Below are 57,671 nucleotides of genomic sequence, written 5' to 3'. Positions count from 1 at the left end.
GCAGGATCAGTCAATATCAGTCTGAATGTGTGAGTAGAGTTTTCTGTAAATTCTATCTCATCATAAATCACATCTTCATAACATCCCAACTTATTGCTTTTAAGAGTAGTGGTTGAACTGGTATACGGTGCACGTGTAACTGAATGTTCTCCGTCAAAGCTAAAAATCATTTGTCCTCCGTTACTTCCGCTGCTTTTTGTTCTAATAAAATCCATAGACGTAGCATAACCAAAGTGTAATGTTACTTTGTATTTTCCCTTGATAATAGACGGCGTTTCCATTGAGATCCAACCTGTATTACCAATGTTCAACATCAGAAAGTCATAATTGCGGGCAGTTTTCCAGTCATTATTCGTCCGAGTAGTAAAATAGGTAATATTATAATATTTATCAAAAGCTCCTGATGGATTCTTTAGTTCATATTCATAACAATTGAGCTCTGAGATGTCACATTTCTTCTCTGCCGTTCCAAATGATTCCTGAAATTTAATCCCCTCCTCTCCATGACCGTCTGCAATCCAGTCTTTGATAGCAGAGAAATTACATACATCAAACAATACTGTTTCCGGTTTTACATCCGCAATCGGCAGGTAAGTGGAAACCTGATGAATATAGCCGTTCTTAGCTTGCAAATTACAAGCGTCTTCCACAAAGACAGCTTTATTTGCTTCGTCCTGATAGTTCAAATAGAATTTTCGATCTTCCTCTTGACTTATTCTTACCACATTTCCTTTGCACGATGTATTCCATATCTTAGAAGTCGCATTTTCACTGTCGAAACTCTGCAAGTTGTTCAAGTCATAACTTCCGGTCAGAATATGATAGGCTACATATTTATACAATGCATTCTCCGGATTAGTATAATCGCTGCTTGCTCCCAACAATTGTGTTAAATCAGCCAGATTATTGACACCTGCATTATGGAAGACATCGTCCGTTACAGCCAACAGTGTATAATTGCGTTTCTGCTTGATAGTTTGTCCCTGATCATTTTTCAGTTCATCATAGATAATGTTCAACTCGGCTCCCCACCCTGTCGCATCTAAAGCGGACTTCAAGAGGGTATAAGGACGTCCGCTTTCGGATATCCGGGCATATACGCTTTCAGTAAGCGGAGTTAACGTATTTCCCAATACATATACGTAACCGTTGGATACCGGATTCGCAAATTCAAGCACATGAGCTTCACTGTTCAGATAAACAGACCGCATACCACCACCGCCATTTTCCGCACTTCCGAATGATACCATCAAAACATCGTCAGAAACGGTTCTTTTAGCTAATGCACCTTCCTTCTCAATAAAAGTTGCTTGATTGATGGTATCTTGTATAATATGATAAGATACCAAATTACGCGCATATTCTGTTCCCAACTCTTCAATGGAAGAAACCCCTCTTCGGGTGTAAAACTCCTGTACGGCCGTATTGTTGGGGACGAAAAGAGTGAAGCGTTGGGTAGCCTGATTCACCGCATTGTATAAGTCCGCATATTTCATGATGTGAATCCATTCGGAAAAGTCTTCCGATCTGCTGGATAAATAAGTTGCGGCAGGCTGTGTGTCGAAGACCACGAAAGTGTCTCCATCATACGGATCATTACAAGCTGCACATAAAACGATGAGCAGCATCCAGTATATTTTTTTTAATTTTTTCATCGTATATCGTTATTTAATTATTCATAATAAGGATTTTGTGTCAATAACGAGTTGTTGAATATATCTTCAGCAGGAATTGGCAGATACCAAGCATTATCGTTATCCAGAACAGAATTCAGCCATTTATTTTCCGCTGTAAGGTTGTTCTCCATAATGATTGCTTTAAAGCGGGCTTTATACTTGAAGTTTTGCTGCTTGCCGTAGCGCAATAGGTCATACCAACGTTTGCCTTCTGCAGCAAACTCCATGTCGCGTTCATCCAATAGCATCTCCAATAACATTTCTTCAGTAGCTTCGCTGATATTGTCCGCACTGACTTCACTCCGTGGGTTTAGCTCTGAACGTTCGCGTATCTGATTAATGATAGACAATGCCTCTGTCCAGTTGGCGGAACCGCCGATACGGATCAGTGCCTCCGCTTTCATCAACATTACGTCTGCCATACGATAGATAATATAATTGGCATCCTGAATGGTACGTACGGCTTCCCGGTCAGCAACTCCCATTCCTGAATATTTCCAGATAATGCCGTTGTCCGGATAGCTAGCATAAGCAGTACCGGCAAATGAACCATAATAAGTGCGGCTTATTTCATCTCCTCTATGTTGTGTGTATTCTTCTATTAAGCGAAGAGTCATCGGCTCAGAATACATATATGAGTCTATTGTAACATCAGTGCCATAAGGGAAAACCTTGGATGGGCTTCCGCTTCCTTGTGCATAATTGGTTTCGTCATATTGTATTTCAAAGATAGATTCGTTACTGTTACCGGGATAGAACATATTGAACCATTGTCCGGGTGTCGACATAAATACTGGTCGCATAGCGGCTGTAGCATTAATTAGGTAATCAGCATACGTGACACATTCTTCGTATTCTTCTGCCCAAAGGCAAGTTTCCGCCATCAGTGCGTACAATGCCCATTTAGTGGCACGCCCTTTGGTAGCCCATGTTCCATCAAATGTTTCTTTGGCAGCATTAGTTGCTAACGCTGCACGTACATCGCTTTTTATCAATTCCAAAATCTCCGTTTCGGATGACTTGGCTACGTCATTAGGCATGGCATCGTCTACGTAGGGCTCGGTAATCAAGGGCACCTCCCGGAAGTTACGTACCAGATACAGGTATGACAGTCCGCGTAGGAAATAAGCTTCCGTCAGATGTGAGTTCATTCTCGATTCATAATAACTTGCATCTTTGTCCATCACGGTCGGTGCATATTTTAACACAGCATTCGCCATACCGATCACTTGGTAGAAGGTACCCCATTGAACTGTTGTCATACTGGGCAGCGCCTGAAAATTCTGAATCAGACCAGTTCCGGTTCCTCTATTGGGGACTATGACGGAACTCCCTCTCAATTCTCCCCAATTGATGATATAGGGAACACAAGCACGCAAACGACTATATCCCTGTGCGAGAATGGCTTCCACATCTTCAGAAGACTCCCAGTACATATCGGTAGATTGCTTATCTTTGGGCAGAATATCAAGCCAATCGCTGCATCCGCTCATCAACAAACTTCCGGATAGTAACAATATAGTAAATATCTTTTTCATATTCGTAGATCTTTTAAAAACTTAAATTAAAGCCGGCAACAAGCTGAATAGAAGCCGGTGTAGTAGCACTATCTCTGGCATATGTATTTTCGGTCTTCACTTCCGGATCCTGACCAGTGTATTTAGTCCAAGTAAAGAGGTTGTATCCGGTGACATATACATCAATATTATTAAATCCCCAACGCTGAATTATTTTCTTCGGCAAACGATAGTTGAACGACAAAGATTTCAAACGCAGATAAGAAGCATCTTCCACAAAGCGGTCAGAGCCCAGTGTGTTGTATCCTTCTCCATAGAGTGCACGCGGAATATCTGTCTGATCACCTTCGTTGCGCCAACGTCTAAGGACAGCCGTACTTTGATTGTCAATTCCGCGCATGGACTCATTGTTTAAACGGGTAGAGTTGACTACATCCTGTCCATAACGTCCGTAAAAAATAGCAGACAGCTTAAATTGCTTATAGCTGACATTAACACCAGCACCTCCGGTGAATCTCGGATTAGAGTTACCTAAATAGACAATATCATATTGGTTGATGACACCATCATGATTTATATCCTCGTAGAGAGCATCTCCGGGAGCTATGGTAGCTGTTCCATTCCGCATCACAATCGCATTGCCGGAAATATCTTTCATCACGTTTCCATCGGCATCACGTGCATATGTGGCATCTTTATTCTGACAAACGCCTTTGTAGCGATAACCATAGAAAGAACCCATCGGACGTCCTTCTTCTCTACGGTATGCATATTCACCATTGTTGAAGGTATAGTTTTCTTCGGTATAGTTATCCGGCATTTCCGTAATCTTGTTCTCGTTGTGGGCGATGTTGAAGTAGAATCCAACACGCCAGTCTCTGTTTTCAAAAGGGACGGCATCAACACGGAATTCCCACCCTTTATTCGTCATCTTTCCGGAATTCATGTAGCTGACTTCATAACCATTTCCATAACCGATACTAGTTGGCATTTTAACTTTCTTTTGCAACAGATCTTTGATATATTTCTGATAGACATCGACCGTAAAGCGGAGTTTCCCTTTTAAGAAAGAAGCGTCCAGACCTGTATTATATTCAGTGGTTGTTTCCCATTTCAAGCGATTGAGCTGCATGGTGCTCGGGGTAATGGCACTCATATCCATGTAATTGTCACCGGAGGCGTATGAACCCAGATAGAGCGAAGCACCGGAGGCAGCATTTCCCGTCTGTCCCAAACTGAAGCGAAGTTTAAACTCATCCATCCAGTCGTTCGAGAAGTCCATGAATTTCTCATCTGCCAGATGCCAAGCGACACCGACAGTAGGGAACAGGCCTAAACGTTCCGATTTACCCATAGTTGAGTTGCTCTCCAAGCCCAAAGAAGCATTGACGATATAGCGGTTCAGCAAAGTATAGTTCATTAAAGCTACCCCATTGATGCTACGTGTCTTAGAATCTCCGGAACTAATTTTACGTACGGCACTTCCGATAGTAGGGTCGGCAAGACCGGAAGAAGCATTACCGGAAGTTTCACTTCCATAGCTGGATTTTGTCGTTTCCACAGTACGGAACACGCCGGTTGCAATGATGCTATGCTTATCATTCCAATTTTTGCGGTAGATCAACTTGTTCTCCGTATTGATGGTCAATTGATCAGAAGAAGTATCCGTACTGCGGTTTGCATTGCTATCAGTCCAAGCAAGTCCGGTAGCTACTTGCGGCAAGAACATACGTCCTTTCGTATTACGGATATTCATGTTGACATTACCCCAGTAGGTTAGTCCATTCAATATGTTATATTCAATATTGAAGTTCATCTTACTTTCCCGCTGGATGGTTTTGTTGACACTCTCATTCGCCATAGCGATAGGATTGTAGTATCGACTTTTCTTGCTGTCAAAAGCCGGGTCTAATGTGGAATTTTCGTTGTGATTGAAATACTGTGAAGTATAATTTCCAGTTTCATCGTCAATATAGTAAGGAGATTTGTTCGGTGCTTTGCGGAAAGCCTCTGTACGTACATTGTAATAGTTATTGTTTCTCGTAGATTGAACAAAAGAAAATTGCGTTGTGAAAATTAGCTTGTCAGAAAACTTATAACGTACATTCAACGAGGAGTTCAAACGGCTGAAGTCAGTTCCAACAGTCGTGCCGCCTTCGTCCAAATAGCCTAAAGAGAAACGGTAAGTCGCTCTTTCGCCTCCACCACTCATAGAAAAAGTATTTTCCCATGATTGCGTATTTCTGCGTACTTCAGACAGCCAATCAGTATTCTGGTTATATTCATTAAAATAAGTCCAGTCCGGCTGATAACCAATCTCCGGAGAATTGTAAAGCATCTGCAAATAGTTGGTAGAGTTGGCAAGGCCAATGTAATTGGCACTATTCCACAGAGCATCGGAAATTAAGGCTGAATATTGATTACCATCCAGCATCGGAATACTTTCCGGTTCAAACTTAGCGGAGAACTTGGAAGAGAAGCTGAAACGCGTTTTTCCCTGCACTCCCTGTTTTGTTTTGATGACCAACACACCATTAGCACCTTTGGTACCCCAAACAGCGGTAGCCGCCGCATCTTTTAAAACCTCAATAGATTCAATATCTTGCGGTGAAATATTCAGCAAGGCGCCCAAATCATCATTATTGATGGTCGAGAAATCTGTATTATCATCAATTTCAGCCGGGTAAGGAACACCATCGACCACGATCAACGGCTCGGAATTGGCGTTCAGTGTACTTCCACCACGAATCTGGATAGAAGCACGTGCACCGGGGTCACCACCGCCTAATACAATGTCGACACCACCCAACTGTCCCTGCAGGGCATCTTCGATAGAAGTGACCGGAGCAATTGCTACCAAATCTTCCATGTTAACTTTCTGTGTGGCAGAAGATTGCTCTCTGGAACTGATACCCATATCGTTTCGTTCAATTCGTTTTCCCGAGATTACCACCTCATTGATTGACTGTGTATCGTCCTTCATGGTAATATTCAATTTAGTCTGACCGTTGTACTTGATTCGTTGAGTTTTCATTCCAATATAAGAAAACACGATGGTCAGATTATTTTCATTTGGTACTTTCAAGTTGTAGATACCGTCCATATTTGTGATAGTACCGCCTAATGAACGGTTTTGGGAATTAAGGATGTTAACGTTCACTCCCACCATAGGTTCTGCTGTCGCACCGAACATCTCGGTCACTTTACCGGACAGGACTTTAACTTGTCCAAAAGCTTCGCCGGCAGTTGCCGCGAATACGATAGCAATCAGTATGTATTTTAATAATTTCATAATCTCTATTTTTCTGTTAATCAAAAGACGTCATCAATCAGGTGGAAACAACCTTCTTCGTATGCAAACGGGAAATAGTTGTAGTCCGGAATCACATGACATTCTTTGTATCCTTCCAACTGGATACTCAGTGAAGTCCCATTATCTGTATAAATCAGTTGTGGCACAGTCGCTCCTTCTGTTTCTGCCGTACGTTCACTCCAATAACGCCCGCTCTTGAAATCAGATCCAATATAAGGATAAGAAGCTATCACATTTTGTTTGGCAGTCATGAAGTATGAGTTCAGATAGTTTGCTAATTTTGCTTTATCAAAGTCACCGGTCAACTCACCATTAGCATCAAACGAAGCGTTAGTTGCTCCCGGAATCCTATTATCCAATAACGCTTGTTTGATAGCTTCATTGGTAGGAATAAATGCGACAAACCGTCCTTTTAAGAAAATATTCATCAGTATTTGATTAGATATAATATCTGTTTGACGCAGTAATTGGGTAAAGCAATAATACGGATAATTCCTGTCCGCACAAATAGCAAGGTTGTAGTTCAAGTCACCACTTTCTGCCATAAATAGCTGATTACAATCAAAGCTGTAGGCACTGCCATTAGAGCCGTCTTTCAGTTTCGTAAATGGGAAGAAGACCTCTCCATTGAATTGAGGATTCAATTGCTGATTGAAAATAGCATTACAAGTAATTTCTCCATCCTTAACAAACCAGAAGTTCCAACTGGACTGTGTAGGGATTACTTTCATTCCATTCTCCGGCAATTCACTTTCCTGACCACTAGGAATGCTAGCAGAATGTAAATACATTATATTCTGTTTGGCAGAACTACTGATTTCTGACCAACCATCATCCCCCATTTCTTCCAATCCTTGAGTACTATAAACGGTTCTGATACCTGAAGCATCAAATTGGTCCGCAGTGGGAACAAGCATAATATATTTCACTAAATTAGATGTGTAAGAGGATATCAGGGAAGAACCTCCCAATGCATAAAGGAAAGAACGCGCATCCCGATATTGGAACAAAGGTCCTACTACAGACGCAAATGCACTCGGTTCCTGAATCTCGTTCATTCCATAAAGCGCACCGTTTACGCACATGATTTTTTCGTTCAACATTGCCGGATTAATATTGATTGGCGAACCGAGCAAGGATTCCAGTTTTCCTGTTCCTATTTCTTCAGGGAATACCAATGAGCCACCATAGATAAACTGGTATAGAAAATAGTTAAGAGCCAATGGATCAACCTCTCCCAATGAAGAATAACCTCCGACTTTCCAGAAATTGTCAAAGAAATGATTAATGGCAGTGTTTGACGGTGCAAAGATGCTGTAAGCGGTAGCAGTCAATAACGTGAAATTTAGATAGCTGCTTGTAGGCCATTCGCAAGCAATGTTCGGCAGACTGTTGTGCTGATATTGATAAAGTGTATCTACTCCGTATGCCGCAGCATAAGAGTCACTTAATGTATTATCGGCAATATATTCACCGAAAGAATCATATAAATTGAAAAAGATAGAATATTCATCTTGTTTCTTCAATTCGGTATAAATTGTTTCCAATGGTTCAATCACCCGGTCAACCGTATGAATATAGCCATTATTGGCAATTATTCCGTATTCTTTTACTGACGCGTTAGATACGTTGAATCCATTTTCTCCTGTCCAAGTAGAGTTAGGATAAAAAGCTTCGTAGTTACTCTTCGCATCAATACCTTTCGTCTGGAAATAGCGATAAGAGAATACCGGCAAATAGCGTTCCAAGTGGTATACCATAACAGAAGAACCTGTAGCAGTTGTCTCAATTGTTGGTGCGTCGCTGCTTCTTGTTCGGTGTTTGTAATACAGACCTGCAGCTACATTCTGCTCTTCTTCTGTTTCTGTGTTTCCCGTCGGACGGAAGTTAACCAGTTTCTCCTTATTATAAGAATAATAAAGTACGTGGTAACCTATTACTTTTTTTACCTCATCGACAGGCATGTCGTTAATAGTGGCATAACCTTTTTCGCTTAGATAGGCTTGGAAAGCGCTATCGTCTGGTGCCATAATAGTTAAGATTGCTTTACCTTCAAGCATTTGCTTGAAACCGGCAATCTCCACTCCTTGTAGGAAGATGGAATAGTTTCCGTGTTCACTAGAACTTAATACTTCCCATGCGTTGTCTGCCACCCAGTCGGGCACTTCGTAGTGCTCGTCCATATTGTCTTTACAAGCTATAAAGAGTAATGGAAGGCATAACAGCCAAAGCATTTTTCGTAAAAATGTTGCGTTTCTCATTGTTTGATAATTTATAAATTTCAAATATATTGCTTTATTCCTCAAAAAATAGTTCAATATCTAATGCATACTCGTGCTCTAGCATATAAGGATAATCAACATCAAATTCAGCATAGAAATCAGCATTAGTATGAGAACCACCGGGTTCATCTCTATTTATTGTTTCATTAAAGAAGACAGTGCCAAGCCCTGTACATTGCGATGTAACAGTTATCGTACATTTATTAAAACCGTATCCTCGTCCCTCATCTATTAATATGGCTAAGTTTATATGATGTCGCCCATAAGTCATATAAAAAGGTTTAGAACGAACAAAATCATCATTTTTTAATAGTAAAACACTTGGATATGAAATGCAGTCGGGATCATCTATCCAATATAAACATTGATCAACCCTATCACCTGTATCGCCTCCATTAGCAGAATCATAATTGTATCTATACCCATTCAAAGTGTTAGCATAGACCCATGATTCAATTTCAAACTTCGTTGTATCTATATTAGCTTCTGCAAACGGCATTGCATTTAATTGGAGTTCAGACGTTTCTATAAAATAGTCTTCATTTCCACATGAAATAGTAGACAAGATTATACAAGGCAGACAAATAGCTTTAAAAAAATTGTACTTTTTCATAATATGATTTATAAGTTATTATTCACCGTATGCATCTTTCCAAGCCTTCTCGTATTCATTCGGGAATTCGAGTGAAAGAGCATAGTTCTCAATCATTGTGTATCCGTTTTCTGCAATCCGGACAGCATCTCCTGCATTATTTTTATTTAACCCCCATTTGTCCTCAAAATCATCAGGTATGCCGTCACCATCCGTATCCATTGGACCAGTTACGCTTACAGCAAATTCTACATCCCAAGTATTGGCAAGAGGATATTGGATTTCTAATTGCTGATTACGGAGAATCATACCTTTAGTACCTAACGAGGTTAATTCATCAATAATAAATGAATCAACATTATCACGTTTGGGTAAAACCGGTCCTACATTGTCCACTACCCAATGATAAGCTTCAGTGGCACTGGTTTTGCCAGAAATTTCCGGATGCAATGCATCCGGCTGACTTAAAAAGTTCATTGCACCACTGCAATAGGTACTCCAATTACCTTGCGTGAGTTCAATCCCGTTTAATGTACCATCTTTATCTTCATCATAAAAATTACCGATGCAATAAGAAGAAAATGTTCCGGTACCTGTTCCACCCGTAAATGGTTTGGTGGGATTCACTTGTTGGTAGGTATCTACTAAGTAATCTCCACTACTACTTATTTGGTTAAAATGATATTTTGTTTCATCCTCAAACAGAGTCTTATCTGTTGTTGACGGATACGCTGTATTTACCCAAGTATAAGCCGGCCCTTTAATAAAATAATTATTTTCAATAACAGTATTGGAATCTCCAGAAGAATCACCTCCCGCATTATAAGCAGCCCCGTTTCCCCAATTATAGACTACATTGTTGATGTATTGATTTAATCCTTTGACTTTGAAGTTACGGGTTTTATTGTCTGCCAACAAATTGCGGAAACAGGTAATTCCACAGTCTATAGAAGTTTGCATTAACCCACCACAGGAGTGATTTTGGCATCCTTGAGCAATGATTGAATTTTGTATGGTACAATTATAAAGAGATTTGGATTGCTTCTCATTGTTGAAAGAGAAATTTTCATCTGTTGCCCATGTAAAAGAACAATGGTCATAAATTTGGTCATGACCGTGAGCTGCTCCTCCTGCATCTATTTCATCAGCACCATCAACTTGTCTGCCAGCACGCATACGTAGATAACGGATAATCACGTTATTAGCTCCACTAGAAGAAACTCTGCCATTATAAAGTACGATGCCAGGAGCAGGAGCTGTTTGACAGAGAACCGTCTGATTACTTAAGAACACAAGTACCTGCTTGTTTAAATCAATTTTACCTGCTACATTGAATACGATAATTCTACCTGGCTGACTGACGGCATCTCTCAACGAACCTGTACCGCTGTTGTTCGTATTAGTTACAATATAAACTTCTCGAGCATTACTAGCACGAGCTCCTTCAGAATTTCTACCATATCCTACTGCGCCCGGAAATGCCCGTGCATTGTCAGCAAAGACAGGAAATGCTGGACCAGAATTTGTATTTCCACCACTTTCTTCCTCCTCCAGATATGAACTGTGAGGATTGATGGCAGGATCTGCATCCTCCTCATCTACAGGTTCTTTATCCACGCAAGCCGCTAACGACGAAAGTGAAAACAAAAAGAAATATAAAATGCTTGTTAAGCATCTCACGGCAATTGGATATGCCTTTCTTTGAAAAGTTGCTGTGTTTCTCATTTTATATAAAATAATTAATAAATACTCATTTGATTAATAAATTAAATTCAAACCTAAAAAATTGTATATCCGTTGTCAAGTATACTTAATTATTTTGCTATTTACGTAATCAGTAGTTGAATATCTATTTTAATATTGATCCTCATCTTTATACGTAAAAATCAAGACTTTTTAATTATTAAGGTACAATGCCCCATTGTGATGCATAAGCATCCTGAATTTCTTTGGTATTGAAACATACAATCTCAATGTTGGGATAATAATCAATAGTAGCATCTATCCCAACTGAAGATTCGTCTAATTCATCTATGGGATACCATTCTGAATATTCTCCGTCATCCCATTCTACTCTATAATAAGCTGAATACCACGAAACTTCTGTTTCGCCAATCATAGTATCAATATTTGACTGTAATTTAGCCCATATACCTGTTATTAAATATAATTTATAGCCAATATCATCACCATTTGGTAATCTTACCATTTTATGCCAACTTACATTATTAACAGCCATTCCATTCCTATCTATAGAAAAGTCTTGTTCACAATACCCTTTATAACAATATTCTTTTTGAGTAGAATTATATACAATTCCAAGAACAAAGTCAATATCAGTTGGCCTAGCTGGTTCAAAAATAGATCTCCATTGATAATAAGTATTAACACTAACATTTCCGTTTACATAAGGACCTGAAGAACCATCGTCGTATGTTTCATCATAAAATCCTAATGTAATATCTAATGTGTAATCATTGTTTTCAGCATAAGGAAAATCTACATCAAATTCAACTATAAAGGCTGAATTTGTGACAGAAGAATCTGCTCTTCTAAGAATAACTCTATCGTAAAGCACCGTACTTGCTTCACCATTCTTTAAAGTTACCAAAGCATTACATAGTTCAATCGGATATATATATGATTTACCATCATCAATTTCTATATTCAATTTAATTCGATGTTTTCCGAAAGGTATCACAAAATTACCTTTTACATTTTTTCCACTTTGTGGATAAAGGCATCTAGTATGACCTTCCTGATTATCAATATATACAAAACACTCATCTACATGATCACCTGTATTATACTGATAATCAAAATAAGGTTTTGTGAATAAGTTCAGATTAACCATACATGTATTATCACTTGCCTCATCACTTAAAAGTCCTTGCTGCGCATCTCTTTGCATCAATGCAGTCCCTTCATATTCCATAAAGCCATTACCATCACATGAGATAACAAGCAAAGGAATAATTAAAAATAACATCGATTTAATAATTTGTTCTTTTTTCATGGTATTACATTTTATTAGTTCATTAATTGAAACAATAGTCGAAAATCTCTTATTATTTCTATTTCTATATTATTTGTTCAGTTCAATACATCCCATAATGAAAGGTCCTGTTGCTTTAGCATCATTATCTCTCATTTTCTCTCCTATATAATACTCGAAACTGCCGTCACGGTAAGGCTTACCGCCTAATCCACCCACTTGGCAACATCTTGTCAATGTCAATGTTCCGTCCGAATTTGAGATTAGCAGTTTATTGCACAGCCCTTTAAAGGCCTTTTCTGCAATAGCACGATACTGACTATCAATATATCCTTTATTCACAGCTTTCATATAGGCATACATACATTGTGTCGTAACAGAAGCTTCCGGGAAATTACCGGTACGTGAAGGTTGGTCAATTACTTGATACCACAAGCCATTTTTATCTTGGTATTTTGAAAGAGTTTCTGCTAATTCCTTCGTCCATTTAATCATATCAGCATAGCCTGAATGATCTTGGGGAATATATTCCAAAGCATCTACCAAAGCCATAAACCACCAACCGATACTACGTCCCCAGAAATTAGGAGAATGGCCAGTTTCCGGATCAGCCCAGCGCTGGCTCCGGTCCTCATTCCATGCATGATAATAAAGTCCCGTCTTGGTATCGTATGTATGCTGATGGCAGAGAGTGAACTGTTTAACAGCCTCATCAATCCATTCCGGACGATTAAATTCAGCTCCATATCGAGCCATAAAAGGAGAAGCCATATACAATCCATCCAACCACATCTGATTAGGGTATATTTTCTTATGCCAGAAACCTCCATCTGTTGTACGAGGTTGCTTTTTCAGCTGATCTATCAAATTCTCGATAGCCAATTTATATTTCTCCTTTTTGGTTTCATTGTACAAATCAAACAGAACTTTTCCGGAGTTGATATAATCCAAATTATAGGTTTCTTTCTTATATAAATGAATCTCTCCTTTGTCGTCTACCAAAGAATCAGCCCATGCCTCTACATAATCAAAGTACCTACGGTCTCCTGTTTTCTTCCAAACTTGTAACATCGCACAACAACCTACTCCTTGCGCATAACCAAAATACAGGCGTTTTCCATGATCCAGTTGCCAAGCTTCCGGGAAACGACGAATTTCCGAATCGGCAAACAGACGATAATAAGTGTCGGGAGCAAAAGTATCTGTACGGAAAGGAACTGCCGGAAGTCCGGCTTTATTAAACAGATTCACTTTAAAGAAAGTCCCATAACCGTAGCGTACAGCTACAGGTGCAGAGACATAAGTTGAAGAAAGTGTTATCGAACTTCCATCAATCACAGCATCAGCCGGATAAAACCGCGCATCATTGCCGGCAATAAAAAATCCTTTTACCGGTTCATTGCCGGGTGTTTGCAAACCACCTTCCGCAAATTCAAAATCTAATGTAATTTCTCCCCCATTCACTTTCATTGATTTGTAGAGAGGTCCTGAATAAACAATCTTTTTACCATATTGCTTTGCTAATGCCCAAGCTGCCAGCCGTTCGCCCGGTGCAACTTTATTTCGTGGATGTATATCGGTAGAATCGGCTGCATCCGTCACTACTGCCATACCAATGTTTTCAAGTCCACTTAACCATGTTTTTAATTGTGCTTCACGAATACCTGCCGGTTGTTTGTAATGTGGTGCAATCTGTACAAAATAGAAAGGCATATCCGGTTGATTCCATTCTTTCCGCCAACTATTTATCAAGTTAGTAAATACTTCCTGATATTTCTCATAACGAACAGAGTTGGATTCTCCCTGATACCAGATATTTCCTTTCACTGTATACCCTAGTATAGGAGCAATCATACCATTCCACAAAGTAGCCGGAACCTTGCACTTATCTTTTTCCCTACTCACCTTTTCTTTTGAATACTGTTTTAAGACATCAGCATACAGTGGATTGTTTTCCATCACTTTCATACTTGTCCAAGATTCAGCATGTGTTCCTCCCCAAGTAGACTGAATTAATCCAACCGGTGTACTCAATTCTTTATATAATTTACGTCCAAAGACAAATCCTACAGCAGAAAAGTCTTTCAGATTCTCCGGATTACAAACCACCCACTTTCCAACGCAATCTTCTTTTTCACCATCAGGTGCCAATTGATGCTCTACATGAAACAGGCGGATTTCCGGGAAATCAGCATCTTTCATTTCTTCCGCTTCATTCAACATTCCTGTTTTCCATTTCACTTGCGGATTACGAGCTACGGGAAATTCCATATTCGACTGTCCCGTACAAAGCCAGACTTCACCTATTAATATATTATTGATCCGGATCTTATTATCACCTTTCAACATTACAGATTGTCCGGAAGTAGCAGCCGGTGTTTGTATCATCAATTCCCAATGACCGTTTTCTAAAGCAGTCACCTTGTATTTCTTATGATCCCATGAAGTCTTTACCAAAATCTTTTCTCCGGGACGTGCTTTTCCCCAGAAACGTACTTTCGCATTTTGCTGAAGTACCATATTATCTGATAATATAGAAGGAAGTTGTATATCTGCATGAATACCTATTGGAAAGAAACAGACCAATAACCACAGACAAAAAATAATTCTACAGAATTTCATTGTATTTTATAGTTTTAGATTCAATATTTTACTGAATAAGCACATGTCAAAGATACCGCATTACATGGTAGAGTTAAAGAAAAGGAATATGGAGAATTCGACTTTCTTATGTAAATTCATATGTGTACAGCCCATCACACGCCTATTTTGTACGATTTTACAGGCTATGTACGATTTTCCAGTCTTTCTACCATTCTTTTTTAATTCACTTTATTTATCTCAACCTTTCTCATAACCAATGCATCAATAATATTTTCATCTATCTTCACATCTTTTTTAGCCGTAATAGTCAAATTGTCAAAACAGAAATTGGATAATTTATATTGTTTTGATTTCTCTACAGCAAAAAAGGAATCACAATCCAGATGAATATTGCGCATTGTAATATAGCTGGAATACGAGACTGGCATATCCTTGCGATCTTTCAAATCATAAAACTGTGTCCAAGGAGCAATAAAGATACAATTGCGAACATTTCCTTTTATGTCTTCAACGAGGATGTACTTATATTGTTGGGGAGTATCCGGACGCATTTTCAACCACAACAGGCGTTTAGCCTGATCCAGATTGCAGCGTCGAAGAATTATATTATGATTATATATCGATTCGCTACCGCAAGTCAGCACTCCGTGACAGAATCCAAAAGTACAGTCTTCAATGATAATATCACAATTGCCACCATTATCGGGATTTTGATCAGCCCATGGTCCTTTGCCGCCTTTTAATGCAATTGCGTCATCATTAACCGACATATAGCATCCCTTGACAAGTACATTTTTACATGCATCAATATCGATTGCATCCGTACTTGGAGCCTTTACGGGAGAAGAAGGTGAAAAGATATGCAAATCCAAAAGTTTTACGCTATCACATTTATAAATGTGAGTTGTCCAAAACGGAGAATTAACAAGTCGCACATCTGAAACTTGTACATTATTGCTATGAGATATATGAAGTAGACGAGGACGCAATTCATCCATATTAGTACATTTAGGGATAACACTACGCCGTAACCAGAATGACTTCCAATATCGTTCACCGTTTCCATCAACTTTTCCTTTTCCGGAAAGGGTGAAACCATCTACCTTATCAACATTAATCAAAGCTGAAAAGTACTTTAGGTTCTGTCCCTCCATCCGTGTTTCTATTACAGGAAAGTTGCTAATATCGTCACTACCTTTCAATACAGCCTTCTTTTCCAGATGCAAGTGTGTTCCCGGCTTAAAGAAAAGCGCACCACTAAGATAAGTACCTTCAGGTATAACAACGACTCCGCCTCCATTATTGGACGCCAAATCTATAACAGCCTGAATTTTCTCTGTCTGTAATAGTGTACTATCATTCACTACTCCATAGTCGGTAATCAAGAAATTCTTTCCTAATCCATTTATATTAGTTTTTTCATTTTTGTAAAACCAATCCGGTATAATTTTACCATCGGGAAATTTTTCCTGACTAAACAGTTGCAGACTACAACATGTTGCTACTATTAAAAATGCTGACTTTATCATTTTCTATATCTCGTTACTTTTTTTGCAAAAGTACCGCATGTTTCCATTTGCCCCAAAGCAAAGGATATGGAGATATTGATTTTCTTATGGAGTTCTATGCAAAAGATTCAAATACTACTTATCTATATACAATATTCCATATTCAAACTTATTTTTGTACATACATCGAATTAAAATAAAACGCTCTCCACAGTATCAAAAAAAAGCGCATCCTCTTTATAGAAGAAGACACGCTACGAATAGAGTTAAGTTTTTCTTATATCATTTATTCCGGGATGAACAATCCGGTAGACTATTATTTTGTAAACACAATCTCTCCTTTACGTCCGCCACCACGAAGAAAGATTTCATAAGTATTATTACCTGATTCTTTTATTTCCAACAGATCCAAATCCGTATTTTTTGTTTGTTCTCCGCGTATAACTGTTTTTAATACCCCGCCTGTTTTCCGCCCAGTTGAAAGTCCTCCTTTCCAAGTGAGTATATATTGTTTTCCTTCTGTTAGATTAGTTATTGCTACTTTTTCTGTAGCCAAAGTCATGCACCAATTATTGGGCTGTTCAAGTTCAACCGCAATATCCCAGGTGAAATGAGGAGTTCCGGTTATACCCGTTTCTTCCGTAATAACATCTTCCTTGCTACATGATGCGATAAGCACACAAAGCAACAGGAAAAGCATTGCTTTCCTAAATATATCCAATGGTCTGTTTATTATCATTTTTCTATTCATATTCTCTTTATTTTATGAATCGGTTTCATAATTCTACATTTCTGCGTTACCTTATCACTTTCAATTTAGTTACGCCACCATTATCTGTTGTCGCCTTCAAATCAATTTCTCCCTTATAGGCCGATAAATCCACTTGTCTATCAGAGAAAGAGACTGCCTTACCATTAATATAGAAGTACACAAATGCTTCTGCGCCATGACCTACTATCTTTGCCACATTTCCCTCAACAAGTATTGCCGCATCTTCCAGCCAATCATAGTTAGTATCTTCACCGCCCCCGGTAAGAAAACAACCCATTCCGGCATTATATAATTTACTATTCGTCTTCAGCCGCAAAAATTCTACATAAGGAAGACTTCCGTCTGACTTACGAGACAAGGTAAGCTGGGAAGCATCCAAACTAACAAAATCATCATCCGTCACAGCCATGTCTACCGGAAGAAAAGAGTTGTTTGCTATTTCACATTCCGCTTGATTAACGTCTATGATATGTTTTCCCGAAGACCTCGGTGTATGTGACAAGTTATTCATTATAATATGACCATATCCCGGCACATCAACCGCTTCCGACGCAGTCTTCCTGTTCAACATACAGAAATTGGACGGGTTCTGATAACCCGTATTATTATACCACGCTATCCCTCCTAAATGATGATTGGCATAAAACCCCTTATTCTTATTCATATAAGCAAGGCAGTACTGAACAATGTGCATAGGAATCACACTTGGTGCTTTAGGATTATCACTCATCCCATATCCCCCGGACTTAAACCCGGTGCCGTCACCAGCTTTACCCCCGTCTTTCGTATATCCATTCAAGAAAGACCAACAGTTATCAATGGTAAAAACCGCCTGGCAGTTAATCAAATCAAAACCATCATCACTGTTATACCACGCACGACACCCCCGGAATACATTGCCCGTATATTGGGGAGAAGTGAGATGTCCACCGAATCCATCTACATTTCCACCTTTACCGCCATCGGATACAGGATCATAATTATTATAGGCATCGCAATTCAGCACCAGATTGTTCTTACCCGTCACTATATAGAAGCCGATCGCCATACCGTCATGCATCGACAGATGTTCGTATATATTATCACTTCCCCCTTCATTGCGAAAACATTCGGACTGGGTATGTCCCACAATAGTAACTTGTGTTCCCACCACCTCTATATTTCTGAAATGCAAATAAGAGCCGCTTACATAAAATACAATAACACGTTCATTTTCCGGCTTTACCGCCGAAAGGTCAAAAACCGGACGCTCATTTTTATAACCGGAGTAACAAATTCGTTTGTCCGGTCCAGTTCCACTCTTTGACATTTTAAACACCCGGCTCCAAGTAGTACTTCCCGCAGTATAATGTTCCATTATCTCTGCTTCCGTCACTCGATATGTACCTTGCCGGATATATACAGTATCTCCTGCCATCACTTTTGATTGTGCTTTGCCCAACGTGGCAAAAGGCTTATCAATCGTCCCACTGTTTGAATCGCTTCCATTAGTAGCCACAAAATAATTCGTAGCCGAAAGAGAAAAGAGGAAACATCCTATAAAAAAAAGAAGAAGGCTAATGCGTTTCATGGTATATCAAGTATTATGTAGCAGCAAAGCTACTGTTTTTTATACCATAAGAGCTGTAATATCGTACGCAAAGAATAGAATTTTGTGACAACGACGTCTATATCATTTACTTTTCATAACATATCCAAGATAAAGCATAATTTATCTTGAACCAAAAAAGAAAAAAGATGACTCTTCTTTCATAATCTTCGTCAACGCTCTTAATAAACTATTGAAGAGTTTATTATAAACGGTATCCAAGTTTATTATAAACGATGAATCTCCGAATTAAGGATATAACCGTGATTTTTCGCAACAAAAAAGGCTGCAAATCCCATAAAGATTCGCAGCCTTTAGCTCATACAGAAACTCTCACAGCTTAACTACTGTAAGGACTCCCTGATATATTGTCATCATATTGTACTAGTTTCTTTTTCATTCTTTTTAATCAAACCTTTTATCCATTGATATTCACACCTACAAATATACAACATAAAAAAGGCTTTGTCAAGAGCTTCCTGCCTATAAGGAGAATTATTTGTAATTAATCTCAATCTTACTATCTATATTATCCGTTTGCCGCAATCGGCTTTTATCTTTTACCGTCAAATGAATATCCTGTAACTGGAAATTCTTTCCATAAGTTATCTTTCCGACAGATTCCACCTCGGCATTAATGTTAGACAGATAAAAATTCTCGATGCGATGACTTGCGTTCCATCCCGAAGCGGAAATAAAACGTTTTGCTCCATCTGCTTTTACGTGAGAGAAATACACATTACGAAAATGAGGATACCCCTTTTCCTTCGGCTCTACCGGAGTCAACATAGTAGTCCAGTGTTCAGGAACATCTTTTCCTTCATATTCTTTCGGCAAGGCAGAATAACTATATTTCGGATTCCAGTTCAAATCGACAGACAGAATATGAGTCACACTATCAGCCTCAACACGCGTCATATAGATATTCTCGACCGTTCCGCCACGGTTCATGGATGATTTCAGACGCAATGTCGTTCCTGTGCCATACGCTATCAGATCATGAGCCAGTACATTACGAATAGAACCGGAAGTCTCACTTCCGCAAGTCAGTAACCCTGCACCTTTACGGGCAATACAGTTACGAACCACCACATTCTCCGTGGGACGATTCACACGCAGTCCGTCGGCGTCACGCCCTGCCTTAATACAAATATTATCATCGTTGCAATCCACATCACAGTTTTCTACCAGAATATTGGTAGATGAATCAATATCAATGCCATCCGTACTTGGTCCGTGACCTCCTACATTATTATTAATAGTAAGTCCGCTCACCGAACAATGATCCGAATACAAAATCTGACAAGCCCAGAATCCCGTACGCACCAACGTAAAGTCTTTCAACGTGATATGCTTGCTGTTGGAAACCAGTACTCCCCTCACCCGCTTGCAATCATAATCCACAATCCAACGCAGATTCTTCTTCTCATATTCCTCCCGCATCGCCCAATATTTATCCCAGAATACTTTTCCGCGGCAATCGATAAAACCTTCCCCCGTAAGAGCGGCATTTTCCGCATCCATTATATTGATAACGGCCGAAGGCCATGTCATTTCGATACCGGCAATGCGGGAAGGAAATTCCGGATAGTCCTGAATATTATCACTCGCAAGCAAGGTAGTACCTTTACTAAGATGCAGATTCACACCACTCTTGATAAACAAAGCACCTATTTTATAATACCCCGGGGCAACAACTACCGTACCTCCTCCCTGTTGGTGACAAGCATCAATAGCGGCCTGGATAGCAGGAGTACTGAATACGGAAGTGTCATTCCGCAACCCGAACTTTCCGGCATCCCATTCTGTGTTTTCCGGAGTCCTCTGCGCCCCCACCTGATCGGCCCACGACAAATCCGGCTCTGCAGATACACTTCCCCAATCATAAGCAGGAATCGTCTTTTTCGGAGTTGTAAAACCAATCAAGGCCAATAGTACAATAGATAAAAGATACTTCATAATTACTTCTTTTAGTTCACGTTGCAAAATTATCGCATATCATCAAAGAGGTAATGGACAGATGTACGCAAAAGATAGAATATTATATCATACGGACAATTAACTTGAAAGGGTGCACAATTGTATATAGTCTTTGTACATTTCTCCATTTCATACATCACAAAAAGGAGTAATTTTGCGAGTGAATAAATACAATAAGGTCCAAACCGATAAAACAAATATGAGAAGAATTGCAATTTATCTATTGTGCATATTCATGTTACTGCCTGTTGTAACAATGACAGCACAACCTGGTTATAACTACTCAAAGTTACAACGGGAGAAACTAAACCGCGGCGTAGTTGCCATTCGCGAAAACCCTTCAGAAGTAATCGTTTCGTGGAGGTATCTTTCTTCCGATCCGATACAAACCGGTTTCAACGTATACAGAGACGGGAAGAAATTGACAGACACTCCCATCACTGTCAGCACCCTGTTCCGTGATAAGAATAACAGTCAGAAAACGGCTGTTTACGAAGTGCGTCCTGTTCTAAAAGGAAAGGAGACGCATCACATTGACGGTACATACACATTCCCGGAAAACGCGCCTCTCGGCTATCTGGAAATTCCCCTGCAAAAACCGGCAGACGGAATAACTCCGGCAGGTGATACCTACACGTACAGTCCCAATGATGCTTCCATCGGTGACGTAGACGGTGACGGCGAATACGAAATTATCCTCAAATGGGATCCCAGCAATTCACACGACAATGCACACGAAGGTTATACAGGCGAAGTATACATCGATTGTTACCGAATGAACGGAGAACAACTATGGCGTATCAACTTGGGTAAAAACATACGTGCAGGAGCTCATTATACTCAATTCATGGTGTACGATCTGGATGGTGACGGCAAAGCGGAAGTAGTGATGCGGACTGCCGACGGAACAGTGGACGGAAAAGGAAAAGTAATTGGAAATGCTGATGCAGACTATCGCGAAGCCGGTACTTTTGACCCAAGCAGGAATCAAATGATGAAGCAAGGACGTATTCTGAAAGGCAAAGAATACCTGACTGTTTTTTCAGGAGACACCGGTGAAGCCTTACATACCATCGACTATATCCCTGCCCGCGGCAACGTTGCCGACTGGGGAGACGCAAAAGGTAACCGAAGCGACCGCTTCCTGGCTTGTGTAGCCTATCTTGACGGAGTACACCCAAGTGTTGTCATGTGCCGAGGCTACTACACACGCACCGTTCTGGCGGCCTTCGACTGGAACGGAAAAGAACTGAAGAACCGATGGGTATTCGACAGCAACCATCCCGGATGCGAGCAGTACGCCGGACAAGGAAACCACAATCTGCGTGTAGGCGATGTGGATGGTGACGGATGCGACGAAATCATTTACGGTTCCTGTGCTATCGACCACAACGGCAAAGGACTTTATTCTACCCGAATGGGACATGGAGACGCCATCCACCTGACACATTTTGACCCTTCCCGTAAAGGTCTGCAAGTATGGGACTGCCACGAAAACAAACGTGACGGAAGTACGTACAGAGATGCCGCCACCGGAGAAGTGTTATTACAGATAAAAAGCAATACCGATGTAGGACGTTGTATGGCCGCCGACATTGACCCGACTCATCCGGGTGTGGAAATGTGGTCAGGAGATTCACAAGGAATTCGAAACGTAAAAGGAGAAATCATAGCCCCTAAAATGAGAAATATGCCGACCAATATGGCTGTCTGGTGGGATGGAGACCTATTACGCGAACTATTGGATAGAAACATGATTATTAAATACGACTGGGAAAACAAAAAGTTTGTTCCGCTTGTCAAATTCACAGGAACTCTTTTCAACAATGGAACGAAATCGAATCCTTGTCTCCAAGGTGACATTATAGGCGATTGGCGGGAAGAAGTACTCGTACGCTCCGAGAACAACGCTGCTCTCCGGCTCTACGTTTCGACTATTCCGACCGAATACAGATTCCACACCTTCCTTGAAGAACCGATATACAGAATCAGTATCGCTACCCAAAATGTAGGCTATAACCAGCCAACACAACCGGGATTCTATTTCGGACCGGACCTTATAAAAATGAAAGGTACTTTCAGAGGATATCAATTCAAGTAAGTTAAGAGACTATCATGAAACACAAATTATTTCTTTTCACATTTCTCCTGGCTATACTGTCCGCCATTAATATACAGGCATCCGAACGCAAAAAATACAATTTCAACAGCGAATGGAAGCTGCGGATAGGAGACTTTCCTAAAGCCAAAGATACAAAATTCGACGACAGTAAATGGAAACAAGTAACTTTGCCCCATGCCTTCAATGAAGATGAAGCATTCAAACTTTCCATTGAACAATTGACAGATACAGTGGTATGGTATCGCAAGAGTTTCCAGATTCCGGAACTGAAAAGTAATCAGAAAGTATTCGTCGAATTTGAAGGAGTACGCCAACGCGGAGACTTCTATCTTAACGGACATTATCTAGGCAGACACGAAAACGGTGTTATGGCGGTAGGGTTCGACCTGACTCCACATATCAAAGAGGGTGAGAACGTGATTGCCGTTCGCACCGACAACGACTGGATGTACAGAGAAGAAGGAACTAACTCTAAGTTCCAGTGGAACGACCGCAATTTCAATGCCAACTATGGCGGTATTCCTAAAAACGTCTTCTTGTACGTTACTGATAATGTATATCAGACTCTTCCCCTATATAGCAACCTGAAAACGACAGGCGTATACGTCTATGCCCAAGACTTCGACATCCAAGGACGCAAAGCTACGATTCATGCCGAATCGGAAGTCAGAAATGACAGTAAAGCTACCCGGCAATTCAGCTATCAGGTGACTATACTTGATGCCGACGGCAAACTAATGAAAACTTTCCAAGGTGATAAAGTGACTTTGAAAGCCGGAGAGACTAAGACGGTAAAAGCATCTGCCATCCTTCATAATCTTCACTTCTGGAGTTGGGGATATGGTTACTTGTATACGGTAAAAACCGCTTTGAAAGATGATAATAATCAGATATTCGACGAAGTCAGTACCCGCACCGGCTTCCGCAAGACCCGCTTCGCGGAAGGAAAGATATGGTTGAACGACCGTGTTATCCAAATGAAAGGGTATGCACAGCGCACCAGCAACGAATGGCCGGCAGTAGGTCTGTCCGTACCTGCCTGGTTGAGCGATTTTTCTAATGACCTGATGGTGAAAGGAAACGCGAATCTGGTTCGCTGGATGCACGCTACTCCGTGGAAACAGGATGTAGAATCCTGCGACCGTGTAGGTCTGATACAGGCAATGCCTGCCGGAGATGCAGAAAAAGACCGTGAAGGACGTCAATGGGAACAACGGGTGGAGTTGATGCGAGACGCGATTATCTACAACCGTAATAATCCGAGTATCCTGTTCTACGAATGTGGCAACAAAGCCATCAGCCGCGAACACATGATAGAAATGAAAGCTGTCCGCGACAAATACGACCCGTTCGGCGGACGTGCCATCGGATCACGTGAAATGTTGGATATCCGCGAAGCGGAATACGGTGGCGAAATGCTGTACATCAACAGAAGCGAACATCATCCGATGTGGGCGACCGAATATTGCCGCGACGAAGGTTTAAGAAAGTACTGGGATGAATATAGCTATCCTTTCCACAAAGAAGGTGACGGACCACTTTATAAAGGACAACCGGCCACTGACTATAACCGCAACCAAGATGAACTTGCCATCACCATGATAGCCCGCTGGTATGATTATTGGCGTGAGCGTCCCGGAACGGGTAACAGAGTCAGCTCCGGCGGTACTAAAATTATCTTCTCCGACACCAATACCCACTACCGGGGTGCGGAAAACTACCGAAGAAGTGGAGTGACGGACGCGATGCGTATCGAAAAAGATGCTTTCTACGCACATCAGGTAATGTGGGACGGATGGGTAGATACGGAAAAAGACCAGACCTACATCATCGGACACTGGAACTATCCGGATAATACGGTAAAACCTGTGCAGGTAGTATCTACCGGAGAAGAGGTGGAGCTTTTCCTGAATGGTAACTCCCTGGGTAAAGGCAAACGCCAATACAATTTTCTCTTTACTTTCGACAACGTAGCCTTCAAACCGGGCAAACTGGAAGCTGTCAGCTACAATAAAGCAGGGAAAGAAATCAGTCGTTATGCTGTAAATACAGCCGGTGAACCTGCCAGTCTGAAACTTACCGCTATCCAAAACCCCGAAGGCTTTCATGCAGACGGTGCGGATATGACATTGATACAGGTGGAAGTGGTAGATAAAGACGGACAACGTTGTCCGTTGGACAACCGCACTATTCAGTTCACACTCAAGGGTCAGGCGGAATGGCGCGGAGGTATTGCTCAAGGTAAAAACAATCATATTCTTGATACAAACCTTCCGGTAGAATGTGGTATCAACCGCGCACTGATCCGCAGCACGACGGCTGCCGGAAAAGTAACTCTGACAGCACAGGCTAAAGGACTTCTAAGTGCCTCTCTCACATTGGAAACGGTGCCTGTAAAAGTGACCGGAGGTTTGAGTACCTATCTTCCGCAGGCCACTTTGAAAGGCAGACTGGATAGAGGAGAAACACCTTCTACCCCTTCTTACAAAGACAGCAAAAAGGGTGTACGAATCGTTTCGGCAAAAGCCGGTTCCAACAATAATGATGCTGAAAAAAGCTACGATGATATCGAACTGACCGAATGGAAGAATGACGGTAAACTAAGCACTGCATGGATTACCTATACATTGGAAAGAGATGCCGAAATAGACGATATATGCATCAAACTGCAAGGATGGCGTTCACGAAGTTACCCGCTGGAAGTATATGCCGGCAACACCTTGATTTGGAGCGGAAACACGGATAAAAGCCTGGGATATATTCATCTCAATGTAGAAAAGCCCGTACGTGCTAATACGATAACCATCCGCTTGAAAGGAAACACCAGTGACAAAGATGCTTTCGGACAGATTATCGAAGTAGAGGCTATAGCGGCCAATACAATGGAATTGGAAAAAAGCAGTAGCAAACACCAGTTGAGAATCATCGAAGTTGAGTTTCTCGAAACAATCAAATAAAAAAGTTCCGGCAATGTTGTTTATTTGCCTGCCATCAAGTATCTTTGTTCATAAACTGAATTTTAACGCTTATGTGTAAACAACCGGATATCCTAGAAAGTGAAAAGATTCACTTTGCAGTCATGGCAATAGAAGCTGGAGCACGCGAAATGGGAATTTCTCCTATGGAAATGCGCCGACGTTTAGAGAAAATGAATCTAATCAAACGTCTTCTACTGGACAATTACGAAGTGATGCACACACAAAGTCTAAAACATGTAGGCGAGGATGTGGTCGAGGCTTTGAAGAACTGGGAGGCACAGGAGGGCGAGAAGGGATGAAAATAACACTTTATCATGGCTCCACCCTTTCTATAGAGCATCCCTTAGCCAAAGTGGGACGTGCCGATTTAGATTTCGGTAGAGGTTTTTATCTAACCTCACTACGCTCACAAGCAGAACAGTGGGCTGCCCGCGTACAACTATTACGGGCAAGTACTACTGCATGGATTAATGTATACGAATTTGATATGGATGCAGCTATAAAAGCTGGATTCAAGCTACTTCGTTTTGATGCTTACGATCAGCATTGGTTGAATTTTATTGTCGCTAGTAGGAATGGAAAACAGCCTTGGAAAGATTATGATATTATAGAAGGAGGCGTAGCAAACGATCGGGTTATTGACACCATAGAAGATTACCTTAACGACATTATCACCATAGAGCAAGCCCTCGGGCAATTGGTATATGCACAACCTAATCATCAGATATGTTTGCTCAATCAGCAACTCATTGATACATATCTACATTTTGATAATAGTTTTCCACTGGATACTATGGACAGAAAAGGAGGTAACAAATGAGAGAACAAGTACTTTGGAGAAAAATCAGTCGCATCGTCCTATTATTATCAGCCCGATTGGAGATAAGCCCGGAAAGAGCATTAAATCTGTTTTATGAAACGAATGTATGTGCCATGTTACATGACTCCCGTTACGGACTGCATCTAATGAGTGATACTTATATTATAAATGATGTATTGCGTGAATTACAAGACAAGCAGTAATTTTAGAATATATTATGATACCAAGCAAACAAAATCTCTTCTTTTCATACCGTTCCTTTTTGAATCCTTATCACTCATTTTTTTCATTTATTCCTTCATTATTCACACCACGCTGATAAACCGATGGTGCCACCCCAAACTGTGCTTTAAAGCATTTGCTGAAATAAAAAGGATCACTGATGCCTACCTTGTAAGAGACTTCCGCAACCGTTAGATTATCTTCTGACAGCAACAACTCCGCCGCTTTCTTCATTCGCACCACACGCAAATATTCATTAGGCGAATATCCTGTTACGCCGCGTAATTTCCGATAAAAAACGGTTCGTCCCAACTTCATAAGCTGCGCAAACTCATCAATAGAAAATTCCGGGCGGGCAAGATTCTGTTCGAGAATGGCAGCCAAGCGGTCTGCAAATTCTTTATCCCGTTCGGTAGTACACATAGCCGGTCGCACAATACCCGGTTCGTTGGAGAACTTCTCACGCAATTTATCACGCTGTTCGATCAAACGGAATACACGTGCCAACAGCAGTTTAACGCTGAATGGTTTGGCGATGTATGCATCCGCACCTGCCTCAATTCCTTCCAGATGCTTTTCCGGTGAGTTCAACGCGGTCAGAAGGATAATGGGAATATGACTCGTATCAAAATCTGTTTTTAGTTTCTTGGTTACTTCAAATCCGGTCATACCCGGCATCAGAACATCACAGATAATCAGGTCGGCATCATACGTACGGGCCTTTTCAAATCCGGACGTGCCGTCGGCAGCCACTTCCACTTCAAAGTATGCACCGATTTCTTCCCGTAGAAACTCACGGATGTCATTATCATCTTCAATAATCAGCACTTTCCGTTTATTCAAAGGAGCAGCCATCTTTTCCGGGTCAGGAAGCTCTTCCGAAAGCTGTAACAAATGATGTGCGTGATCATCCGCCTCTTTCAGCAATACGTTGCCCGGAACAAGGAAGTCTTTCTCCGAATACACCGTCTTATCTGTCGGAATACATACGGTAAATACAGAACCGCCACCTTCATTGTCTTTATATTCAATCGTGCCTTTATGTACCTGCACCAGTTCATGACTCAAATGTAGACCGACCCCAATACTGTCACCGGAGAAATTACTCTGCATAAACCGCTTGAACAATTCGTTCTGTTTCTCTTTAGGAATCCCCACTCCTGTATCCGAAACCTGAATTTGCAATGTTTGTTTCCCTTCGTCCACATTCACCGAAAGAATAATCGTTCCGTTGGAAGGAGTATATTTAAATGCATTTGAAAGCAGGTTATAAGTCACCTTATCCAAATTTCCTTTATCAATAAACATCTTATAAGATGGCACCGAAGGCAAGAAACGGAAGTTCATATTCTTCTGTTCCGCCACGTCGCCGAAACTCAAGAATATTTCATAAAGAAAAGCGATGACATCCGTTTCCTCTAAAGAAAGTGCCAGTTTATTATTCTGCATCTTTCTAAATTCCAATAACTGGTTGATGAGCCTCAACATACGCTGCGTGCTCTTATCCATTGTTTTCAGAGGATATATCAATTCGCGCGGAATATCCGTGACACGCTGGATTTTCTCCAAAGCTCCCTGGATTAAGGTAAGCGGCGTACGGAATTCATGAGAAATATTGGTGAAGAAGACCAGCTTATATTCAGTCAGTTGCTTCTCTACGTTAATACGGTTACGCAAACCATTAAAGTTCCGGACGATGCGGAAGGCAAAATACAAGGCTACCATCAATAACAGAACATAGCACAACATTGCCCAGGTAGTCTTCCAAAACGGTGGGACGATTACAATCTTCAGTGTAGTTTCACTGTCGTTCCATATACCCGATCCATTGCTGGACTTGACATGAAGTATGTAGGTTCCCGGATTCAGGTACTTAAAGGAGGCGAAATTCAGTGGAGAAGGAGCACTCCATCCCTGGTCGTAGTTTTCCAACCAATACATATATTTCGTATGTCCGCTATCCGAATAGTCGAAAGTGGAGAAATCTATCAGGAATGAGTTTTGAAAATATTTCAGCGTAATTTCATCCGAATAAGCAAGAGACTGTTTTAAAGGAGAATCCTCCATCTGCGGATTCATCTGGGTCCCATTGACGTACAAATCAGTGAAAACAACCGGAGAAAACGTTTCACTATCTTGTATCTTTTCAGGGTCGATCACAATTAATCCATAGTTTGTACCAAAAAGTAATTTCCCGTCTTCACGCATACAGGCACTATTCTCACTATACACATTACCTAAAGTATAGGAAGAAAAGAAATAGTTTTCAAAAGAACGGGTGGACGGGGTGAACTTGGAAATTCCATATTCAGTTGCTACCCAAAGGTTTCCTTTTCTATCTCCCAAAACAGACTGGATCACATCGTTGACCAACCCTTCGGAAGTTCCGTAATGCTCATATTTCAATGAATGATAGTCGTCCTGCGGCGTACAAAGGTTCAGTCCCGAACCGGAAGTACCAATCCACATACGTCCCTTCGTATCACGATAGATACATTTGATTTCATTACTGCAGAATTTTCCGTTTGTATAACTGAAGAGATGATAATTATCACCATCCGCAATCAGTGAGTCCGGATGAAAGATACAAATCCCCTCACTGGTTCCTACCCAGACCATTCCGTTTTCATCTTCTTCTATCACACGCACCATCCTCATTCCGAACGTTTTCTGGAAGAAATGCCGGAATTTATATTTCCCGTCAGAAGTAGGTTCAGCCAATTCGAGCCCTCCACCGAATGTACCCACCCACATACGGTCTTTGCGATCGCGATAAATAGCAAAAACGTTATTATCCGACAATGAAGTCGGGTCGGACGGGGTATTATAATACCAGGTATCTCCCACCTTCAATCCATTACCACGGGTTCCAGTCCACATCCGTCCCTGGCGATCTTCAGCGATCGCATAAATATTGGAATGAAAATATTGATTCGTCATTTTCGACTGAAGATTTGCGTCAAAGGTATAAAGTCCGCCTTTACGCGTACCTACCCAAATATCGCCATTAGACATCTTGGTCAACATACGGATGGTATTCGAACGGTCGAACAGTTCACGGGACTCGGGATAGATGCGGGAAGTTCCTTCATTCAACACTGAAATGCGGGATAAACCCGAATATTCCGAAGCTACCCAGATGCCACCGGCACGATCTTCCATGACATATTGCAGGAAATCCGAACTGATATGACTTTGATCGTTGATGTTGGCAACGAAATGTTCCAGTTTATCTTCGGCTGTGTTATAAGCAAAAAGCCCATTCCCATAGGTAGAAATCCAGATGATTCCGCGGGAATCATGTACGATATGATAACGTTCGAAGTCGATGTAACTGATCTTATCTTGAGGGATCAACTGGAAATCTTTACTTTCACCGGTTGCGGCAACCACATAGGTGAGGTGTCCTGTATGATTATATATCCAATAGTCTCCGTGGTTGTCGCGAATCAGTTCGCCCTTTTTAATATTCAGACGGGGGTCAGCGGCTACTTCTCCGGTCGTAAAATCATAAGTATATACTCCGGTCGTAGTCAGAATCATCCATTTATCTTTCAACAAGAAATTTCCGGTAGGCGACGTCTGCCCTGCAACGGTTGAAAGGGCAGCCAGCTTCTGCATCTTCTGCGTAGCCGAATGGTAATAATAAATATCTCCATCTGCCGTAAGGAAATACATGTCATCCTTATAAGCCAGAGAAGAAGTGAAATGAATCAACCGGTCTTCTATCCGATATTGTCCATTGGAGACAGAAACTAATCCGCATTGAGTGCCGATCCAGATACGTCCACTGGCATCTTCATTCACGAATTTCACCCGGTTGTCCGGCAGGTTTCCACGTTCTGTCCTGAATACGGTGGATGTCATTTCACCGTTTTTCTGATGCACCATACGTCGGCAACCATTGCCTTGATGTGATAACCATACGTCTCCGTTGGCTGTAACAAATACAGTAGAGTAATTCTGCCTTAACTCGCCGCAACCCGTGTAATCAACAAAACGGGCACGTTGCAAATCATAACAGCTATATAGTTCAGGTGTAGTGGAAATCCATAAAAAACCATCTTTATCTTCTGTGAGATCGTAAATCCGGTTGTCGGCCAAAGACACTTTATCTCCGGCTTCCGGACGAAAGGTCAGGAAAGAGTTGCCATCATAACGACTTAATCCGTTCAAGGTAGCCAGCCACAAAAAGCCTTTGCTATCCTGATAGATGTATCGGATAGAGTTGTTGGGAAGGCCGTCACTAGTTCTCATTTGTGTAGAACGAAGCTCTATTGCACTATAAGCATTCAGTACAAAGCTAACAAGGAAAGTGAAGACTAAAAGGTGTCTTTGCGTCATATAGATTCCAAGATTAATGATAAATGTTGGACAAAAATAATCAAGATAGTTGAGATAATAAAAGAAACACTCACAAAATAGCATGAGGAGGACACCTGTTTTCTCTACCAAGTATCCCCCTGCACAAACAATTCAACCTAATTATTAGAAAATCAATCCATGTGGAATACTTCCGGCAAAGGAATGGATATCGGTGAGTTGTCCGGATTCACTTCCATGATATCCGCCATATAGTCCCACCATTTCTGTACGATTTCCGTATTGCCTAAATCCTGCGAACCTGCTCCCCCTTCCGTTTTTTGGAAAGCAAACAGGATATTTGTTTCTTTATCCCAATAAATCGAATAGTCCGACACTCCATTCTGTGAAAGCAGTGCTTTCAGTTCGGGCCAGATGGCAGCATGTCTTTTTTCATATTCGGCTTCACATCCGGGTTTCAAATACATTTTAAATGCTTCTCGTTTCATGGTTTCAATCTATTTAAAGTTAATCTTTCTTTTCTTCTGTGTCGATAGCAAAAATAGGTGCTGTCGTCTTTTGTTTCACCTGGTAGTATTGAACGGCACTGTCATTCATCTTCGGATATTGATTTTTCAACAAGCGAATCATTTCCGCACCTGCCCAAAGAACCGGTCCGTAACCATGAGCCGCATATACATTGACCGGACGGTAATAGTAAAAAGCAGGGTCGAAAGCCATTCCCGTACCGACACAGGTGCCTTCCACTTGCCCCTCCGCATTTATCTTGCCGGCTACGGCATGCCATCCCAGATGAGCAACCGGTCCGTAAGCAATGGCGTCAATCCATCCTTTATTGATGGCGTGTGCCAGACAGTATACATATATTGCAGTAGCGGAAGTTTCCAGGTAAGAATCATTCCGGTCGAGCAGTTGGTGCCAAAGTCCCTCTCCGCTTTGTAAGGCTGTCACTCCACGTACATGAGCCCGGAAATAATCCATCACTTTCGCACGTTGAGGATAGTCTTCCGGTAGAACGTCGAGCAGTTCGCAAGCCGTCAACATAGCCCAACCGTTGGCGCGCGCCCAACAAAAAGCAGGATGATCGCTACTGCTTTCCACCCATCCGTGACGATACAATCCTTTTTCGGGGATAAACATGCGGTCGGCAAATTGCAGGAATTGTCTCACTGCTTCTGCCAGATATTTATCTTTTTGCTCCTTGTCATAATAACTCATCTGTGCTACTGCCGGAATACCCATAAACATATCATCCAGCCAAAGAGTGTTATGCTGCGGACGGTTGCGTGCAAAAGTTCCATCTGCCAGACGATACTCTTTATTTATGATGAAATCAAAATAATTCCGTATCAGTTCATCCACAGGAAGCGAGGGATCTTTCAAACGGACTTTCACCATCGCCGCGCATACGGCTCCCGCATCATCCAGTGCGTGCGGAGTGAGGATTTGAAGCAACTGCGGGTCCGTTGTACCCTTTTCTTTATAAACACGCTTGAAATGCGGTGCTACTTCGGCCAGAAACCGGAAACGATTCTGTACATAATCCATATAGCGTATGTCGCCCGTAGCTTCGGATGCCGCTATCAAGGCAGAGTAGGTCACTCCCCATTCATAACTTGCCAAACGGAAAGCTCCACGCTCCAGTTGTGCCTCCTCTCCCATCGTTGTATAGTCGGTAATCACTTTACCCGTATTCTTGTCTACCACACGGGCGGGAGTCTCCTTATCTATATAAGCAAATACACGGTCTACCTCTTTCTTTACCTGTTCCGGTGTCAAATCACCATACGTGCCCTGATAAGCAGGTTGCAATAAATGCAAAGGGGTGTTTGAGTCATTCACTACAGTTTTCTTTTTCTGTGCGCTGACAGGCAAAGCTATCAGCAACAAAGCAATGGCTATGATACGAATATTCATATTTTATTTTTTAGGTATTTTACATCCTCTGAATAGGGTTCCCTGCAAATCCGGTCCAAAGTAGAATCCCGGTTGTGTCGGCTGGTTGTAAGCTACGTTCTGGGTAGCGATACTGATGCGATAAACAGGATCCTCCAAAAAGGTGTGGAAGCGGTAATCAGTGGGAATGGTAGAGACATAAAGCCGCAAAGCGGTATTATCGGCTGTGCGCAACAGTACTTCTTCCCGCCAGTCGCCTACAATATCCCCTTGCAGGCAAGGTGTTGCCTTCGTTCCGTTGTTGGAAAGAGCTCCTTCGAAAATGGCTATACGCTCACAGACTCCTTTCTTCCAATTATATTTGCTGACTATATTTCTATCCAATAGTTCGCGCAGTAAATCACCGTCCCACCAGACAGCCATATTACATGACAATCCTCTGACACGGGCTTTCACCACTTCTCCTTTTATATTTCTTATTCCTCCGGAAGCAAGAGACCACATTTCAACGCCCGGTTGGGTCGGGTCAATATCAGCCGCCATACAACGCCCGACATCTGTACTATCTTTTATCTGGAAAAGAATTTCTCCGGTTGCCGCATCTCTGTACGTACTTCCGTCACGCTTGTTTTCGTGACAGTCCCATACTTGCAACCCTTTGCGGGAAGGATCGAAATGAGTCAGATGAATCGCGTCTCCATGTCCCATCTTCGTTGTGTACAATCCTTTGCCGTTATGGTCGATGGCACACGAGCCGTAGATAATCTCATCGCATCCGTCACCATCTACGTCACCTACCCGAAGGTTATGATTACCTTGTCCGGCATAGTCTTCACAACCAGGATGGTTACTGTCGAAAATCCAGCGTTCTTTCAGTTCCTTTCCATTCCAGTCGTATGCTGCCAATACTGTACGGGTATAATATCCACGACACATCACAACACTAGGATGGATACCGTCGAGATAGGCAACGCAAGCCAAAAAGCGGTCACTACGATTACCACGATTGTCTCCCCAATCCATCAGGTTTCCTCTTTCTGGTACGTAATCAATTGTTTGCATCGCTTCTCCTGTCAGTCCGTTGAAGACAGTCAGATATTCCGGTCCGGTCAAAATACGTCCCTGTTCATTCCGATAGTCAGCTTGCGCATCTCCAATCACTTTTCCTTTTCCGTCCACTGTTCCGTCGGCGGTTTTCATTACTACTTCCGCTTTACCGTCGCCATCGAGGTCAAACACCATAAACTGGGTGTAGTGTGCACCGGCACGTATATTACGTCCCAGATTAATGCGCCATAAATGTTGCCCGTTTAATTTATAACAATCGAAATATACCTCTCCGGTGTAACCGTCATGCGAATTATCGTGTGCGTTCGACGGATCCCATTTCAAGATAATCTCATATTCCCCGTCACCGTCCACATCGCCGATACTGGCATCATTAGGAGCATAGAAATAACTTTGTCCTGCCGGAGTCGTACCGTTTTCAGGACGATTCAGCGGGATGTTCAGATAACCAGCCGGAGCATCGGACGGCAATTGATAATTGCTTTCCGTTTTTGATTGGATAGCTTTGACGGTATAAAGTACGGATTCCGTACCTTTATATATATCCTGAAAGAAAGTCGCATTTCTTATCGGATATTTGTTTACCTTTTCACCGTTTCTATAAATATCAAAAGATTCGTCCATCGGGTCGGAGGACAGATAACGCCAAGACACGGCAACAGTAGATGGATTCTCTCTGATGGCAATTACACCGCGTCCCAAATGTTCGCGTTTCAGTTTCGAAAAGTCATAGTTCGGCTGCGCCACTACAAAAGCAGCTATCAGACACAGACTTAAAAAAGCACTTATGCATTTCATAGTTTTATCGTTAATCAATTTACAACACAAAAGTAAACGGTACAGCCTACTTATAAAATAGAATATTGTACAGATCTATGTAGAAATCATCATATAGCCCACTTTTAAACCGCATTATAACTACCTGGTGAACAAAAATGAATATATCTGAACGGAAATCCATTGAAAAAGAAAAGTGCGTCCCTTATCTTTGCCAATGAAAATTAGAATGAACACCCAATTAATAAAACAGAATTATTTCACCATGAAGAAATCACTACTCTCATTCTTTACAGTAACCCTTCTTTGTCTTATGACAGGAAAGCCGGTCATGGCACAAGAGTTACCTGCACAAAAAGAGACTTTAGAGACCATCGTAAAAGTAAACGACTACTTTATGAAAAAGTATGCCGATTACACATTGCCTTCTTTCTATGGCAGAGTCCGTCCAAGCAATATATGGACGAGAGGCGTATATTATGAAGGATTAATGGCTCTGTATGGCATTTACCCGCGTGAGGATTATTATAAGTATGCCTACGATTGGGCTGATTTCCACAAATGGGGAATGAGAAACGGCAATACGACCCGTAACGCAGACGACCATTGCTGCGGACAAACGTATATCGACCTTTATAATATGTGTCCGTCCGATCCGAATATGATCCGGAATATAAAAGCAAGTATCGATATGGTAGTCAACACTCCGCAGGTGAACGATTGGTGGTGGATTGACGCTATCCAAATGGCAATGCCAATCTACGCAAAGTTTGGAAAAATGACCGGTGAACAGAAATACTACGATAAGATGTGGGATATGTATTCTTACACTCGTAACGTGCACGGAGAAGCCGGAATGTATAATCCTAAAGATTGCTTATGGTGGCGCGATCAGGACTTTGATCCTCCTTACAAAGAACCGAATGGAGAAGATTGCTACTGGAGTCGTGGAAATGGCTGGGTATATGCAGCTCTTGTACGGGTATTGGATGAAATCCCTGCCAATGAAACACATCGCCAGGACTATATAAATGATTTTCTCGCTATGAGCAAGGCACTTAAAAAATGTCAGCGTGAAGATGGTTTCTGGAATGTGAGTCTTCATGATCCGACGAACTTCGGAGGTAAAGAGACTTCCGGAACAGCACTGTTTGTATACGGCATGGCTTGGGGAGTGCGCAACGGACTGCTCGACCGCAAAGAATATCTTCCCGTCCTTTTAAAAGCATGGAACGCTATGGTGAAAGATGCCGTACATCCGAACGGATTCCTGGGATATGTGCAGGGAACAGGCAAAGAGCCTAAAGACGGACAGCCGGTTACTTATAAGAGTGTGCCCGACTTTGAAGACTACGGAGTCGGTTGTTTCCTGCTTGCCGGAACAGAAGTTTATAAATTAAAATAACATACACAGTTTTTTCATTAGGTTTAGTTAGAGGTTAGTTAGTAGCTAGTTCCCTCACTGACTGTTTAGACACCGGTCAGTGAGGGATTTCAAAGAGAACAGATTCATGAAAAACAAATTATTCCCGTATATATGTTGGCTGATGGCCATTACATTTAGTTTGCAACTGCAAGCACAAAATAAAGTTTCCGCTCCCATGGCAGATGTCAATCAGGTAATTGACAACACGCTGGACAGCCTGAATAAAGCACGTACCTCGCGACCGGAAGCCGGTTCGAGCCGGAAAGGTGACAACCCTGTTCTGTTCCTGGTAGGTAACTCTACCATGCGTACCGGAACTTTAGGAAACGGCAACAACGGACAATGGGGATGGGGCTATTATGCAGGCGATTATTTCGACTCTAACCGGATTACTGTAGAGAATCATGCACTGGGTGGAACCAGTAGCCGTACTTTCTATAACCGTTTATGGCCGGATGTAATCAAAGGAGTACGCCAGGGAGACTGGGTTATCATCGAACTGGGGCACAATGACAACGGCCCATACGACAGCGGACGTGCCCGTGCTTCCATTCCCGGAATTGGCAAAGATACACTGAACGTAACGATTAAAGAAACCGGAGTGAAAGAAACCGTATATACCTACGGGGAATATATGCGTCGTTTCATTCAGGATGTAAAAGCCAAAGGTGCTCATCCTATCCTATTTTCGCTTACTCCCCGCAATGCTTGGGAAGACAAAGACAGCACCATCATCACACGTGTCAACAAAACTTTCGGATTGTGGGCAAAGCAGGTGGCAGAAGAACAGCATGTTCCTTTTATTGATTTGAATGATATCAGTGCCCGCAAATTTGAGAAGTTCGGCAAGAATAAGGTGAAATATATGTTCTACATCGACCGTATACATACAAGTGCTTTCGGTGCTAAAGTCAATGCAGAATCCGCTGCTGACGGAATACGTGCGTATGAAGGACTGGAATTAGCCAATTATCTGAAACCTGTTGAGAAAGATACAGTGACAGGTTCCAGTCGGAAAGAGGGACGTCCGGTATTGTTTACTATCGGAGATAGTACGGTCAGAAATGAAGATAAAGACAAAAACGGTATGTGGGGTTGGGGAAGCGTAATTGCTGACGAGTTCAATCTAAATAAAATTTCTGTAGAAAATCGTGCGATGGCAGGACGTAGTGCACGTACTTTCCTCGATGAAGGTCGTTGGGATAAGGTATACAATGCCTTGCAACCGGGGGACTTCGTTCTGATTCAGTTCGGACATAATGATGCAGGAGATATAAACAAAGGGAAAGCCCGTGCCGAATTGCGTGGTTCCGGTGATGAAAGCAAAGTATTTCTAATGGAAAAGACTGGTAAGTATCAGGTAATTTATACGTTTGGCTGGTATCTTCGGAAGTTCATCATGGATGTTCAGGAGAAAGGCGCCATTCCCATCGTTCTTAGTCATACGCCACGCAACAAATGGAAAGATGGAAAAATAGAACGTAATACCGAGTCTTTTGGCAAGTGGACACGTGAAGCTGCGGAAGCTACGGGAGCTTATTTTATCGATCTGAATAAGATTAGTGCCGATAAACTAGAAAAGAAAGGTGTGAAGAAAGCAGCAACTTACTATAATCATGACCATACACACTCTTCTTTGAAAGGAGCGCACATGAATGCGAAAAGCATTGTTGAAGGGTTGAAAAAGAGCGATTGCCCGTTAAAGAATTACTTAAAGTAAGAACATAAGGGATAAAGTACGCTATCTATCCCGTAATCTATTAATAGAAAAGTTACTCTTATCCCTTTGCAAACTTCTTTTGGATTAGTACCAAAGTATCAGTTGCTTAAGACTAATCTATAAACGCAAGTTCCGTTTATAAAAATGCAAGTTTTGTTTTTATAATCAAAAGCTTCATTTATAAAAACAGAACTTGCGTTTATAGTTTATAATAAGTTGATTGTAAGTTTGGTATTAAAAGAAAGGAAGTTTACCCTTAATGCGGAAGAACTTTGCTATTAATAGATTGGGAAGCAACTAGTGCTACTTTACACTCGTTCAGTTATCTATTGGAATAACTTCCTGCATATAAATAGCATCCAGACTCCAAAGAGCAGCATCATTCGTGCTAATGCTCGTACATTCATCTAATGGAGACGGTACTTCCGGCGGAAGTATGGTAGTGATGCGGAAAGGCGGTGCAGGTGTATGTTCCAACCGGGTAAACAAATCTTTCCAGGCTTCTTCAGCCATTTGGGTATTGCGCAAGTGATAAGCTGCGTAAGCCATCAGACGGGAGACACGAAAACGGCTATGGCTAAGTTCCCATGCTTTCTTCTTGTAACGTGCAGCATGATCAAGCCAGGCGTCTTTCCATTCGGGTATATCAATCATACGCATCATTTCATTGGCTATCTCAAATCCGCCCATGATCGTCATTAAATGGTTGGTTGTTTCCAATTTGGGGTCACATTCGGTTGTGATGATCCCTGTTGACGGATCAAATCCTAGAGCTTTGGGACCGGTAAAAAGGCGGTTAGGCAGGGCGGCAATGCTTTTCATTCCTGCTATTATTTTATCACGATAAGTTGTGTTACCTGTGCGCTCCCATTCTGTCATCCAATTACCGGCATAAGCCAGCCAGTCGGGACCGATACGCAAACGGGCGGGAGCAGAACAAGGATATTCACTGCGAGGTTGGGCCAGGCGCATAGGGTCCAAGTCATAGAGTTTGTGGTCGGCATCCTTCACTTCAGTCATTAAATTACCGCAACGTTCGTCCGTAGTAAGGTAATAGTAGAAACGGTTCCAGGCGGCCTGGCTGATTCGCGCTTCTTTTGCTCCGCATCCCCAATGACTTACATTATGCCGACTGCCTAATCCGGCATTGGGACCGATATGATAGACATCCACTTCACCCGTATGACGCGTCATAGCTTCTGCCATACGCCAAATATCAATACGCCCGGTACGCAGGAAATTATACCATAGCCACATATTAGAAGCCAGTTCCGTATTGTCCCAGGCAAATCCTCCGACATCGTAACGCCAGGTATGACGAACGGGGTCATAAGCGTGCATCACATCACCGTAATTCCAGAAACCGTACCATTTGTTTTGTTCGATTGCTTTCTGATAGAAGTCAATGTAAGCATCCAAGCGGTCTTCTACACGAGTACGGAATGGAGTAGTACGGTCAGGGAGACTCCATATCCCGAAAGCTTGGCGGGCATGAAGATAATTCGGGGTTGGCATTAACAGACTAGGACTAAAAAATTGTTTGGCATAATCAGCAAAAGCCTTTTTCCCGGTATATCCACTTTGTGGGATCAGTGTAAACGTAGTTGTACGGGCAATGCCGTATGGCGTATTCATGCCCTCCTGAACATCTTCATAGCTGGCATTCAGGTCATGAGCTATACGATCATAATGCCGCAAATCCATAGGTTCGGACTCCGGGCTCCACAACCAGGCGGTAAGGGTAGCTACCGGGGTTCGTGCGTCTGAAATTTCAATAGAAGAGGGATAAGACTGCCAAAAGTCATGCATACAAAGTCCTAATCCTCCGGTAATATCTCCGACAAAAGTATATCCATCGCTACGTGTGCCGGAAAAGGTTCCTATCCAGGGATTATCGTTATTGGCACGTTTACGAATGGAGAAAGCATCGGCAGTGAGTTGAGACAGACGGTAATCATCCCATGAAGCCCAGTTATCGAGCAGAGAGCGGTTCTTTTCATCGAAAGATTCATAAGGCGGAATACGTTTGCCTTCCATTTGCTGCTGTTGCAGGGAGGGTTCATCTGTTGGCTTCTGTTGTGCATCCTTCTTTTCATTACTGTTTTTCTTATTATCTGTCTTATTTAAAGTGAGTATGCGACGCCCTACCAATGGTTGTACCGGCTCGCTCCACACTCCTCCATCTGCACACGAGAAAGCAATATGACGATTATACAGAGCTTCACGCATAGGAACGTCGAAACGGATACCCAAACTACGAATGAAATCTTTCTTCTGATCTCCGTCATAGACGAAGCTATGTACCATTTTGATCTGTTCACTGCCACCATAAAAGTAGAGACGTACCACAAAAGGAAGCCACTCACGGTTATTCAGTTTGTTCATATCAGAGTGATTCGCATAGTTCCCTTCCTCTTCAGAGTGATTCGTATCAATCTCCTTATTCCTGTTCCGATGTATCCCTTCCAACTTTACAAGTGCCCGTACAGAGCCCAGACGTTCTATGGTTACTGATTTTATTTCCCCTATGTAATGAGTAAAAGATATTTGAGATGTATTTTCTTGAATCGGCTCGCTTTGAGTATTACAAATCAGACGTGCTTTCTCTCCTACTTTAGTTCCTTTATACAATAGGCTATCAATCAGGAAATCTCCGCGTCGGGGAATAAATACGGAAATTAGCCCTGTTTCAATTTGAATATTTTCAGGCGTTTCAGTGATTGCAATAGAAGCATTAGGCTGTTTATTGATAGTTTTTGCTTTCCGGGGGGCTTTTTCTAATGTCAGTCTTTCTGTTCCGGCAGGAATGACTCCGGCAACTCCGCTCCATTTCACGGAACCATCCGGCCAGTAAGCCAATGGCCAAGTATCTACCGGAATCTCTTGATTTCTATCTGTTTTTAGTCGCAATGAAGTTTCAGGAAATAGGTAGCCTTCATCAAAAGGAACTCCGAAACTTACAGCTTTGTCTTGTTCAGGAGTATTGCCGATCCAATGTAAAGGAACAGTAGACGTTTGGGATGGCAAACATTCGTAGCGGAAGTTTGTAATACGGGTACGGGATAAGGTGGTGCGAAAGCCGAACCATCCTTCTGTCAGAGGTTCGGCATCGCGGAAGTCCACCAGTCTCTTGCCGTCTATGTAATAACTAACCCTATTATTTTCATTTGTTATCTTAATGTGATACCAGTGATTCGCTTTTAGCAAATGTTCGGTATCTGTATATTCTTTCAGTATGGCAGGACGTACTTTGGGATCTGTGATTCCTGCTTCATTGCCGTCATAACGACGGAAGCGTGTAGTAGAGTTATAATTTCCACCATATCCCATGTAATAGAGTTGCAAAGAATAACAATTCAGAAAGATTCCGCTACGCCACTTCTCACGTTTCCATATATTATCAGGATGTTTGGGGTCCGAAGCCATCCAAAAGCAATTCAGGTCACTCAAACGGTCTCCTTCTTTTTCTACAACTACACACGCATCATATTCAATGGTTACCCGTCCGCTCATCTTTTCTTTCCTCCATAAGGTAAGGCCTTTAGGAGACAGTATTTCAGCGGTATCACCCTGAAATGTCACTTTATAATCCGGAGATTCCGACTCTACCTTCCAATATTTATGAAACTGGCGGGCGTTGAGGCCGGAAACTTTATTGTTTTGTGCGTTTGTTCCTAAAGTGATGAAGAGGAACAAAAGGATAAAGAGTTTTTTCATATGTATATTTGCTATCTCACCTTACAAAGGTAGGGAGAGCCGATCAATTAAGAAATAGAATATTATCCATATATATGGCGATTCGTTCAACTATGAAAAAAAGAACAACCCGACAGTTAGCCGGATTGTTCTTTTTCAACAAACTCATATCAAATAAGAGATTTCTTATTCAAAAACCTTTTTATTCTGCTTTTTTCAAAGTTTCAGCACCTACATAGTAACCTAAGTTAGTTCCCTGGTTATATCCCATATTCTGCATCGCTTGAGACATATCATAATTATGATCGGTCATCAAGTGAGGAAGACGGAATTCGGTAGGATGATTCGTGGAGAATATATAAATAGATTTCATGTCACTTGAACCCATTATTACTTCTTCACGATAGTCACCGAGAAAATCACCATAGTAACAAGGATTGTATTTGGTGCTATGGTTACCGTCATTGCTACCGTAAGTTCCAAAATATACCAAACGAGTCTTATTCGTCTTGTTTACATCAGGGTTCTCTTTATAGCTCACGACACAAGCACGGTCCAGCATTTCTCTTGTCGGCTGCCCGCTCCAATAAATGGCTACATTATACAAAACTCCACCACCAATACCTGTAGGATATGTACTGGATACCAATCCACTGCCACTACAACTGAATACCCCTTCCTGCAAAGAAGACCAGTACTCAAAATTCGGGCTATCCGGATCGATATCTGCCACAATACAACGACCGACATCAGTAGTCGAACCCGCTCCATGGCCGGTAATCAAGCCACCATCTCTTGCATCAATCACTTGACATCCATAACCGTGTCCTTGTCCATTATAATTGCCCGGTTCTTCAAATGAAGCAACAATTTGCAATCCTGAACGGTCTTTTATAAATTTGCCAACACATAAACAGTCACCATGACCGTTTCCGGTACACCACAATTCGCTTCCATCATCATCTATAGCCGCAGAACCATACAAGATTTCATCTTTTCCATCATCGTCCAAGTCCGCTACACGAAAACTATGCGAACACATGGACAACCATTTCGAAGAATGTTCGGCTGTATCAAACTTCCAACGGGTTTCCAGTTTATTCCCTTTCAAATCGAGTGCCCATACTTGCCAATTATGATAAATACCTCTACTGATGATCAGACTGGGGTTGCTTGTTCTCACTCCGGTCGCTTCGTCAGGTATACCATCCAGATAAGCCACCCCGATAAAGAAACGGTCCATGCGGTTTCCGTAATCATCTCCCCAATATTCACTCCAATATTTAGCACGCGACGCTTTTGAACCACTTCCACCACGAGGAATATTATCCACCCGGGTAATTTCACGTCCATCATATCCACGGCAAATAGAGATATATTCGGGACCTTCCATTATCAAACCGCAAATTGTATTAATACTTGCTCCCGAATACCAGCCCACAGCGTCAGTCTGACGAATTCGATAATCGTTCACATTACCATAAGCATCGGTAATGACCTTACCATCCCCAAACTTTGTACCTTCTGAAGAGCGGAAAGCTATTTCACATAAACCATCTCCATCAAAATCGTATAAAATATATGAAGTATAATGTGAACCGGAACGAATATTGATTCCCAAATCAATTTGCCACAAAAAAGTACCATCCATCTTATAAGCTTCCAACAAGGTCGAACCATTATTCCATCCCCCCTGGTTGGCACCATCATACGGTTCTCTCTTCACCACAATCTCCAATTCACCGTCACCGTCCAAGTCACCTAGCTGAATATCATCAGGAGAATATGTAATCGACGCATCGGGTACATTCATGTTTAATCTAATCTCATGATAAAACTTTTCTGCCATTTCAGAGGTAAAGGTATAATCGCAAAGCGTTTCAGCCTGATTGGCAAGAGTGACCCGGTATACATTCGTTTTTGATACATCAATATCCGCATCCACCCAAGAAGTAGTATTCGAAATAGGTTTCTCATTCAATTTCACTTCCGTCTCGCCGTCTACCGACTTATAAATATCAAAAGCAACATTAGACGGATCGGTCTTCAGTAATCTCCAGCTAATCAATGCGGATGATATGCCGGAAGAGTTATTGGCGTCAACATTTGGTGCCGGGTCGTAACTAACCCACATTGCACGGCTACCCGTTATAACTTCAGTAGGCAGAGGCGGCAACTCCTCTTCCGTCTGATTGCCATTGTTCACTTCAACGACGGGGTCATTATCCGAGCAGGCAACTATGGCCAGCAGACAAAACAGCCCCAGTATTATATAATGTTTCTTCATTTCTTTCGTTTTTTTATTCTATAAACATCCGTTCTATGCAAGAATATCCTATCACTATTCATCAGCATTCCGGTTGTGGGTTACCACCCCGGATTCTGCTCCAAATTAGGATTCTTAGATTTTTCACTCTGCGGAATCGGGAAGAAATACATCTTATCATCCCAACTTCTTTCTTTTACCTTACGTTCATACGTATAAGTATCATCCCCATTCTTCGTAATCTTCATTTCAACAATGTTCTTGAAATGTTTGTCACCCTCCTTCCAACGACGTACATCCCAAAAACGATGTCCTTCAAAGGCCAATTCTACCATACGTTCATTCTGATATTTCTTCCAGAAAGCATCATTGGTCATCCCTTGAGGGAATCCGGGCATCTCGGCACGCGTACGAACTACTTTGATAGCATCCACAGCCGAAGTTGTAAATTCATTATCCGTTGCATACGGACTACCCAGATACTTATATACAGCTTCCGCATAATTCAAATAGAACTCTCCAAAACGGAATGTAATCCATGAATGATAGGTCTTTGAAGCTGTACCGGCACGTAAGTCTACTGCCGTCTGACAATACTTCTTCAGATAATAGCCAGTCGGAGTTCCGCCACTCAAAGGCTCCGCATTTAGTCCGCCCTGATAGGTTTGCAGAGGAACAGTATTCCAGTTAGGCCACTTTTCGTCCCCATTCTTGGCAATAGTCAGATAGAAACGAGGGTCGCGGTTGGTATAATAAGGATTAGCAGGATCATAGTTATCCAACTCGTCCGGACGCAACCCTGTATCCTTCATCTCATACGCATCCACCAGTGTCTGTGTGGGACAGTTTCCACCTTTACAATTTTCCAACCCTACCGGGAAGTTATATCCCTCAAAAGAATTAGTGGTAGTAGTGGCACGACGGAGAAAAATCAATTCATTAGTAGCGTCATTGTAATTGTCCTTGCTCCAAAGTGATGAATAATCCTCCACTAAGAGTTTTGCCTTTTCAGCAAACCCATTACTGTCATCTAAAATTTCCTTATTGGCTTTAGCTGCACGATACCACAGTTCTCTATTATCAGTCGGATTAAATAAAGGACTTGCCGCATACAATGCTGCACGAGCTTTCAAGGCCAATACCGTTTTACGGTTGGCACGTCCTGTTTCCGCCGGACTACTAGGCAATGCCATATCTCCCAGTTTACTGTAATCGACGATAATCTTATCTTTAATATCATCACATTCGGCTATGATATAATCAAAAATCTCCTGTGCCGGTCTGCGCGATAACGTATTCGATTCTTCGGCTGTTAATATATGGTCGCTAAACGGCACATCTCCATATTGCCGTACCAAGTTAAAGTAGAAATATGCACGAAGGAAACGTACCTCATACTGGTAATTGGTATAGCGGAACATCTGTTGTGCATAATCACTGTTCAAAGCCAACTCGGGAAATGTCAGTCCGGTAAACTTCTCCAGATATAAATTACAATTGGCTATCCCTTCATAACAGGACGTCCACATGCTACTTTTAGCATTCGACGGACTCCAAGAACCATTGTAAAAGTCTTCAATCTGATTTCCCGAATAAGCATATTCGGACTCATCGGTAGCAGAACCAAGAATTGCCCCGCTATAGTTTCCAAAGTCCACATCCATGGACAAATAGATATTTGTTATCAGCCCTCCTACATTACCGAAGTTGAGCTTCACAAAATCCTCATCATAATTATTGTACTCATGATATTCCATCTTATCTGAGCAGGAACCGAGTGCGGCTACACACATCATTCCGTAGATAATGTTTTTCAGTTTCATTCTTTCGCTTTGTTTTTATGATTAAAAACCAATCGTAACACCGACTACTACACTCTTATTCAGCGGAGTCGCTACACCATAACATTCCGGATCTGTCACATCAATATGATCTGAACAGAACAAGTCTGTTCCTCTGACATATAACTTGGCACTCCCCAATATCTTAGTCTTCTTCATCCATTCTTCCGGAAATCTGTAATACACCTCCGCGTTACGTAACTTCAAGAATGACCGGTCCGCCAACCAAACTGTATTAGCCTGATAGTTATTGGCATTACTCTGTGAACTCAAACGAGGATATTTGGCATTTTGATTTTCCGGTGTCCAACGATTCTCATAATAATGAGTAGAAAGTGTCGTATTATTTATCAACGGCCAAAACATACTCTTCGTATTCAAGACAGCAGAATAGTTACCTGTTCCCTGAAACATTACATCTACTCCAATCCCTTTCCATTCGGCTCCCAAATGGAAAGAATAATAAATTTCCGGAGCCGTCGTACTATAACCGATAGCTGTTTTATCATTGGCATCAATGATTCCGTCTCCATTCACATCTTTATATTTTATGTCTCCCGGCACTACCGTACTAAAGTTTTGCGGAAGGCTGTTTGCTATATCTTCTTTATCTTTGAAGAAACCTTCAGCTACCATTCCATATACTTGTCCCAACCGATTTCCTGTTTGCACAAGATTCTTATACAAACGCGGTTCTTCCAGTTGTTCCTTAATTTCATTCTTATTCCAAGCAAAATTACCGCCAAGGTTGAACACTACATCTCCTAACCGTTTCGTATAGTTAAGTCCTAGTTCCACGCCATAGCTATCAACGATTCCGGCATTCTCGAACGGAGCATCTACGCCCAACACATCGGTATATTTTCCTTCGGAAGAGACCCAAATATCTTTTCTCCGTTGGTAATAGCCTTCTGCCGTCACGTCCAGTCCATTGAACAACACGGCATCAACACCAACATTGTATTTATACGCTTTCTCATGTGTCGAATTAGCAGTTGCCAGGCGCCCGATAATAGTACTTCCGAATTCAGAGTCGTAACTACTGTTAAACTTATATTGCGTACCGGTAGTCGTATAAATCTGATCCCAATAGTCATATACGGTAGTACTTCCGTCTTTAGGCAGATAATCAACATTGATCACTCCAAACGAAGCGCGCAATTTCAGGAAGTTCACCCAAGACACATCTTTCAACCATTTTTCTTCCGAAAGCACCCAAGCAGCAGAAATGGTAGGCGAGAAAGCCCATTTATGCCCCGGTGCCAATAAACTGGAGGCCGAGCCAACCAATGCCAGATCCAAATAATAGCGATTAGAGAAACCTACATGATTATACCAGGATACATTTTGCCGATAAATAGTAGTGTTCAATCCGTATGAATCACGATACTCATAATCCCATTTGAATTGAGAATACACATCCCACTTCCGAAACGAGCGATTGTAATCGACACTACCTGCAAAGTTAAATTGGCGCGCCCAGTTGTCAATACCTGCACCCGAACCCATTTCACTGGATTCGCCACCTGAAATGGCAGTATAAAACGGACCGTTAGTTGTCCAGTTTGTTGCATAACCGGCATACGTATAAGTCTTGCTATGGTCTTCCAGAATATTGGAATAGTTGTCATAAGCTAAACGAAAGTTTGCTCCCAATCCTTTCAGCAAACCAGATAAATCTTGTGACAAGGTAAGGTCGGCAAACAAACTGCGAGAGTGTCCTTTAGAATAAGCAGCTCCCTGCGATTGTGCGACAGGATTCGATGTTCCCGCCCAAGTAGTACTTCCTCCCCAACTGTCATCTTCCGTACGAACCGGAAAAGCTGCAGAAGGAATCGAATAAATCATATCCCATAGGTTAACCGAAGCCCCCGGAATCCGAGATTCGGACAAGGTACCGAGAAGATTCAACTTCAATTTGGTAGTGGCGGTTAAATCAATATCCAGATTTGTACGCAAATTAGCACGTGAATACATATTCTGTGTAGAATATCCGTCATTTGCATTCGGGGTCTTGATAAACCCTTTGTCTGTTAATAAATTCGCCATAGTATAGTAGCGGAACTTTGTTCCTCCTCCACGGAATTCGATCGTGTATTTATTAGAAACTCCTCTGTCTTTAAAGGTTTCATCAATCCAGTTCACATTAGGATAGAGATAAGGGTACATACGGGAAGCTCCTCCACTGCCTACTCCATTACGGAAAGCATCGACTTCTTCCGGAGTATATCGAGCTCCCAAACCTTCATATCCACGCGCTTCATTCACAGCAGAAGCATACGTAGCCGCATCTACAAATTCCGGACGTCGAGACTGAGTGTTAATGATGTGATCATACGTAAACGTTATCTCTTTTGTTTTGTACTTACCACGCTTCGTCGTAATCAAGATCGCACCGTTCACTCCTTTGTATCCGTACAATGCCACAGCCGCAGCATCTTTCAGGATGGAAACGGATTCTACTTCTTCCGGACTCACCAAGCTCATGTCTCGTTCCAAACCGTCAACCAGCACAAGCGGTGTACTACTTGACAAGCTCTGCAAACCACGTACATAAAAGGTAGGATCTGCCATTAAACCTGTACTAGCTGCATTCTGCAAAGTAGTAAGACCCAATCCATATCCATATAAAGAATTGGATATATTCCGGGAAGACCGCTTATTAAACTCTTCATTATAGGTGGTAGAAACAGCTGCTGTTGATTCATGACGATTGAATGTCCGGTTAGCTCCCACATCAATAGTCTGAGCTGCATATCCCATCACAATAGTCATCGGACCATCAGCCTTTACCACAACTGTGGTAGAGCCTTTGTCGACAGAAAAGACACTCAAGCGTTGTCCCTTCTCGACCGCAATCTCAAATTTACCATCTTTATCAGTTTCAACCCGGGTCTCCACTGCGCCACCTTCCACATTAACGGACGCTCCATAGACTGGGTTTCCCGATTTATCAACAACAATACCTATAATGTTGTTGTCTGTATTCTGCGCTCTGACCGGAATGCTCAAACAAACTAGTAAAGCCAGTATCAGAATCTTATTTTTTCTCATATAAATCAATATTCAAGTATTGTTTTAATCTGTTTCGTTGTCTCACATTACCAACCCGGATTCTGAATCAATCCATACCCTTTGTTAATTTCCGTTTGCGGGAATGGAGAAAGATACCATTTGGAATCAAATCCGTATGTCCACCAACGACGAACCGGTTTAGATAATTCAAACCTTTCATATTCAAATCGAGTAGGTTGCAATGCTCCTTTGTTCTTATCTCCTTCATTCCATTTTGTATTACCTGTCATGCGATTACCGGCATCATCCAAACGATAGGCAAGTAATCCATGCAGACGTTTCTCGAAACGATCGGCACGTTTGTAACGGACAAGATCAAAGTAACGGCTATCTTCAAGCCCCAATTCCCGAACACGTTCACACAGCAATTCTTCCAATAAGGCAGCTTTGTCAGAAAGTAAATTCTTATCTGTAACACACTCCGCCAAATCTTTCTTCAATCCCACGCGGGCACGTACTATATTCATTTGGTTAATAGCCCCCCGGTGATCGTTCTTAGCTTGAAGCAAAGCCTCCGCATAAGTCAAATAAATATCAGACAAGCGAAGATAAACCCACTGCGTATACTGACGTTGGTACTCAGTTCCCAAATAATATTTCATATTTTTATAACCGGTCGCATAGTTACCAGATTCAAGTGCCGCATTTTGTCCTTCATCGTATCCTCCGACCCACAATTCATAAGGTAAACCGGACATCGTTCCGGCACTCCAGTCTAACATCTTCGGTAGTCCATTCACCATGCAATGCTCATACAGACGAGGGTCACGAGTTAATACGATTTCCGACAATAGTTGTTCTCCATTTTTAAATGTTCCGGTCAAGAACATTTCATCCAACTTACCTTCTGTTTCCGCCTTTTTCCAGTCAAACGGAGTGCCGTCGGCCCATGGGAACATCTCCACATATTCCTGTGTAGGCGGATATTCAGTACGGCAAAGTGACGGAACAGCCCAAGAATGCCACATATAAGAACTTGAGTTGAAAGCGTCCGACATATTCGTGCGAACAGAATGTAAGACTTCCTTGCTGTTCTGACGAATATACCCCATACGATATGCCTGACGATACTGTTCCGGTGTTTCTTCCGAAGCCTTATTCAGGCTATACCCGCCTTGACTCTCCAGCTCTTTAAAGAATGCTTCACAAGCCTTCAAACAGTTATCCCAAAGTTCCGCATGATAGCCGCCGTACCATACCAGACGTTGCTGTTCAGCCTCTGAGTTTCCTCCTGCATATCCGTTGACATCGTTAAACAACGGAGAAGCGGCAAATTGCCAGATTTTGCATTTCAATGCCATCGCACCAGCCTTTGTCCAGTGTCCGGCCTTGCTAGCAAGATCGGCATCAGCATAAGCCCACACCAATCCGCCGGAATTGATAGCATCATCCAACATCTTTATCATATAGTTAACAGTCTCCTCTACCGTAGCACGGGGGATTTCATAACCTGACTCCGTACCGGTGAATGAAGCATATAACAATGGAAGACCTCCATAATGACGGAACATATCAAAATAGCGCGCCGCAATCAAGCATTTAGCTTCTGCCACCAACTGAGTTTTTTCAGCATTATCCATACCCGGCACTCTATCTATATTTTCCATTAGCAACCAGCACCAACGCACTACTTCCCATACCATTTCCCGTGTATATGGGAAAATATTACCACGCGTGCCATAGTTGGCATTGAGAGAACCCAAATAATACTGCTGATATACAGTTGCGTCACTAAAATAAAGTGACCAGCAGTCTGTTAGCGCATCCTTCTTTCCTAAATAAGGACTGGAAGAATCAGGAATATTACCGTTACTGTCCGTATTATAAGGTAATCCGTAATACTGTCTACTGTAACAGGTATTCAAAAATTGGCGCGTATATTCCGCACTATTGAACACTGTGTCAATAGTAGCATTTCCGCCCGGTGCCTTATCCAAAAAAGAGTTTCCGAATTTAATTTCGTCCACACATGAAGTGGAAACCAAACAAACCGCCGCTCCCAACATCGCACCGATGAACCATTTATTTTGTAATTTCATTGTATCTTTCCTTTATCTATTTTAGAATCCTAATTTCAAGCTCAACGTATAAGTCTTGGACAATGGATAAGAAGGTGCATTAGTAGCTCTTGCCTCCGGATCACCCCACAAATAAGGTGTAATCGTCCACAAATTATATCCTGCAAAAGCCAACTGACATGTATTCAGTCCAAGTTTCTTCATTAATGGGAAGTGAAAATTGTATGCCACCTGAAGAGTTTTCAAACGCAAGTATTTGGCATCTTTCTCATATAAAGTGGAAGTAGCATAATTATTCTTTGCATTATCAATGGTAGCTCTCGGATACTCCGAAGATTGTGACGGATTTTCCGGTGTCCATGTATGATCCAGATGGTATGCCAACAATCCTCCCTGCTCGCTATTGGAAGATGAATAAAACGGTTGACGAAATACATCCGAAATCATACGACTTACATTCCAGGCCCCTGTCCATTGAGTACTTATTTCCAGATTCTTCCAACTGAATCCTAAATTAATACCTAGCATATATTCAGGATCGTCTGTAAAGCCATAGTCATAACTTGCATCATTTGCATCAATCTTACGGTCACCATTCAAGTCAACATATACTGCATCTCCATTTTGAAGAATACTCTCGTGAGTGGGGAACGGACGATTAAATGTCTGCTCATATAGCGCAGGTGTATCCTCATCATAGAAGCGCCAGAAAACATATTGACTACGCGAACCGATACGGTGTCCCTTCTGATATTGATATAAATTATTCTGCGGTGCTTCCTTCTTTTCAAGAATCTCATTCTGATTATAAGAAAGGTTAATACCCGCCCAATAACGGAAATTATCGCCAATCTTATCGTTCCATTTTAAAGAAAGTTCCCAGCCCCAACTGTCTACACTTCCTAAATTTGAATAGGGAGTAATGAACCCTAACATTCCCGGAGCTGTACCGTCACGCAAAAGGATGTCATTACGACGTTCTTTATAATATTCAAAGGTTGTTTTCAGACGGTCATCAAGGAAGTTAATATCAACACCATAGTTCCGTTTCAGAGCTTTTTCCCATGTCACAGCAGGGTTATTCTTAGCTACCTCACGCGCACCCAGACTAACAGTACCATTATCTGTTCCGAATCCATATCCCCAGGCGTTAGTTGCTCCTCCACTTGCCGTTACACGATTTGCCAAGTCACCTAAACCGACATTATATGGATCAGCCATATACATAAACCGCGATCCTCCAATATTATCGTTACCTACCAAACCGACACTGGCACGTAATTTCAAGAAGCTAACCACCGACTTCAAAGGACGGAAAAACTTCTCTTCACTCATCACCCAACCTATAGAACCAGCCGGGAAATAAGAAAAGCGCAAATCGGACGCAAAGTTTTCCGAACCGTTATAACCCACATTAAACTCTGCCATATAGCGGCTCTTCCAATCATAAGTGACACGTCCGACTAATCCGACATATCCATGAGGAATGTCCGAATATAATTTCGGATAATACTCTTTCTGTTGATTATACAAAACTAAGGCTGTCACCGTATGATCACCAAAAGTACGATTATAATTAAAGCTGGCTTCCATATACCAATTACGTGCTTTGCCTGTAGTATACGAATACTTCACATCTGTATTCTCTCCAAACTTACGATAAGCAATACTACCGTCATCCATCAATACAGGAGTGTATGTAGCAATAGACCCACCAGAACCGACTTTATTAACTGTAAACGAGCTGTTATAAGATCCCTTCACTTTAAAAGAAAGTCCTTTAGTCAAGAAGTCCATTTTTTGATCCAGAATCACATCCACATTCAGCGAATTGTTGCTGGTCTGGCTGAACCCATTTCCATAATATCCCATACCTGTACCTCCTGTAAATGGTAATTTCAGTCCGTCTGAATAAGTCTCATCGCTCGAATTTACCAATTTTCCATCTATGATTCCCGGACTGGAGAAAGGAGTAGCATAATACATATTTTTAATCAATCCGGAAGATCCCTGACTCGTACGCGGTTGATCTGAATTATTCACATTACCACTAATATTGAATGACAAAGTAGTCGTTTTAGTGACATCCATATCCAAGTTTGTACGATAGTTAAACCGACGGTACTGATAGCTTAAATTATAAGGAAGATCAAACTCACTAAAAAGTCCTCCTTGCGTATAAGCACCTGCAGAGATGAAATAACGTACTTTATCTGTTCCTCCCGAGATGTTCAGATTATGCTGGCTCTGAAGCGTAGAGCTTTTCATAATATAGTCAGCCCATTGTATATTTGGGAAACGAATAGGATCGGAACCATCTGCAAATTTTTGAATCACGCCATCACTAAATAAGGCAGATTTGCCATCACCGGACATCATTTGATTATGAAAACGGGCATAGTCATAGGAACTTGCCTGTTCTACCATTTTTGTAGGCATCAATACAGAAGCAGAAGTAGTAAACGAAATTTTCGCCTTTCCTTCCTTTCCTCGTTTAGTTGTAATCAAAATGACCCCATTTGCTCCACGAATACCAAATACGGCTGTTGCCGAAGCATCTTTCAAGATAGAAATGGATTCAATTTCATTCGGGTCGATATCACTCATACTTTCACGATCCACACCGTCTACCTGAATTAACGGTGAAGAATTTTCCCAAGTAGCTTTACCACGAATAAAAATTTCAGCGGCATCCGCTCCCGGCTCACCGGAATATTGTACGGTAGTCAAACCTGTCATCTGCCCTCCTAATACATTGGAAACCGAACCTACAGATACACGGGTCAATTCTTCTCCCTTCACACTAGCGATAGCTCCTGTCATGGTCACTTTCTTCTGCGTACCATAAGCTACGATTTCCACCTCTTCAAGTGCTGTCACATCCTCTACCAGAATGACTTTCATGTCATTTTTCGCTACTACTTTTTTATCGGTATAACCTATAAAAGATACTTTCAATTTCGCACCGGGACGTACATTTATTCTAAATACACCGTCAATATCGGTAATTGTACCATTAGATGTTCCTTCCGCAAGTACACTTGCTCCAATTATCGGTTCGCCTTGGCTATCTACTACTGTTCCTTTTATAGTACTTTGCTGCTGTACAACTTCGATGGCTGCCGAAGCTGTTTGCAATCCCCATGCAGGTGCAAAAGTTGCTATAGTGAAAAACAGAGCGACAGGTAAGGTTGTCCCCTTTATAAAGTTTTTCTTATTCATATATGTATATGTTCATGATATAAGTATAATTTTAACGGACTTTATATACCGTCATTATTTTAGAATGCAAGCATCATACGGAAATAACCGGCACGCGAATCACGTTCACAAATTATGTGATATCTTCCACCAGCCATACCGTGTGTCCATTGGTTGGCTGGAGAACGCTGTGTGCTACTCCAATAGTGTCCACTGTTAGTTCCTGACTCGACAGAGGTCATCTCATCACCATTTACATTCTTGAGACAACGGTTAATAACACTCAAATTCTTAGCGACTGTATCCCAACACATTATAGAGGGCAAATACCAAGGAGTCACATTTGCCGGAATAGCTTCCGCTTCACGATAAGCCTTGATATACGCATAAGCATGGTCGCAAGTAGAAGGACTACCCATACCTTCGTAACACATAGTAAGTAACTGTGTATTATTGTATCCCATTAGTGCTGGGAAAACCAATGAAGCATCATTCTTGTTAACATCCTTCTCTGTGTTACAACCTACAAACTTGTTTGCCCAATTCTCATCTGAAGTAAACCAGTCTGAATAATAACCGGACTTACTTGAATGGAACATTTTCAAAGCAACATCATTTTGTTCACTATCTTTTACCACAGAATTCTTAATAGATAGCACTATACCGTGCGTACATGCAGGGAAATCGCGACGCAAAGCATCAACTTCTGCTGAATAGAGTTCAGTATGTGTTACACTGGGTTGTGAATTTCCTACATAACATACAATACCAATCACATTCTCCGGCACCGTTTCCGCATCTACTGAAACTATTTTTCCATCTGCACAAAAATAGTCTCCTACCTGCAAAGTATGGTTGATTTTACTTTTATCTTCGATGGTATACATTTTCGCCGTTCCTCCTTCCAGCGTACCTTTAGCTTCATATTCCATCTCACTTACTCCAGAATAAGTACCCTTAATTGAGAATTCCTTCTTCGGATTAACCAAGAAACGGTATGTATCCGTACTTTCCTGATAATAAGGAGTTGCTTGAGTATTGTTCACTGTAAACGAACCGGCTGTTAATGGTAACAAATAATCATCTATACCGCCATTTGTAAAGCTATAGGTCAAATTAGGCATCTTCACTACCGCAAGAGCCATCCGATGTTGCATAGTAAAAGCGATCTGTCCTTTCAAACGATCCCCCTGAACACTACCCGTACTCGTCATCAAATCATATTGTGTATAATTTCCTTCATTTTGTTCACTGCCTATTTTCCAATTGTTGACGTATGTTTCAAAAGGATCCACCTTCGTCGGATCAAAAGTCACATTCGCATTATACGGATAGTATGCATAAAAAGTCATCCGCTGAAATTGTGAACCTTTGTATTCAATAGGATCCCCTCCATCAGTCAATTCCCAATAGCCATCTGTCAGTGTGAATTTCCGATTCTTGATATCCTCTACCACCGTTTCTCCTCTTACCGCAAATATACCGATAGCATCTCCGTTAGAAAATCGGGTAGTATATCCATTCTCTGTAGCACGTGTCTTACCACTTTCGTCCATAAATCCTTCATCAGACACACTAATCTGAAATCCCTGCAAAGAATCCGGTGTTTCTCCGGTGAGTTCTTCATTTTGCGAGCAAGACGCAACTATGGCTGCGCCAGCCAGAAAAAGCATTGATATATAATTATATATTTTCATAAATCTCATGTTTATATTTTTAGCATTTTTATCTATATTAGATTGGTAAACAGATCACTTCACAACAGGCTGTGGAGTTACGGTTTCTTCTGTAATATTCCAACTAGGATTAGTTATCTCTGTTCCAGTTTCAGCTATACTCGGGTCGGATGTTATAGGATCGTGGTTTTCATCCTCCCATCCTATTATTTGCGTTTGTTCTGTAATTGTCAACACATAATTATTGTCCTCGTATTTATTTGTCTTGATGATGTAATTATAAGAAAATCCTGATTTCAATTCTGTCAAGTTAGCAAACTCGGCTTCATAAAGATAACCGTTCATTCTAGCTTGGATAGTTACTTTGCCTTGCACCTTCTGTGGCAGTAAAATAGCTTGTACTGTATAATTATCCTGCTCTCCTATTTTATCCCAATATATATCATCTTTGTCCGTAACAGGGTCTTCACTGACTGTTGTCTCCCCTGTTTTAGGATTAAATGTACCATTATTCTTAAGCCCAATAAGATAGCAAGTTATATCTGCTAAGTCCACACCCTCGCCAGCTTGAAACTCCAATCTAATACGACTCATCACATGATTGAATGCTAATGTCACGTTCGGGGTTTGTGATGTAGCCTTCCCTTTAGCAAAAAGAAAATCTATCTTCGCACGTTCTTCTGCTGTAGCTTGATTGTCACTGGCTGTAGTCACTTCCAATACAGGTTGTTCTTCACCTGATGTACCAGAAAATGGAGCGTATGCCACTACATCATACTCTCCGGAACCTAATACCCAAATCTCTTCTGCATTTCCTCCTTTTGCTGCAAAAAGACCATTGCCCTTGTATTTGTAATGAATATTCACTTGTTCCGTACCACAAGTGATTCCTACCGAGTCTTCTGCCTCCCAGTTTGTTTCCGTAGCTCTTGTAACAAGATTGCTAGCCTCATGATTGTTTATTACTGCACTAAAAGAAACTTTCGCTCCCGTATCACCGGTAAACTGAATATCAGTTTCTTTAATATCGTTGCTACATCCTGCTAAAAGTAGTAAGGCAACAGCAGTTGTGACATAGTTTTTTTTCATACCATGTTTTTTAAAGTTAAACATATTTTTGTTGATTAGTAAAATCGTCGTAAAGTAAAAAAGACAATGGCTGCATTCTTTTCCAACCAGCAATTGAAATAAATGAAGCATTTTTTTTGTTGTTTTCCATATCTATTAATTACATCTGTTAAGTTAAACAAAAGTTAGATTCTCTTTTTAAAAGTAATTTTTCACACTCTACCTGTGAAAAAGTGTTGCAAACATAACGACTTAATCAAGATATAGCAATGCAGAATCGTACAAATGCATGGAAAATACCGTCTTTTGCACGATATTCCATGCTGTAGGAGCGATTTTCGATTAGTACCTAATGACTATGAACCTTTTTGTTTCTCCTTAATTCCGCAACACTATAATTTAACTTTATTTATAAGTTCCTGAGCAACAAAAAGTTGCTCAGGATTTTGCCATGTCAGATTTTTCACTTATCTTAGTGTTGCAATTCAAAACAAGCGTAAATCGTAACAAGACATGGCAAAGGTACAAATAAAATCTGAAAAACTCACACCTTTTGGAGGAATTTTTTCAATCATGGAGCAATTTGACTCCATGCTTTCACCTATTATCGACCAGACACTTGGTCAGAGATGCAGCAGTATCATCGGATAT

At 41.6% G+C, this 57,671-nt stretch carries 31 protein-coding genes and 1 pseudogene (1 of these 32 running past the window's edge); 8 read left to right on the top strand and 24 right to left on the bottom strand.

The window, feature by feature from the left end; genetic code table 11:
* The 12 genes from HMPREF0106_RS11635 to HMPREF0106_RS11685 form a co-directional block, all read right to left on the bottom strand.
* On the bottom strand, nt 1-1,655 hold the 5' portion of the coding sequence (locus HMPREF0106_RS11635; protein ID WP_009040111.1) for a DUF5108 domain-containing protein. The gene continues 70 nt to the left of window position 1, outside the view; the window shows 1,655 of its 1,725 coding nt (coding positions 1-1,655); its start codon is at nt 1,653-1,655; the stop codon falls past the left edge of the window.
* 17 nt (nt 1,656-1,672) lie between these two features.
* Nucleotides 1,673-3,214 carry a RagB/SusD family nutrient uptake outer membrane protein gene (locus HMPREF0106_RS11640; protein WP_009040110.1) on the bottom strand — a complete coding sequence of 514 codons (1,542 nt, stop codon included), beginning with the start codon at nt 3,212-3,214 and terminating at the stop codon, nt 1,673-1,675.
* 13 nt (nt 3,215-3,227) lie between these two features.
* A complete protein-coding gene (locus tag HMPREF0106_RS11645) occupies nt 3,228-6,485 on the bottom strand; it encodes a SusC/RagA family TonB-linked outer membrane protein (RefSeq protein WP_009040109.1) in 3,258 nt (1,085 codons plus the stop codon).
* 20 nt (nt 6,486-6,505) lie between these two features.
* Entirely contained in the window at nt 6,506-8,767 is a 2,262-nt protein-coding gene (locus tag HMPREF0106_RS11650; RefSeq protein WP_009040108.1) for a fasciclin domain-containing protein, read from the bottom strand.
* Nucleotides 8,768-8,801: 34 nt separating this feature from the next.
* The gene (locus HMPREF0106_RS25440) at nt 8,802-9,401 is read right to left on the bottom strand and encodes a hypothetical protein (protein WP_009040107.1); all 600 of its coding nucleotides are present in this window, start codon (nt 9,399-9,401) and stop codon (nt 8,802-8,804) included.
* Between the two features lie 18 nt (nt 9,402-9,419).
* Nucleotides 9,420-11,105, bottom strand: coding sequence for a hypothetical protein (locus tag HMPREF0106_RS11655; protein WP_032851377.1), 1,686 nt, complete (start codon nt 11,103-11,105; stop codon nt 9,420-9,422).
* A gap of 178 nt (nt 11,106-11,283) precedes the next feature.
* Nucleotides 11,284-12,396: a hypothetical protein gene (locus tag HMPREF0106_RS11660; RefSeq protein WP_009040105.1), complete on the bottom strand. Its 1,113-nt coding sequence runs from the start codon at nt 12,394-12,396 to the stop codon at nt 11,284-11,286.
* 69 nt (nt 12,397-12,465) lie between these two features.
* Nucleotides 12,466-14,997 (bottom strand): glycoside hydrolase family 88 protein, encoded by a 2,532-nt coding sequence (locus tag HMPREF0106_RS11665; RefSeq protein WP_032851376.1) that lies wholly within the window; start codon nt 14,995-14,997, stop codon nt 12,466-12,468.
* Between the two features lie 200 nt (nt 14,998-15,197).
* Entirely contained in the window at nt 15,198-16,508 is a 1,311-nt protein-coding gene (locus tag HMPREF0106_RS11670) for a glycoside hydrolase family 28 protein (protein WP_009040103.1), read from the bottom strand.
* Between the two features lie 295 nt (nt 16,509-16,803).
* Entirely contained in the window at nt 16,804-17,238 is a 435-nt protein-coding gene (locus HMPREF0106_RS11675) for a hypothetical protein (RefSeq protein ID WP_009040102.1), read from the bottom strand.
* A 46-nt stretch (nt 17,239-17,284) separates the two neighbouring features.
* Nucleotides 17,285-18,829, bottom strand: a complete 1,545-nt coding sequence (locus HMPREF0106_RS11680; RefSeq protein ID WP_032851374.1) for a right-handed parallel beta-helix repeat-containing protein — start codon at nt 18,827-18,829, stop codon at nt 17,285-17,287.
* A 513-nt stretch (nt 18,830-19,342) separates the two neighbouring features.
* Nucleotides 19,343-20,806, bottom strand: a complete 1,464-nt coding sequence (locus tag HMPREF0106_RS11685; protein ID WP_009040100.1) for a glycoside hydrolase family 28 protein — start codon at nt 20,804-20,806, stop codon at nt 19,343-19,345.
* 220 nt (nt 20,807-21,026) lie between these two features.
* Here HMPREF0106_RS11685 and HMPREF0106_RS11690 point away from each other — a divergent pair, with 220 nt between their 5' ends.
* The 5 genes from HMPREF0106_RS11690 to HMPREF0106_RS11710 all read left to right on the top strand — a co-directional run bounded on the left by HMPREF0106_RS11690 (nt 21,027) and on the right by HMPREF0106_RS11710 (nt 26,950).
* The gene (locus tag HMPREF0106_RS11690; RefSeq protein ID WP_004308504.1) at nt 21,027-22,928 is read left to right on the top strand and encodes a rhamnogalacturonan lyase; all 1,902 of its coding nucleotides are present in this window, start codon (nt 21,027-21,029) and stop codon (nt 22,926-22,928) included.
* 14 nt (nt 22,929-22,942) lie between these two features.
* Nucleotides 22,943-25,906: a glycoside hydrolase family 2 protein gene (locus HMPREF0106_RS11695; protein WP_004308503.1), complete on the top strand. Its 2,964-nt coding sequence runs from the start codon at nt 22,943-22,945 to the stop codon at nt 25,904-25,906.
* Nucleotides 25,907-25,977: 71 nt separating this feature from the next.
* The gene (locus tag HMPREF0106_RS11700) at nt 25,978-26,226 is read left to right on the top strand and encodes a DUF3791 domain-containing protein (RefSeq protein WP_004308502.1); all 249 of its coding nucleotides are present in this window, start codon (nt 25,978-25,980) and stop codon (nt 26,224-26,226) included.
* Nucleotides 26,223-26,747 (top strand): DUF3990 domain-containing protein, encoded by a 525-nt coding sequence (locus HMPREF0106_RS11705; RefSeq protein ID WP_004308501.1) that lies wholly within the window; start codon nt 26,223-26,225, stop codon nt 26,745-26,747. The genes HMPREF0106_RS11700 and HMPREF0106_RS11705 overlap by 4 nt, the downstream gene beginning before the upstream one ends.
* Entirely contained in the window at nt 26,744-26,950 is a 207-nt protein-coding gene (locus HMPREF0106_RS11710; protein ID WP_004308500.1) for a DUF3791 domain-containing protein, read from the top strand. The genes HMPREF0106_RS11705 and HMPREF0106_RS11710 overlap by 4 nt, the downstream gene beginning before the upstream one ends.
* A gap of 70 nt (nt 26,951-27,020) precedes the next feature.
* Here HMPREF0106_RS11710 and HMPREF0106_RS11715 read toward each other — a convergent pair whose 3' ends face one another.
* The 4 genes from HMPREF0106_RS11715 to HMPREF0106_RS11730 all read right to left on the bottom strand — a co-directional run bounded on the left by HMPREF0106_RS11715 (nt 27,021) and on the right by HMPREF0106_RS11730 (nt 35,054).
* Nucleotides 27,021-31,313, bottom strand: coding sequence for a two-component regulator propeller domain-containing protein (locus tag HMPREF0106_RS11715; protein WP_009040099.1), 4,293 nt, complete (start codon nt 31,311-31,313; stop codon nt 27,021-27,023).
* A 152-nt stretch (nt 31,314-31,465) separates the two neighbouring features.
* Entirely contained in the window at nt 31,466-31,780 is a 315-nt protein-coding gene (gene rhaM / locus HMPREF0106_RS11720) for an L-rhamnose mutarotase (RefSeq protein ID WP_008642234.1), read from the bottom strand.
* A gap of 19 nt (nt 31,781-31,799) precedes the next feature.
* The gene (locus HMPREF0106_RS11725; protein ID WP_009040098.1) at nt 31,800-33,209 is read right to left on the bottom strand and encodes a glycoside hydrolase family 105 protein; all 1,410 of its coding nucleotides are present in this window, start codon (nt 33,207-33,209) and stop codon (nt 31,800-31,802) included.
* 3 nt (nt 33,210-33,212) lie between these two features.
* Nucleotides 33,213-35,054, bottom strand: a complete 1,842-nt coding sequence (locus HMPREF0106_RS11730) for a rhamnogalacturonan lyase (RefSeq protein WP_022199518.1) — start codon at nt 35,052-35,054, stop codon at nt 33,213-33,215.
* Between the two features lie 244 nt (nt 35,055-35,298).
* On the opposite strand from HMPREF0106_RS11730, the gene HMPREF0106_RS11735 reads away from it, so the two are divergent.
* On the top strand, nt 35,299-36,438 hold the full coding sequence (locus HMPREF0106_RS11735) for a glycoside hydrolase family 88 protein (RefSeq protein WP_009040096.1): 1,140 nt from the start codon (nt 35,299-35,301) through the stop codon (nt 36,436-36,438).
* Nucleotides 36,439-36,544: 106 nt separating this feature from the next.
* The gene (locus tag HMPREF0106_RS11740; protein ID WP_009040095.1) at nt 36,545-38,179 is read left to right on the top strand and encodes a rhamnogalacturonan acetylesterase; all 1,635 of its coding nucleotides are present in this window, start codon (nt 36,545-36,547) and stop codon (nt 38,177-38,179) included.
* 318 nt (nt 38,180-38,497) lie between these two features.
* Here the strand turns inward: HMPREF0106_RS11740 and HMPREF0106_RS11745 are convergent, their stop codons facing one another.
* The 8 genes from HMPREF0106_RS11745 to HMPREF0106_RS11780 form a co-directional block, all read right to left on the bottom strand.
* Nucleotides 38,498-41,896, bottom strand: a complete 3,399-nt coding sequence (locus HMPREF0106_RS11745; RefSeq protein ID WP_009040094.1) for a DUF6250 domain-containing protein — start codon at nt 41,894-41,896, stop codon at nt 38,498-38,500.
* A gap of 181 nt (nt 41,897-42,077) precedes the next feature.
* Entirely contained in the window at nt 42,078-44,162 is a 2,085-nt protein-coding gene (locus HMPREF0106_RS11750) for a hypothetical protein (RefSeq protein ID WP_004308492.1), read from the bottom strand.
* Nucleotides 44,163-44,242: 80 nt separating this feature from the next.
* Nucleotides 44,243-45,964, bottom strand: a complete 1,722-nt coding sequence (locus HMPREF0106_RS11755; RefSeq protein WP_004301569.1) for a RagB/SusD family nutrient uptake outer membrane protein — start codon at nt 45,962-45,964, stop codon at nt 44,243-44,245.
* A gap of 21 nt (nt 45,965-45,985) precedes the next feature.
* Nucleotides 45,986-49,036: a SusC/RagA family TonB-linked outer membrane protein gene (locus HMPREF0106_RS11760; protein ID WP_032851372.1), complete on the bottom strand. Its 3,051-nt coding sequence runs from the start codon at nt 49,034-49,036 to the stop codon at nt 45,986-45,988.
* A gap of 47 nt (nt 49,037-49,083) precedes the next feature.
* Nucleotides 49,084-51,096: a RagB/SusD family nutrient uptake outer membrane protein gene (locus HMPREF0106_RS11765; RefSeq protein WP_009040092.1), complete on the bottom strand. Its 2,013-nt coding sequence runs from the start codon at nt 51,094-51,096 to the stop codon at nt 49,084-49,086.
* A gap of 21 nt (nt 51,097-51,117) precedes the next feature.
* Nucleotides 51,118-54,297, bottom strand: a complete 3,180-nt coding sequence (locus HMPREF0106_RS11770; RefSeq protein WP_004301566.1) for a SusC/RagA family TonB-linked outer membrane protein — start codon at nt 54,295-54,297, stop codon at nt 51,118-51,120.
* A gap of 59 nt (nt 54,298-54,356) precedes the next feature.
* Complete coding sequence (locus HMPREF0106_RS11775; protein WP_004301565.1) at nt 54,357-55,982, bottom strand: fimbrillin family protein; 1,626 nt, start codon at nt 55,980-55,982, stop codon at nt 54,357-54,359.
* Nucleotides 55,983-56,027: 45 nt separating this feature from the next.
* Entirely contained in the window at nt 56,028-57,041 is a 1,014-nt protein-coding gene (locus HMPREF0106_RS11780; protein WP_157133807.1) for a fimbrillin family protein, read from the bottom strand.
* Nucleotides 57,042-57,533: 492 nt separating this feature from the next.
* Between HMPREF0106_RS11780 and HMPREF0106_RS27090 the strand changes: the two are divergent.
* Nucleotides 57,534-57,671: pseudogene (locus HMPREF0106_RS27090) on the top strand (IS1380 family transposase); the annotation flags it as partial.

Source organism: Bacteroides sp. D22 (assembly GCF_000163675.1).
GTDB lineage: Bacteria > Bacteroidota > Bacteroidia > Bacteroidales > Bacteroidaceae > Bacteroides > Bacteroides xylanisolvens.
Note: the sequence above shows the minus strand (reverse complement) of the source record. Positions and strands in the feature narration are given on the sequence as shown.

What these genes read in the sequence shown, in the direction of transcription:
- HMPREF0106_RS11750 (WP_004308492.1), bottom strand. Translation starts at nt 44,162, where the DNA reads ATGAAGAAACATTATATAATACTGGGGCTGTTTTGTCTGCTGGCCATA.
- HMPREF0106_RS11740 (WP_009040095.1), top strand. Translation starts at nt 36,545, where the DNA reads ATGAAAAACAAATTATTCCCGTATATATGTTGGCTGATGGCCATTACA.
- HMPREF0106_RS11655 (WP_032851377.1), bottom strand. Translation starts at nt 11,105, where the DNA reads ATGAGAAACACAGCAACTTTTCAAAGAAAGGCATATCCAATTGCCGTG.
- HMPREF0106_RS11640 (WP_009040110.1), bottom strand. Translation starts at nt 3,214, where the DNA reads ATGAAAAAGATATTTACTATATTGTTACTATCCGGAAGTTTGTTGATG.
- HMPREF0106_RS11765 (WP_009040092.1), bottom strand. Translation starts at nt 51,096, where the DNA reads ATGAAATTACAAAATAAATGGTTCATCGGTGCGATGTTGGGAGCGGCG.
- HMPREF0106_RS11715 (WP_009040099.1), bottom strand. Translation starts at nt 31,313, where the DNA reads ATGACGCAAAGACACCTTTTAGTCTTCACTTTCCTTGTTAGCTTTGTA.
- HMPREF0106_RS11745 (WP_009040094.1), bottom strand. Translation starts at nt 41,896, where the DNA reads ATGAAAAAACTCTTTATCCTTTTGTTCCTCTTCATCACTTTAGGAACA.
- HMPREF0106_RS11665 (WP_032851376.1), bottom strand. Translation starts at nt 14,997, where the DNA reads ATGAAATTCTGTAGAATTATTTTTTGTCTGTGGTTATTGGTCTGTTTC.
- HMPREF0106_RS11700 (WP_004308502.1), top strand. Translation starts at nt 25,978, where the DNA reads ATGTGTAAACAACCGGATATCCTAGAAAGTGAAAAGATTCACTTTGCA.
- HMPREF0106_RS11660 (WP_009040105.1), bottom strand. Translation starts at nt 12,396, where the DNA reads ATGAAAAAAGAACAAATTATTAAATCGATGTTATTTTTAATTATTCCT.
- HMPREF0106_RS11730 (WP_022199518.1), bottom strand. Translation starts at nt 35,054, where the DNA reads ATGAAATGCATAAGTGCTTTTTTAAGTCTGTGTCTGATAGCTGCTTTT.
- HMPREF0106_RS11645 (WP_009040109.1), bottom strand. Translation starts at nt 6,485, where the DNA reads ATGAAATTATTAAAATACATACTGATTGCTATCGTATTCGCGGCAACT.
- HMPREF0106_RS11755 (WP_004301569.1), bottom strand. Translation starts at nt 45,964, where the DNA reads ATGAAACTGAAAAACATTATCTACGGAATGATGTGTGTAGCCGCACTC.
- rhaM (WP_008642234.1), bottom strand. Translation starts at nt 31,780, where the DNA reads ATGAAACGAGAAGCATTTAAAATGTATTTGAAACCCGGATGTGAAGCC.
- HMPREF0106_RS11770 (WP_004301566.1), bottom strand. Translation starts at nt 54,297, where the DNA reads ATGAATAAGAAAAACTTTATAAAGGGGACAACCTTACCTGTCGCTCTG.
- HMPREF0106_RS11650 (WP_009040108.1), bottom strand. Translation starts at nt 8,767, where the DNA reads ATGAGAAACGCAACATTTTTACGAAAAATGCTTTGGCTGTTATGCCTT.
- HMPREF0106_RS11680 (WP_032851374.1), bottom strand. Translation starts at nt 18,829, where the DNA reads ATGAAACGCATTAGCCTTCTTCTTTTTTTTATAGGATGTTTCCTCTTT.
- HMPREF0106_RS11725 (WP_009040098.1), bottom strand. Translation starts at nt 33,209, where the DNA reads ATGAATATTCGTATCATAGCCATTGCTTTGTTGCTGATAGCTTTGCCT.
- HMPREF0106_RS11775 (WP_004301565.1), bottom strand. Translation starts at nt 55,982, where the DNA reads ATGAGATTTATGAAAATATATAATTATATATCAATGCTTTTTCTGGCT.
- HMPREF0106_RS11695 (WP_004308503.1), top strand. Translation starts at nt 22,943, where the DNA reads ATGAAACACAAATTATTTCTTTTCACATTTCTCCTGGCTATACTGTCC.
- HMPREF0106_RS25440 (WP_009040107.1), bottom strand. Translation starts at nt 9,401, where the DNA reads ATGAAAAAGTACAATTTTTTTAAAGCTATTTGTCTGCCTTGTATAATC.
- HMPREF0106_RS11760 (WP_032851372.1), bottom strand. Translation starts at nt 49,036, where the DNA reads ATGAGAAAAAATAAGATTCTGATACTGGCTTTACTAGTTTGTTTGAGC.
- HMPREF0106_RS11690 (WP_004308504.1), top strand. Translation starts at nt 21,027, where the DNA reads ATGAGAAGAATTGCAATTTATCTATTGTGCATATTCATGTTACTGCCT.
- HMPREF0106_RS11705 (WP_004308501.1), top strand. Translation starts at nt 26,223, where the DNA reads ATGAAAATAACACTTTATCATGGCTCCACCCTTTCTATAGAGCATCCC.
- HMPREF0106_RS11685 (WP_009040100.1), bottom strand. Translation starts at nt 20,806, where the DNA reads ATGAAGTATCTTTTATCTATTGTACTATTGGCCTTGATTGGTTTTACA.
- HMPREF0106_RS11675 (WP_009040102.1), bottom strand. Translation starts at nt 17,238, where the DNA reads ATGAATAGAAAAATGATAATAAACAGACCATTGGATATATTTAGGAAA.
- HMPREF0106_RS11670 (WP_009040103.1), bottom strand. Translation starts at nt 16,508, where the DNA reads ATGATAAAGTCAGCATTTTTAATAGTAGCAACATGTTGTAGTCTGCAA.
- HMPREF0106_RS11780 (WP_157133807.1), bottom strand. Translation starts at nt 57,041, where the DNA reads ATGAAAAAAAACTATGTCACAACTGCTGTTGCCTTACTACTTTTAGCA.
- HMPREF0106_RS11710 (WP_004308500.1), top strand. Translation starts at nt 26,744, where the DNA reads ATGAGAGAACAAGTACTTTGGAGAAAAATCAGTCGCATCGTCCTATTA.
- HMPREF0106_RS11735 (WP_009040096.1), top strand. Translation starts at nt 35,299, where the DNA reads ATGAAGAAATCACTACTCTCATTCTTTACAGTAACCCTTCTTTGTCTT.